The following is a 56,795-nucleotide window of genomic DNA, read 5'->3' as shown; positions in this document are numbered from 1 at the left end:
CCACCTCCGGACCTGAACAAGGGGTGAAGGGTTTCCCGGGACGGTCATCCGGCCTCGGGCCGCGAGGAGTCGGCGCCGGCCATCCGTCCGTGCCCGTGGTGACGGCGCCGGACCGCGGGGGTGCGGTGCAGGGCGATGAGGGCGGCGTCGTCGTTCAGCCGGCCGCCCGCGTGGGCGAGCAGGTCGCGCCGCACATGGTGCATCAGCGCCTCCGGACTGTCGTCCGTCCAGCGCGCGACCCGCTCCGCCAGCGGATAGAACCGGCCGTGCGCGTCCCGGGCCTCGACGACACCGTCGGTGTACAGCAGCAGCGTGTCACCGGGCTCGAAGGAGAACACGTCCAGCGTGTGCTCGGTGGACCCGTGCACACCGAGGGGCGGCGACGGGTGCAGGCTCGGGACCGTGACCGCGTGCCCCGGGCTCAGCAGCAGCGGTGGGGGATGGCCGCAGCTGGTCATCCGGGTGACCGATTCCCGGTCCGGGATCTCCACCAGCAGGACGGTGGCGAAGCGCTCGCCCGTTTCCTCCTCCGTCTCCAGCTCGGTGGCGTAGCGGCTGATGCTCTGGTCGAGACCGGAGGCCAGGTCCGCCAGCGCGACATGCCGGTGCGCGCTCTCCCGGAACGCGCCGAGCAGCAGGGCCGCCTCCCCGATGGAAGGCAGCCCTTTACCGCGTACGTCGCCGATCAGCACCCGCACCGTGTTGTCGCAGCGGGTCGCCGCGTACAGGTCGCCGCCGATCTGCGCCTCGTCCTCGGCGGCCAGGTACAGGGAGGCGATCCGCAGCGGGCCGATGTACTCGGGCAGCGGCCACATCAGCACGTGCTGCGCGGCCTCGGCGACCGTGCGGACCTGCGCCAGCTGGGCCTGGCGCCGCTCCCGCACCGCGCTGTAGACCACGCACATGACCGAGAGCACCGCGAGGGTGACGAGCTGCACGACGTGGTTCGAGGTGGCGATCCCGCCGTGCAGGAAGGCGATCAGTGTCTGGGCGGCCAGCGCCAGCGCCCCCACGAACGCCGTGGTCCGGGGCCCGGCGAAGGACGGCGTGAGTGCCGGGGCGATGACCAGGGCCGGGCCCAGATGGATGCTCTCGGGGGAGCGGATGTCCACCACGGTGATCACCAGGATGAGCACGACCGGGAGCAGGAGCAGCGCGTGCGTCGACTGCCATGGCTGCCGCGGACCAGCACCCCACTGCCGGGGCTTCATGCCTACAGCGTGCGCCCGGAATGAGAATCGGGCACTCCGGACGCACGCCGTGGGTCGCCCAGCGTGGCTAGCGGTTCACCGAGCGCATCCCGGCCTCGTCGTAGCGCTCGCCCGCCGCCTCGGGCAGCTCGGCGTCGATGCGGGCGAGGTCCTCCTTGGTCAGTTCGATGTCGGCCGCGGCCGCGTTCTGCTCCAGGTAGGTACGGCGCTTGGTGCCCGGGATCGGGACCAGGTCCTCGCCCTGGGCCAGCACCCAGGCGATGGCCAGCTGCGCGGGCGTCACGTCCTTCTCCGCGGCGATCTCCTTGACCTTGGCGGCCAGCCGGAGGTTCGCCTCGAAGTTGGCGTCCGTGAAGCGCGGGCTGGTGCGGCGGTAGTCGTTCTCGTCCAGCTCGGTGGGGGAGGAGAAGCGGCCGGCGAGGAAGCCGCGGCCGAGCGGGGAGTACGGGACGAAGCCGATGCCGAGTTCCCGGCAGGCCGGCAGCACCTCGGCCTCCGGGTCCCGCGTCCACAGCGAGTACTCGGTCTGCACGGCGGTGATCGGGTGGACGGCGTGGGCGCGCCGGATGGTCTCCGCGCTCGCCTCGCTCAGCCCGATGTGCCGGATCTTGCCCTCGGCGACCAGCTCGGCCAGGGCGCCGACCGTCTCCTCGATGGGCACGTTCGGGTCGACCCGGTGCTGGTAGTAGAGGTCGATGTAGTCGGTGCCGAGCCGCTCCAGCGAGCCGTGGACGGAGCTGCGGACGTGCTCGGCCGAGCCGTCCTGCCGGCCCACCGTGGTCATGTCCCCCGGTACGGCGTCGTCCATCCGGTAGTTGAACTTGGTGGCGATGACGTACTCGTCGCGGTGCCCCCGGATCGCCTCGCCGACCAGCGACTCGTTGGTGAGCGGGCCGTAGAGCTGCGCGGTGTCGAGGAAGTCGATGCCCAGCTCCAGGGCGCGCCGGATGGTCGCGATGCCCTCGTCCTGGTCCGTGGTGCCGTAGAAGGCAGACATGCCCATGCACCCGAGGCCGATGGCCGATACCTGGAGATCCCGCAGACTGCGCTGTCGCATGAGGTGTCCCAGCCTTTCCCGCACACTCGATCGTCGTTCCGTACGGCACGAAGGCCCTCATCCATCTAGCGACGGATTCCGTCACCCGGCATCCCGTGCGGGAGGCCGGACGACGTGACCTTCGTGCGCCGGTATGTCGGCGACGCTATGACTTGGAGCGCACTCGAAGTCAACTCAGCCGTTCAGACGGACCGGCAGCTCGAACAGGTCGTTCTGGGTGACCACCGGCTTGTTGCGCAGCTCCGACGCCGGCACCGCCGGCTCCAGGGCGGGGAAGCGGGCGTACAGCGCGGGCAGTGCCACCCCCGCCTCCAGCCGGGACAGCGCCGCGCCGGGGCACACGTGCGGGCCGTGCCCGAAGGAGATGTGACGGTTCCTCGTCTCCCGCGTGATGTCGAACTCCCCGGCGCTCGGGCCGTGCGAGTTCTCGTCGCGGCCGATCGCGCCGTACGACACGATCAGCGCGTCCCCGGCCGGGAGCACCTGGTCACCCACCGGTACGTCCTCGGTCGCGAAGCGGATCAGGACGTGCGAGGTCGGGGTCGAGTAGCGCAGCGTCTCCTCGATCACCGCCGGCCAGTCCGCCTGCCCGGACAGCACCAGGGCCCGCTGGTCGGGGTGGGCGGAGAGGTTGACCACGGCGTTCACGATCAGGGAGATCGTCGTCTCGTGACCCGCCGCGACCATCAGCTGGAGGGTGGAGACGATCTCCTCGTCCGTCAGGTGGTCGCCGTCCTCGGAGGCGAGGATCAGGGCGCTGGTCAGGTCGTCGCCGGGCTCGGCGCGCTTCGCCGCCACCGTCTCCGCCATGATCCCCGCCAGCTCGGTGAGGGTCGCGACGACCTGCTCGGGCGGGGTCTGCGTGGAGAAGAACCTCTCGAACAGCACCTGCAGGCGGGGCAGCCGTGCCTTGTCGAGGCCCATCAGGTCCGCGACGACGTACATGGGCAGCGGGTAGGCGAAGGCGGCCTTGAGGTCCACGACCTCCTCGCCGGTGGGCAGCGCGTCGAGCAGGTCCTGGGTGAGCTTCTCGATCCGCTCCCGCATCCGCTCCACCCGGCGCGGGGTGAGCGCCTGCGCGACCAGTGTGCGCAGGCGGCGGTGGTCGGTGCCGTCCACGGTGAGCATGGAACGGCCCGGGTTGGCGAGACCGATCAGCGGCCAGTCCGCCGGTATCTGGCCGCGCTGCCAGGCGCCCCACACGTCGATGTCCTTCACCAGGCGCGGGTCGGTGAGCAGCGCCTTGGCCTCGGCGTGGTGGGTGACGGCCCACACCGGGACGCCGCCCGGCAGTTCCACGGCGGCGAGCGGGCCGGCCGCGCGCAGCGCCGCGCTCTCGCCGTCCAGGTCGGTGACGAAGGGGTCGAGGGCGATCCGGGCGTGGTCGGTTCCGGTCGTCATCGTGGGGTGCCTCCCAGGGCAGGTAGGGGCGTGAACCGGACGGGCAACTCGGTCAGTCCCCCGAGCCAGGGCGAGGGGCGGCGGGCGAGGGACTCGGCGGGCACCGCCAGGTCGAGGTCGGGCAGCCGGTCCAGGACGACCTCGATGCCGGTCCGCGCGATCACCTCGGCGATCTCCTGCGCGGGGAACGGGCAGCGGTGCTCGCCGTGGCCGAACGCGAAGTGCGCGCTGTTCCCGCCGGTCAGCGCGGAGGCGTCGGTGCGGACCTGCGGATCGGAGTTGGCGCCCTGCAGGCCGAGCAGCAGCAGGTCGCCGGCCCGGACCGGGCGGCCGCCGAGGTGGGTGTCGCGGGCGGCCCAGCGGCCGGCCACGTTCTGGGTCGGCGTGTCCTCCCACAGCACCTCGTTCATCGCCTCGGCGACGCTGCCCTGACCGCCGAACAGGGAGGCGGCGAACCGGTCGTCGGTGAGCATCAGCCTGAGCGAGTTGCCGATCCAGTCGGCGGTCGGCTGGTGCCCGGCCGCCATCATCACCATCAGGTCCTGCGCGATCTCCTCGTCGGTGAAGCCGCCGGCGTCGGCGAGCATCCGGGAGACCACGTCGCCCGCCGGTTCCCTCCTGCGGTCGGCGAGCAACTGCCCCATGGAGGCGGCCAGATGGGCCTGACCCGCGAGGGCCCGTCCCTGTCCGTCGATCATGTCGTTGAGGGCGGTGACCAGACCCGGGCCGTCCTCGTCCGGGAAGCCGTACAGCCGGGCGAGGACCCGTACCGGCAGCAGCATCGCATAGTGCGCGACCAGGTCGGTCTCGCCCGCGGCGCAGACCGCGTCGATCAGCTCGTCCGCGAACCGCTCGGCGTGGCCCCGCAGTTCGAAGGGGTCCACCGCTTCCAACGCGTCGCTGATCATCGCGGCGCGCTGCCGGTGCCGTTCGCCCACGGTGTAGAGGATCGACGGCTGCCGGTGGCCGATCATCGGCAGCAGGGGCCAGTCGGCCGGGATGTTCGGCCACTGGTTCCACAGCTCGGAGTCCCGGCTGAACAGCACCGGATCGCCGGTCACCTGGTGCAGTTCGCGGTACCCGAGCACCAGCCAGGCCGGGACGCCGCCGTCGAGCAGCACGGGGACCACGGAGCCGTGCTCGCGCCGCATCTCCCGGTACAGGCGGGCCGGTTCGGTCCGGAAGCGGGGTCCGGTCAGGGGGACGGCGTCGGGGGTCACACGAACTCCTGTTGATCAGAGATTGCGGAGTGCAACGATCACCTGCTCCAGGATGTCGGGGTCGGTGACGGCCGGCCGGTGCGGATGACGGGCGCTGACCCGGCCCGCCGCCAGCAGGTCGCACAGCAGCACCCGGGTGATGCCGACGGGCAGTCCCAGCTCGGCCGCGATCTCGACCACCGAGGCCGGGAACTCGGTCATCCGCAGGATCGCCGCGTGCTCCGACTGCATGCCGGCCACCGGCTCCGACTCCGCGACGACCAGCGTGACCAGGTCGAAGGGGCTGTCGGGACCGGTCCGGCTGCGTCCCTGGGTGAGCGTGTAGAGACGGTCGGGGGCGTCGTCCCTGCCGGGCCGGTTCATGAGGTACGGGGCCGTGCGGTCAGGTGCTCGCCGAGCTGCTCGACCAGCTCGGTCATGTGGTGGCCGACTACCCCGGGGTCCGCTTCCTCCGTCGTCACGACGGCCAGATGGGCGCCCGCGCCCGCCTCGACGATGAACAGCACGCCTCCGTGGAACTCCGTCATCGCCGAGCGCACACCTCCGCTGCCGTCGCCGAACTCGACCGACGCTCCGCGTGACAGCGACTGGATCCCGGAGGCGAGCGCGGCGAGCTGGTCGGCCCGGTCGACGCTCAACTCCGGGGACCGGCACAGCCTCAGCCCGTCCCGGGACAGCACGAGCGCGTGCCGTGCCCCCGGTGTTCTCTCCAGCAGTCCCTCCAGGAGCCAGGTGAGCGTGTCGTCGGTGGTGCTCGGGCCGGTCATGAGGTGACGTCGCCTTCCGGGTGCGCGTGCGGAGGGGAGGAGGAGCCGTGCCCGGGCTCGTCGGCGGGCCCGGGAGCGGGGCGGAGGGCCTGGCGGAACGCGCCGAAGCGGCTGACCGGGGTCCTGGTCTCGTCGGTGCCCGGTGCGGGGCGGGACTCGGCGGTCCGGGGTGCCGGGCGGGGCCGTTCGGACTCGGCGGGGGTGCGGCCGCGGCGCCGCCTGGGCAGCCCGGTCGGGCCCTCGCCCGCGTCCGGCGCCGGGGACTCGTGGACCGGCGAGGGGTCCGCGGTCACCGTGGGCTCGGCCGGCCGCCCCGCGTGCGGATGCTGTGCGGGGCCGGTGAGGATGTCCTGCGGTATGAGCATCAGCACGCCGGTGCCGCCCCGCGCCGACGGCCGGAAGGACACCTTCAGACCGTGCTTGCGGGCCAGCCGGCCCACCACGGCGAGCCCGAGCCGGGTCCCCGTCAGGCCGCCCAGCTCCGAGACGTCACCGGTGACCGCCCGCTCGGCACGGCGCAGCTGCACGTCCCCCATCGCCAGACCGCTGTCCTCCACGGACACGATGACACCGGCCGCCACCTCCTCGACGTAGACGTGCACTTCGGCCGTCGGCGGAGAGAACTTCGCGGCGTTGTCGAGGAGTTCGGCGAGCGCGTGCATCACGCCCTCGGCGGCGTGCCCGGCGACGGCGGCCTCGCTGACCGAGTGGAGCCGGACCCGCTGATAGCCGGCGATCCGGCCCAGCGCGCCGCGCAGCAGGGACTCCATCCCGATGGGCCGCGCCCACCTGCGGCCCGAACGCGCCCCGGTCAGGACGGCGACGGAGTCGGCGAGCCGGCCGGCCTGGGCCGTGCGATGGTCCAGGTGGAGGAGGTCGGCGAGGACGTCCTCGTCGGTGTGCCGGTCCTCCATCGCCCGCAGATCGGCGAGGGTCGCCGTGGCGAGGGCCTGCAGCCGGGCGGCCGCGTTGGCGGTCGCGGAGACCGCCGCGGCCCGCTCGCGCCGAGCCTGCCGCAGCTCCTCCGCCAGCCGGGTGTTCTCGGCGCGAGCCCGGTCCAGCTCCTGCGCGCCCTGCTCGGCGAGCCGCGCTCGGTCGGCCGTGAACTCCGCCTGCTGAGCCGCCAGTTCGTCGATGAGCCGCTGCTGTTCCCGACGTGTCTCCTCGGCCGTGCGGGTCTGTTGCTGCAGCAGCCGTCCGATGTCCCGGGTCGCGTTCTCCAGCCTGCGCCGGGTGCCGCGCGCGGTGTGCCCGGCGTGTGCCGCCGTGGCCACGGCGGCACAGAGCACGACCGCCGCCGTACCCCCGCCCCAGGCGAGCGGCGCACGCGCCGACTCGGGCGCGGCCGACACGGCCGCGAGGACCAGGAGCGCCGACAGCGCACCGGACACGGCGAGGGCGGTGGTGAGCGTACGGAAGGAAGGGCGTTCGCCGGGATGCGTGGGCACGGTCATCGGTCCGGTGTGGTCCTCGCGGCAGAGAGGGCGAGCAGGGGCGGGCGGGTAGCGGAGCGACTCTCGAGAGTGAACTGGCGGTCACTATACGAGAGTTGGTGATCGAATCTGGCAGGTTCGGGCGTGTTTCCCTGAAGTGGACGGTCGAACCTGTGCGTTAGTCGGGGCCGAGTGCCTCGGGGCCGTACGGTCACCCACCCTCCGGTCGGGGACGGTTCCGAGGCTGGGCGGGTTGCCTCTCGTACGCCTGTTTCTTGTCACTGCGACGCAGGCCGGAGGGATCTTGACGCCCGGCCCCGGGCTGGCTGAACTGTGAGCGACCGGATCGGGGCGGCCCCGGCGCAGAGGGTGGAATCGTACATCAGTACGATGACGGATGAAACGGGTGGAATGCGAGCAAACTCCCCGCACGGCCGAGGTACGGGGAGCGGGGTGAAGGGGGCGATGCGGGTGACGGGGGACCGAGGGGCGAGGGGCTGCGGCGCCTCATGAGCGCAGACGGGAGCACCGCCGGGCACACGGACCAGGTCCGTGCCGTGCCCGCGCGCCTCGCCCGGTTCACCGGGCGCACGCTGCGGGCGGAGTGGTACGCCATCGTCGTCGACCCGGTGCGGTTGCTCGCCCGGCGCGGACTGCCCGGACTGTTACTGGCGTTCGTCGCCGCGTTCGGGGTCATCTTCTTCCACGACGTCGCACAGCACCCCACCGGAGCGCTGTGGGTCAAAAGGCTCGGTGGCGTCACCGCCGACCTGCCGCTGTGGCTGTCCCTGCTGCGCACCCCGGTGTCGCTGTACGTCCCGGCGCTCGATCTGCCGGTGTGGGCGGGCATCGCCCAGCTGTTCCTCGCCTTCGCCCTCGCCGAACTGATCCTCGGCCGGGCCCGGACCCTGGCGATCGCCTACGTCACCACCCTGGCCGGCACGCTCACCGCCCGCGTGATGATCGCGCTCGGCCCGGGCTGGTGGGGGTTCGGACTGCCGCACGCGTGCGGCAAGGTGCTCGACACCGGACCCTCGGCGGCCGTCGTGGGCCTGTTCACCTATCTGGCCGTCGTCCGGCGCGCACCCGTGGTGTTCACGCTGACCGGAGGCTCGATGGTGTGGGAGTCCCTCGCGGTTCCGAACCTCGCCGGACGCGAGCACCTGATCGCGGTGGGCACGTCGCTCGTCCTGGGCCTCCTGCACGGCCGCCGGGAGCGGCTGCGGTCCCTCGTGCGCTCGGCGCCGCCGGCACGGACCGCCGAGCCCGCTCCGGTGCGGGCCGTGCCGGTACCGGTTCCCGCGCAGCCGGATCGCCCCCGGTCCGCGGATCCCGCCCCCGAGGCCGTCCTGCCTTCCCCCGAACGCCGGCCGACGAGGGCGGACGTCAGCCGACGGTGACCTTGGGGCTCAGCCGATGGCGACCTCGCGGCTCAGCCGATGGTGACCTTGAGGATGACGTCCTTGTTCGTGCCGGTGTTGCCGCTGGAGCCGAGCCACAGCTGGTCGGCGCCCGGGACCTTGGCCACTGCGCGCAGTCGGCCGTAGGTGCCCTGGTAGTAGGACGTGGCAGGGCCGATGCCCGTGCCGCTGGCGTCGATGGGCAACCGCCACAGCCGCTTCCCGAGCAGTGTGGAGACATAGAGGACGTCGTTCACGATCGCGACCTGGGCGGGTACGCCCCCCTCCGCCGGCTTCCAGACCATCTTGGGGTTGGTCATGCCCGGGGTGGAGCAGGTTCCCTCGCAGGTGGGCCAGCCGTAGTTCCGGCCCTTCTCGATGAGGTTGAGTTCGTCCCACGCGGTCCGGCCGATGTCGGCAGCCCACAGCCTGCCCCGGGAATCCCACGCCAGGCCTTCGGGGTTGCGCAGGCCGAGGCTGTACACGCGGTTGCCGAAGGGGTTTCCGGGTGCCGCGGCACCGCTCTTGGTGATGCGCAGGATCTTCCCGTTGAGGGAGTTCTTGTCCTGCGCCGCCTTGTTGTCATGGCCATCGCCCGTGGTGACGTACAGGTATCCGTCGGGACCGAAGGCGATCGTGCCGCCGTTGTGGTCCCCGCCCCTCTTGATGCCGCTGATCACGACGGTGTAGCCGCTGAGCGAGGTGCCGTCGAAGCGCATCTTCACGACCCGGGTGCCGTCGGCGACCGTGTGGACGAAGAACACGTCCTTGTCCGTCGTGCCGTTCCAGGTCGGTGAGACGGCCACGCCCAGCAGCCCGCCGTCCGCCATCGCGGGATCGGGATCCGCGGCGACCGTGTTCGGCACCGTGCCCACCTTCTTCCTGGAGCCGTCGGGCTTGAGGAGCCACACCGCGGACGTGTAGCGCTCGGTCACCAGTGCGCTCGTCGTCTTCGGCAGGAAGGAGAGGCCCCAGGGATTCGCCCACTTGTCGGCCAGGCGGCTGATGCCCGTCGGCGCACCGCCCTTGTGGGACGCGCCGTCCCCACCGCTGGGGGCGGACTGCGCGGCCGCGCCCGGCGAGGGGAGCAGGGCCGCGGCCACCACGGCGGTGACGGCGGTGAGAGCGGATATACCCGGACGGACTCGATGCAGCGCACGGTGTGCCAGACGGGACATCTGGTTGCCTTCCTGTCGTGGGGGGAGGGGACCGCGTCATTCCCTCGGAGCGGGAACGGGTGGCCGCAAATGGCGAGGCCGCAGCGTGGGGCTGGTCCCTTCGAGGAGTATCGAGCGCTGATCGACACGGCAGCCACCTGGACTGACCCATCCTGCTGAGCGGAACCGACCTCGGGGCGGAACGGCTCTCACCGGCATGTCCGTGCCACGTCAATGTGACGCTTTTCGCACTTCGACCCGTGCGGGCGCACCCTAATGTTGCCGCGACGTACCGCAAGGCATGGCTGACACCATGGTGTTCGTCGCCGGCAGGCAGCTGAAGGGAATCCATGATGTTCCGCAAGGTGCTGGTCGCCAACCGTGGAGAGATCGCGATCCGCGCGTTCCGGGCGGGCTACGAACTCGGCGCGCGTACGGTCGCCGTGTTCCCGCACGAGGACCGCAACTCGCTGCACCGGCTGAAGGCCGACGAGGCCTACGAGATCGGGGAACCGGGGCACCCCGTGCGGGCCTACCTCTCCGTCGAGGAGATCGTGGGCGCCGCACGCCGGGCGGGCGCCGACGCCGTCTACCCGGGTTACGGCTTCCTGTCCGAGAACCCCGAACTCGCCCGCGCCTGCGAGGAGGCGGGCATCACCTTCGTCGGGCCGAGCGCGCACACGCTGGAGCTGACCGGCAACAAGGCCCGCGCGGTCGCCGCGGCCCGGGCGGCGGGCGTGCCCGTGCTGGGCTCGTCCGCGCCCTCCAACGACGTCGACGAACTCGTCCGTGCCGCGGAGGAGATCGGTTTCCCGGTCTTCGTCAAGGCGGTCGCGGGCGGCGGCGGGCGCGGCATGCGCCGCGTCGAGGACCCCGCCCAGCTGCGCGAGTCCATCGAGGCCGCCTCCCGCGAGGCCGCGTCCGCGTTCGGCGACCCGACCGTCTTCCTGGAGAAGGCCGTCGTCGACCCGCGCCACATCGAGGTGCAGATCCTCGCCGACGGCGAGGGCAACGTCATTCACCTCTTCGAGCGAGACTGCTCGCTGCAGCGCCGCCACCAGAAGGTCATCGAGCTGGCACCCGCGCCCAACCTCGACCCCGAGCTGCGCGACCGGATCTGCGCCGACGCCGTGCGCTTCGCCCGCGAGATCGGCTACCGCAACGCGGGCACCGTGGAGTTCCTCCTCGACCGCGACGGCAACCACGTCTTCATCGAGATGAACCCGCGCATCCAGGTCGAGCACACGGTCACCGAGGAGGTCACCGACGTCGACCTGGTCCAGGCCCAGCTGCGCATCGCCTCCGGCGAGACCCTCGCCGACCTCGGCCTGTCCCAGGACACCGTCACCCTGCGCGGCGCCGCCCTCCAGTGCCGGATCACCACCGAGGACCCGGCCAACGGCTTCCGCCCGGACACCGGCCGGATCAGCGCCTACCGCTCCCCGGGCGGCTCCGGCATCCGCCTCGACGGCGGCACCACCCACGCGGGTACGGAGATCAGCGCGCACTTCGACTCGATGCTGGTCAAACTCACCTGCCGGGGCCGGGACTTCAGGGCCGCCATCGGACGCGCCCGGCGTGCCGTCGCCGAGTTCCGCATCCGCGGCGTGGCCACCAACATCCCGTTCCTGCAGGCCGTCCTGGACGACCCCGACTTCCAGGCCGGGCGGGTCACCACCTCGTTCATCGAGCAGCGCCCGCACCTGCTGACCGCCCGCAGCTCCGCCGACCGCGGCACCAAGCTGCTCACCTACCTCGCCGACGTCACCGTCAACAAGCCGCACGGTAAGCGCCCCGACCTGCTCGACCCGGTCACCAAGCTGCCGCCGCTGCCCGCCGGCGAGCCCCCGGCCGGCTCCCGGCAGCGGCTGGTCGACCTCGGCCCCGAGGGCTTCGCCCGGCACCTGCGCGAGTCGCCGACCATCGGCGTCACCGACACCACCTTCCGCGACGCCCACCAGTCGCTGCTCGCCACCCGGGTCCGCACCAGGGACCTGCTCGCCGTCGCCCCGGTCGTCGCCCGCACCCTGCCCGAACTGCTGTCCCTGGAGTGCTGGGGCGGTGCCACCTACGACGTCGCCCTGCGCTTCCTCGCCGAGGACCCGTGGGAGCGGCTGGCCGCCCTGCGCGAGGCCGTGCCCAACATCTGCCTCCAGATGCTGCTGCGCGGCCGCAACACCGTCGGCTACACCCCGTACCCGACCGAGGTCACCGACGCCTTCGTGCAGGAGGCCGCCGCCACCGGCATCGACATCTTCCGCATCTTCGACGCCCTCAACGACGTCGGCCAGATGCGGCCCGCCATCGACGCCGTACGCGAGACCGGCACGGCCGTCGCCGAGGTCGCCCTCTGCTACACCGCCGACCTCAACGACCCCGCCGAGCGGCTGTACACCCTCGACTACTACCTGCGCCTCGCCGAGCAGATCGTCGAGGCCGGCGCCCATGTCCTCGCCGTGAAGGACATGGCCGGACTGCTGCGCGCCCCGGCCGCCGCCAAGCTGGTGTCCGCGCTGCGCCGCGAGTTCGACCTGCCGGTGCATCTGCACACGCACGACACCGCGGGCGGCCAGCTCGCCACCTACCTCGCCGCGATCCAGGCGGGCGCCGACGCGGTGGACGGCGCGGTGGCCTCCATGGCGGGTACGACCTCGCAGCCGTCGCTGTCGGCGCTGGTCGCCGCCACCGACCACTCCGAGCGGCCCACCGGACTCGACCTCCAGGCCGTCGGCGACCTGGAGCCGTACTGGGAGGGCGTCCGGAAGATCTACGCCCCCTTCGAGGCGGGCCTAGCCTCCCCGACCGGGCGCGTCTACCACCACGAGATCCCCGGCGGCCAGCTCTCCAACCTGCGCACCCAGGCCGTCGCCCTCGGCCTCGGCGACCGCTTCGAGGACATCGAGGCCATGTACGCCGCCGCCGACCGCATTCTGGGCCGCCTGGTGAAGGTCACCCCGTCGTCCAAGGTCGTCGGCGACCTCGCCCTGCACCTGGTCGGCGCCGGCGTGAAGCCCGAGGACTTCGAGGCCACGCCCGACAGGTTCGACATCCCGGACTCGGTCATCGGCTTCCTGCGCGGCGAGCTGGGCACCCCGCCCGGCGGCTGGCCCGAGCCGTTCCGCACCAAGGCCCTCCAGGGCCGCGGCGAGCCCAAGCCGACACCCGAGCTGTCCGCCGAGGACCGCGACGGGCTGTCGAAGGACACGCGGGCGACGCTCAACCGGCTGCTGTTCCCCGGCCCGACCCGCGAGTTCGACACGCACCGGCAGTCCTTCGGCGACACCAGCGTGCTGGACAGCAAGGCCTTCTTCTACGGCCTGCGGCCCGCCAAGGAGTACGCCGTCGACCTGGAGCCCGGCGTGCGGCTGCTGATCGAGCTGCAGGCGGTCGGCGAGGCCGACGAGCGCGGTATGCGCACCGTGATGTCCTCGCTCAACGGCCAGCTGCGGCCCATCCAGGTACGTGACCGGGCGGCCGCCTCGGACGTGCCGGTGACGGAGAAGGCCGACCGCGCCGACCCGGGTCATGTGGCGGCGCCGTTCGCCGGTGTGGTGACGCTCGCGGTGGCCGAGGGCGACGAGGTCGCGGCCGGCGCGACGGTGGCCACCATCGAGGCGATGAAGATGGAGGCCACGATCACCGCGACCAAGGCGGGCCGGGTGTCCCGGCTGGCCATCAACCGGATCCAGCAGGTGGAGGGCGGCGACCTGCTGGTCGAGATCGCCTGATCCACGGCTCGCCGCGGCCGGGGCACACCCGGTCGCGGCGATTGGCCCTACAGACGGCCGAAGTAGTGGCGCAGGCGGGCGAGGAGCAGGTTCGGATCGTGCCGCGCGATGAGCGCGGCGCTGGTCACGTAGACGGTCCGGCCGCGTACCGCCACGGAGGTCGGGTTGGACAGCCCGTCCGTCGGCGTGAGGACGATCGTGTGGCTGCCGTCGCGGCCCACCAGGGCGACCCGGCCGCTCCCGTTCAGCGCGGCCAGGACGGTGCGGCCCGTGCCGGCGAAGGCGAAGTCGTCGATGCCGTCGAGGGCGGTGGCCTGGGTCTCGACGGGACCCGCGGTGTCGTCCTCGCGGACGGGGATGCGCAACAGCGTTCCCCGGTCGCTGTTCGACACCCATACGGCGCCTCGGTGGACCTTGATGCCGTTGGCGCCGAACCCGCCGGCCGGTCGGAGCTGCGTCCCGGTGGCCCAGGCCGTGGCCGGGCCGCCCGACTGCGGGACGCGCCAGACGGTGCCCAGCACCGAGTCGGCGGCGTAGAGCACGCCCCGGCGCTCGTCGAGGGCCAGCCCGTTGGGCAGCCCCGTCGGCGGCAGCGCGGCGATCTGCTCGGGCGTGCCGCCACCGGGGGCGATGCGCCAGATGCCGGTCTCACCGGTGCCGGTCGCGAAGTTGACGTACAGGGTGCCGTCGTGGGCGCGGGCGATGCCGGTGACGACGGCGCTGTGCACGAGCGGCGTGTCCGGGTTCGCCACGTCCGGCAGGGTCGCGCGGACGTCGGTGGTCCCGTCGAGGCCGACGTGGGCGACCTGCCGGGCGAAGGCGAAGGTGAGGTCGGCGGAGCCGTCCCCTTCGAGCGCGATGTTCTCGGGCGTCCGCCCGGTGGGCAGGTCGAAGTGGGCGACGATGTGCGCGTCGGTGACGACCGGCTCGTCGCCGGTGGCGGGAGCGGCCGCGGTCAGGCCGAGTGCGAGGGCGGCCGTGGCGGCACTCGCCAGGCGCGGGAGTCGGGGCATGTGACCTCTCTTCGGACGGCGCGCGAGGCGCCGGCGTGCGGGGTCACACCAACATGACGGTGCGCAGGTCACGGGGGCCTGGAGCCGGGGCCGCAGCGTCGCCCGCGCGGCCCACGGCACACCGCTGGACGAGGCTTGCCCGGGTGAGGCGCGGGCGCAGCGGTCAGTCCCAGAGCGGGTAGGTCACGACCTGCTTGAAGCCCTCCGGCCGGGCGCCCTCGTAGGTGAGGCTCATCCGGGTGTAGTGCTCGACGTCCGGATGCTTCTTCCACGGCCGCGGTTGGTCCAGGCGGACGGTCACCCGGTACGAGTGGAACCTGCCGGCCGCGCAGTACGGCTTGCAGTCGTTGACCGCGTTCACGCCCACGGCGGTCGCCGCCTGCCGACCCCACTGCGACCAGTGGAGCCCGAGCAGGCGGCTGTTGCCGTCGCCGCAGGCCAGGATGAAGTCGGCCGGGCGGACGTGGCGGTTCCAGAAGCAGTCGACCAGGACGGGCTTCGCGGGTTCGGCCTTCGGCGCCGTGGACGGCGGGCTGGCCGAGGCCGTGGTCATGGCCGCCGTGAGCAGGGCCCCCGCCGCGAGGGTGACCGCCGTTCCCACCAGTGATCCGCGCATGGCCGCTCCCACCCGTCGTGCCGTGTCCGACCGCGTGCACCTCGACGCTACGACCGTCCGCCCGGTTGCACCAGTCGCGCAGGTCGCGCGGCGTGTCACCCGTGCTGGACGGTCAGCCCGTAGAACGCGACCCGGGCCCCGTTCGTGGTGCTGTCCGAGGAGGACTGGTTGTAGGAACCCGCCTTGAAGTACTGCTTGTACGGCGAGAACGACGACGGGATGCCGTAGCGGGTGGTGGTGCCGTTGACGGTCAGCTCGATGGTGTTCCCGCCGGAGATCGCGATGGTGTAGCTCCACGTCTTGCCGATCGACACGTGTCCCACGGTGTGCGGGGTCTGGCCGCCGGAGGGCGAGTTCTCGGTGCCGAGCACGATGTCGCCGTCGGCGTGGTAGTACAGCTCCAGCAGCGGCTTGGTGGAGGAGCCGCCGGAGCCGAGGTGGATCTGGCCCACGCACACGTTCTTGGTCACGGAGACGACCCGCAGGGTCGCGCTCATCCGGTGGGATCCGCTGAGGGACCAGTCGGCGGCGCTGCCGTTGCGGTTCATCTCCCGCAGCTCGGAGCGGGCGTAGTTCGAGTTCGGCGTGGTCACGCCCTTCTCGGGCGCCCAGAAGGTCATCGCGCCGTCGCGGGTGTCGGTGTAGAAGTACGCGTCCTGGTAGCCGTTCGCGCCCTGCAGCCGGGACGACGGGATGGTGGTCGGGGAGCCGGGCGAGCCGACGGGCTCCTGGAGCTGCCATATCGACAGGTCGAAGTTGCCGCCGGGCGCGACATGCGGATCGGCCGCGTCGGCGCTGCCGCCGGTGAGGGCGGCGAGGGTGAGGGCGAAGCCCGCGGCGGTGGTGGCCGCGAGGAGCCGGGAACGGGGCATGTGGGGGTCCCTTCGTCAGACCCGGATGCGTTCAGCATGATGAACGCTGAACGCATCCTTGGTCGCCGGTGACCCGTGAAGTTAAAGGTCTGAACCTGACACGTCAAGAGGTTCAGCAGGCGCCCTCGTCCTGCCACGGACCCCACTCCGAGGCGCCGGGCACCTCGTTCTGGGTCCACCACTTGGCCTTCCAGTTGTGCTTGTTGTACGAGACCTCGTTCCCGGCCGTGTACACCGCCGTCGAACTCCAGGCGGTCTTGCAGGACGTCGGGGTCGGAGTGGGGGTGGGCGTGGGCGTGCTGGTCGGCGGGGTGACCCCGGCGAACTTCACCGAGTACTTCGCGAAGTCCCAGGAGTTCTGGGCCACGCTGGAGCAGGTGCCCGACGTACGGCCGCCGTTGTCGGCCGGTGTGCACTGGCGGTCGCGGTTCAGGGACCAGAAGGTGAAGCGGTCCATGTTGTGGCTGGTGGCGTAGTCCAGCACGGTCTGGAAGTCGGCCTGCGTGAAGTACTCGCCGGTGTCGCTGCGGCCGTTCATCCCGGAGAAGCCCTCGTGGGCGTAGGCCGTCGCCTGGTCCCAGCCGAAGGTGGACTGCAGGATCGAGTTGAAGTTGGTCAGCGCGCCGGTCTGGCTCGCCGCACCGTTGAAGCCGCCGTCGAAGGGCATGATGGAGAAGTTGTTCGGGGTGAACCCCTGCGACTTGGCCTCCAGCAGCATCTGCTTGCCGAACCAGCCGGTGCCGTCCGCCGTGCCGGCGGTGGTCACGGACACGTACAGACCCGGGTTGTTCTGCTGCAGGATCTTCGCCGCGCCGATCTCGTTCTTGATCGCCGCGGTGTTCTCGTACTCCGGCTCCTCCAGGTCGAAGTCGATGGCGCGCAGCCCGTACTTGGTGATGACCTGCTGATACGCGGCCGCCGTGGCGGCGGCGTCCGAGCAGGTCTGCCCGAGCTTGGTGCCCCCGTACCCGCCGATGGAGACGGAGACGTCACCGCCCTTGGCGCGGATCGTGTTGATCACCGACTGGACGGCGGTGTCCGAGGAGACCGCGGCCGTGCCGCCCCAGGTCGGGGAGCAGCCACCGCCGTTGGGGGCCAGGACGAAGGCCAGTTGGAAGGCCTTCAGGCCGGTCGCGTCCATGATCGCGGACGCGTCCGGCGGGTCGTTGTCCAGCGGCATCAGATAGGGGGCGGCGGCGTACCAGCGGTTGCTGAGCGCGGTGGTCGCGCCCGAGGCGTTGCCCGCGGCGAGCGCGGCCGTACCCGCGGCGGCGAGGGTGACGGCCGCCGCCGCGCTCAGACATGCGTGTAGACGTCTCACTGGGTGTCTCCAGAGGGTGGGGGTGGGGAGTGGCCCCACCCTCCGGGAGCTGTTGCGGTCACGTCAATAAGTTGGACTAGACCAACTTGCTCTTTGGACTAGACCATACGATCTCTTTACCTCTCGTCGACCAGGTGCACGGTGAAGCCGCGGTCGAGTGGCAGGCTCGGCGTGCTGACCGTCGTCACGTGGGTGTCCGCGTCGTACGACCAGGCGGAGTCCGGCAGTTGACGCCCGTCGAGGAGCACACGCTCGGGCGCGTGATCACCATGCACGGTGAACCGGTACGTCCGCGCGTCCACCTTGCCCGCGTAGTCGCCCTTGCTCGCGCCGACCGAGACGGTCGTCCCCTGCGCGTCGGCGCGCACCGACACCCGCTGGCTCGCTGCCGCCCCCTTTGCGAAGTCACGCGTCACGCCGTCGTCCTCGTAGAGCGTGTAGCGGCTCGTGCCCCGGGCGGACGGATACAGGTCCCAGTCCAGCTCGTGCCGGTCGCGGGTCTGCCAACTCGTCGTGCCCTTGGGCCACATGGGGACGACCGCGCCCTCGCGGACGAAGAGCGGGAGTGTGTCGAGCGGGGCGTGGTAGCCGTTCAGGGTCGTCGGGCCCTGGTAGGTGCGGCCGGTCCAGTAGTCGGTCCAGGTGCCCTTGGGCAGGTAGATCCCGTCGCGGGTGTCGGAGTCCTGGTAGACCGGGGCGACCAGGAAGTCGGGGCCGGACAGGAACTCGTACTTCGCCTGCGCGCCCAGCGTGTTCGGGTCGTCCGGGTACTCCAGCCACAGCGGACGCACCGCGCCCACGCCCGTCTTCGCCGCCTGGGCGGACAACGTGTACATGTACGGCAGCAGCCGCTCCTTCAGCTGCAGGTACTTGCGGTTGACGGAGGTGTACGGCTCGCCGTCCCGCCACGGCTGCTGGTCGGCGGGCTTGCCGGTGGTGATGTCGCTGGCCCAGCCGTCCATGGTCATGATGGCCGGCAGGAACGCCTTCCACTGGAGGTCGCGCGCGTACATCTTGGGGTCGTGGCGGTAGATGCTGCCGACGTCACCGGTGTTGTACGCGATGCCGGACATGGTCGCCCCGGCGTAGGTCGGGATCTGCCAGCGGATGTAGTCCCAGGACAGCTTCTGGTCGCCGCTCCACAGCACCCCGCAGCGCTGGGCGCCCGCCCAGGACACCGGCAGCCACACGAAGCCGCGGGCGTCGCTGTTGTCCTCGATGCCCTTCTTCGCCGCGTCGCAGGCGTCCAGCGCGAACTTGTAGCCGTTGCCGACCCAGGCCACGTCCAGCTTGGCCACCCGCTGGCCGGCCTTGACCTGGTCGGCGAGCTTGTCGATGCCGTCCTGGGTCCACAGGCCGAGCTGGGCGTGGTGGTCCTGCAGCCCCTTGGCGGTCTGCTCCAGGTTCTCGTACCCGCAGCCGTAGCCGTCGTTGACCAGCATCCAGCCGAGCGGCATCTGGTTCTCGGTGTAGCCGTCGGCGATCTTCAGCGCGTCCAGGGTGTGCCGCTCGCCCCGGTTCGCGTTGTGCAGATAGCAGTCCGAGTCACCGGGTTCGAGGCCGTACACGGGCGGCATGAAGGGCTTGCCCACCAACTCGGTGTATTTGCCGATGACTTGCTTGGCGTCACCGAGGAAGTAGTAGGCGTCCAGGCGCCGTTCCTGCTGGCCGGTGGTGACCGGCGCGCCGAAGGTGTACACGCCCGGCGCGAAGGTGTTGCGGAAGACGCCGTAGCCCGCGCTGGAGAGGTAGAACGGCTGGGAGTTGTTGTAGCCGCCCTCGTTCCAGTCGAAGCTGTTGGCCACGTACATCGTCCGCCCGCGGTGCGAGAAACTGCCGTTCTGCTCGCCGCCGCCGAAGAACTGCTCGTCCGTGCCCCGCGCGAGGCTCTGCCGCATCCCGCCGGTGGACCAGCGCAGCGGCTTGTCCTCCTGCCAGATCCGGGTGCGGTTGTCGGGCTTGTACAGCCCGAACCGCAGTGGCTTCTTGTACACGCGCAGGACGGCCTCCGGGGAGCGGATGCCGTAGTAGTCGCCCGCGTCGAAGGAGGAGGTGTGCCGCTGGAGCGCGGGCTCCTCGCGCACGATGGCCGTGCCCGCCGGATCGCTCAGCGAACCCGACGGGTCCGCCTGGAGCCGGAGCTGACCTCCCGTCAGGAAGTCCGCGCGGGCGGTGAGTCCGCCCGCCTGGATCCGGTAGCTTCCGCCGCCGCCCGAGAACGACGTGAGATCGCCGGCGTCCGTGGTCGCCGGCAGATAGGCGGTGCCCGTGAAGGAGTTGTCGTGCACGTCGTACGGCACGACCAGGACGTGGTACGTCCCCGACGCCCGCGGGATCACCGTGGCCTCGGGGTCGGCGGTACCGGCGCTGGACGCCACCTGCTTGCCGTGGTCGTCGTAGACGTACAGGTCGAAGTCGTCGGAGGGCTTCTCCCACTTGATCGACAGTGGTACCCCGCCCTCGGGGTTGTCGTCCCAGTAGCCGTCCGGCACCGAGACGGTCAGGTCGAAGCGGTCGCAGGTGGTGTTGCCGGGGTCGGCGGCGGGGCAGCTCTCGGGGCCGCCGCCCGTGCCCTTGGCGTAGACCGGGCTCTGCCAGTCGACGCTGCTGTGGGCGGAGTCGAGTACGGCGCCGGCCGCTGTCGTGGCGGCCGCGGCGGGTGCCGGGGCGGTGAGCACGGGCTGGACCAGGGCGGCCGCCAGCCCCAGCGGTACCCAGGCCGGCCACGGCACACGGTGTCGGAGTCTTCGCACGGCGGAACAGCTCCCATCGCACCATCGCGGATTGACTGTCCTTGCGCTTGCTGCGCGTAAGCGCTCGAAACAAGCTTCAATCGAGCAACTTCACGCACGAAGCCTCGGGGTTGACGCAGGTTCATGTCAATACGGCGGTGCGGATCACGGCCGGGCACGACGAAGGCCGGCCCCTGCGGATGCCGGGGCCGGCCTTCGGGTCGGGGACGCTCAGTCGGTGTTCTTCCTGAGCACGATCTGGGTCTGCGTGGTCTGCCCGACCAGCCGGTCCCGGTCGTCGTGCAGGTCCGTCTGCACCACCAGGAGGGTGCCGCCCAGGTGCAGCGGGCGAGCCGTGGCACGGACGTGGCCGGAGGTGACCGCGCGCAGGAAGTTGGTCTTGGACTCCACCGTCGAGGTACCGGACGCCCCCTCGGGCAGGTTGAGGTAGGCGCACACGGCACCGACGCTGTCCGCCAGCGCCATCAGCGCTCCGCCGTGCAGCGCACCGCCCGCCGTACAGACCTGCGGCGACCAGGCCAGACTGCCGACGGTGCGCTCGGCCGTGGCCTCCCGCAGCTCGATGCCCAGCCCGGCCGCGAACGGCATCGCGGCCAGCAGGTCACCGGGCTTCGGGGGAACCGGCTCGGAGGGGGACATGGCGTACCGCCTTTCGTGGGTGCCGTGGTGCTGCGGACGGTGATCCACTGTGGTCCCGGGAGGCAGGGTGCGCCAGTCAGTCCTCGGACGACTCCTGGAGCATGGCCAGGGTCAGCACACCGCCCCCGATGCCCCAGCCGCCGTCGGCGACCTCCTCGACCAGGACCATCGTGGTGGCGCGGGCGCGCTCGCCGTAGATCTCGGCGTACAGCTCGGTGGCGCGGGTGACGATCAGCTCCTTCTGCTTCTCGTCCAGGCTTCCGGCGGGGACCTTGAAGTTCGCGAACGGCACGGTGAATCTCCTTGGTTGACGGGATGTCAGAGCGAGCTGCCGGCAGTGAGCAGATCCTCCAGTCCGGCGCGGCGGAAGAAGTCGACGCGGATCCGGTCGGCGACCGCGGACACGACCTCGCTGCCGTCGCGGCTCGGGTCGACGTGGGTGCGCAGCGGCCGCCGGCCGGCCGGCAGGTCCACCAGGCGTACGACCGCCTCGGCGACCTCGGCCACGTCCGCGTCCGACGGGACGAGCGCCCCGAGCCGCTGGTCCAGGCCCGCCAGCAGGGTGCCGTAGCGCTCGTCGTACGCGTCGGCGCGCCCGGTGTCGGCGGGTGTGCCCGCGTGCGCGAAGTGGTTGGTCCCGGAGGTGAAGGCGCCGGGGACGACGATCGCGGTGTCGATGCCGAACCGGACCAGCTCGGCCGCGTAACTGACCGCCAGCGCGTCCATCGCGGCCTTCGCGGCGAAGTACGGCGCCAGGAAGGGCGGGCAGCCGCCCCTGGTGCTGGAGCTGCCGATCCACACCAGCAGGCCCTGGCCGCGCCCCCGCAGGTGGGGCAGCGCGGCCCGGTTGACGCGCTGGGCGCCGAGCACGTTGACGTCGTACAACTGGGCCAGTTGCTCGGGGGTGAAGGCCTCGGCGGGCCCGGTGACCATGTGGCCCGCGTTGTGCACCAGCACGTCCAGGCGGCCCTCGGCCGCCAGGACCTGGGCGACGGCCGCGTCGGCCGAGTCCTGGGAGGTGACGTCGAGGTCGGCCGCGTGCAGGGCCACGCCGTGCTCGGCCGCGTACCGGTCCAGTGCGGCCACGGCGGGCCCGTTGCGGGTGGCCGTCTGCCGGATGCCCGCGTAGACGGTGTGACCGGCGTCGGCGAGAGCGCGCACGGTCAGCGCGCCGAAACCGCTGGAGGCGCCGGTGACCAGGACGGTCAGGGGAGTGTCGGTGGTCATGATTCCTCGCAGAAGGGGAGTGGTGAGGGGGTGTCAGACGATGCCGCCGTTGGCGCGCACGACCTGCCCGTTGACCCAGTGGCCGGCCGGGGAGGCCAGGAAGGCCACCACCTCGGCGATGTCGGCGGGCGTGCCGAGCCGCTCCAGCGGGGGCTGGGCGGCCAGCCTGGCGACGGTCTCCTGGTCCTTGCCGTCCAGGAACAGATCGGTGGCCGTGGGCCCGGGGGCGACCGCGTTCACGGTGACGTCCCGGCCGCGCAGCTCCCGGGCCAGGACCATGGTCATCGCCTCGACCGCGCCCTTACTGGCGCTGTAGGCGCCGTAGGCCGGGAAGGACAGGCCCACCACGGAGGTGGAGAAGGCGATGAACGAGCCGCCCCGGCGCAGCGTCCGGGCCGCCTGCCGGGCGACCACGAACGTGCCGCGGATGTTGGTGCGGTGCATGGCGTCCAGTTCCGCCAGGTCCAGCTCGGCGATCGGCGCGAGATACATCCGGCCGGCCGCGTGGACCACGGCGTCGACCCCGCCGAACTCGCGGGCGGCCGTCTCGAACAGCTCGGCGACCTGGCCTTCGTCGGCGACGTCGGCCCGGACGGCGACCGCTCGGCCGCCGGCCGCGGTGACGTCCTGGACGGCCGCCTCGGCCAGGTCGCGGTTGCCCGCGTACCCGACCACCACGGCGTAGCCGTCCGCGGCGAGCCGGGTCACCGTCTCGCGGCCGATGCCGCGGGAGCCGCCGGTGACGATCGCGACGCGGGTGGCCGCGGTTTCCTGCGTGGACATGGGAACTCCTGAGTGCCGGAGGGGTTGGTTCCTGGGTGCGCCTCCAGCCTGGGCCGCCGTCCGGACGGCAGCCACGGCTCACCTCACCCTGGGGTCGGCAACCCCTGGTTCCGCGCCGGGGCAGGGGAGACCATGGGGGCGTGAACCACTCGGAGCTGGCCGCCTTCCTGAAGTCCCGCCGTGACCGGATCCGTCCGGCCGACGTCGGTCTGCCCGCCGGGCCCCGCCGCCGGGTCCCGGGCCTCAGGCGCGAGGAGGTCGCGCAGCTGGCCGGGCTCTCCGCCGACTACTACACCGAGCTGGAACGCGGTCGCGGCGCCCAGCCCTCCGCACAGGTGCTGGCCGCCCTCGCCCGCGCGCTGCGGCTGAACGGCGACGAACGCGACCACCTCTTCCACCTCGCCGACCGCCCCGTGCCGACCGCCCACGGCACCGCGGCACACGCCCAGCCCGCCCTGCTCGGCCTGCTGGACCGGCTCACCACCACCCCGGCCCAGATCATCAACGACCTGCACGAGACCCTCGCCCAGAACCCCCTCGCCCTGGCGCTCCTCGGCCCGCCCCCAACCACCCGGGGCCCCGAGGCGAGCTTCGTCCACCGCTGGTTCACCGACCCCGGCGCCCGCGCCGTCTACCCCGTCGAGGACCACCCGCACCACTCGCGGGTCTTCGTCGCCGACCTTCAGGCGGTCGCCGCCCGCCGGGCCAAGGACGCCGAGGTCACCCGCATGGTTGCCGCGCTGCGCCGCCGCAGTGCGGAGTTCGCCGCGCTCTGGGAGCAGCGGGACGTGGCCCTGCGCCGTACCGACCACAAACGGATCGTCCACCCTTCGCTCGGCGTCATCGAACTGGACTGCCACAACCTGTTCAGCGAGGACGGCCGTCAGCGCCTGCTGTGGTTCAGCGCCCCGCCGGGCACCGAGGGCGCCGCACAGCTGGACCTGCTGTCGGTGATCGGCACCCAGGACCTGACGGCGGGCGTGGACCGATCGGAGCGGCGGCCGGGCTGAGGGCGAGGGGGGCGTGCACTTCACGCCATGCATCCCGACTCGTCACCGATGTCCGCAGACCCGTGGCGGACCATCTGTCGCCTGAGGCACCCTTGACAGTGTGCGTACGGTTTCGCGACGTTTGAGCATTACGCACACGGCGGGGAGTCAACGTCAGCAGAAACGATGGCAGGACGCGCTCGGCGCGTCATGGGGGGAGCGGTCGCCCATGCGATCCATGAGCCAGGGTCCACACGCCTCACCGGCCCGCGCCGCACGCGACAGATCACTCGCGGAGCCGGCGGAAGGGCGGTCGAGCTGACGTGGAGATCACCATCCACAGACCCGGTGACCTGACCTCCGCACTGCGCGGGGCCTGGCACCGGGCGATGGACGAGTCGCCCGAGTACGCCAACCCGTTCCTGGCCCCGGAGTTCACCATCGGGGTCGGCCGGCAGCGGCGCGGGACGCGGGTGGCGGTCCTGCGGGAGGGCGGCGAACCCGTCGGTTTCTTCCCGTACGAGCGAGGGCCCCTGGGCACCGGCCGGGCCGTCGGACTCGGGCTGTCCGACTGCCAGGCCCTGGTGCACCGGCCCGGCGTCACCTGGGACACCGGGGAGCTGCTGCGCGCCTGCGGGCTCAGCGTCTTCGAGTTCGACCATCTCGTCCAGGAACAGCGGCCGTTCGCCCCCCACGTCACCGGCACCTTCGCGTCACCGGTGATCGACGTGAAGCCCGGCGACGGCGGCTACGCGGAGTGGCTGCGCGGCGCCTACCCGGGGCTGGCCAAGACGACGCTGAAGAAGGAACGCCGACTGGGGCGCGACCTCGGCGAGGTGCGGTTCGAGTTCGACGAGCGGGACCCGCGGGCCCTGCGCACGCTCATGGAATGGAAGTCCGCCCAGTACCGCCGCACGGGACGGATGGACCGCTTCTCGCGGCCCTGGATCGTGGACCTGGTGGACCACCTCTTCCATGTCCGCGAGGAGCACTTCACCGGCGTGCTGTCCGTGCTGTACGCCGGTGACCGACCGGTCGCCGCGCACTTCGGCCCACGCTCCAGCACGGTCCTGGCGGCCTGGTTCACCGCGTACGACCCCGAACTGCACTACTACTCGCCCGGGTTGATGATGCACCTGAGGACCGCCGAGGCGGCCGCCCGCAACGGGGTGACCCTGGTCGACCTGGGCCGCGGCGACAAGGAGTACAAGGACTGGCTCAAGACCCGTGAACTGCGGGTCGGCGAGGGCTTCGCCGCCCGCGCGCACCCCGTGGCCATGGCCCGGCGGCTGTGGCGCAGACCGGTACGCGGCCTGCGCAACACGGTCCTGGCCCACCCCCGGCTGCGCGAGCCCGCCGACCGCCTGCTGAGGACGGCGGGCCGGCTGCGCACCCAGAGCCTGTCCGGCGCATCAGCTCGCAGGGAGTGACGCCACCTGGCGCCGGCCGCGCTGGAAAATCGTGGGCCGGACGGTCATCTACTGGCAGGTTCTTGTCAAAAACGCGCCAAGTGGCGGACGTTCCCCCGTCCGCGTGGTCGGGTCTCCTGCGACGGCAGTCGATGCCCCTCTGGGAGGTCCCCGTTGTCCCTGCCCACCCGCAGAAGACGGTGGTTCACCGTCTGTGCGCTCACCGCCTCCGCCGCGCTCGTCGCGATACCCCCGTCCGCCGCCTCCGGTCGCGGCGGCGTCAGCCCCTTCGGAGTCCGTACGCTCGGCCAACTCGCCAAGGAGCGAGAGCAGTCGGTGGGCAAGAGCATGTCCCCGCACCTGCAGGCCGATGACGACGACGGCAACGAGGCGGACGAGATCGCCGAGGGCGCCGACCAGTACGCCGAGGCCCGCACCTCACCCGGTGTCGTCGCACCGGGTGCCTACGGCGCCGCCTGGCGCGGCCTCCGGAATCTGCCGAGCACGGACGGCAGGTGGCGCAACATCACCGACCTGCCGTACGACTCCGACGACCCGCGCTACCGCGACATCGACTCCAACTCCAGCGGCGGCTCGGGCGACGTGACCGGCCGGATGGCCGCCCTCGCGGCCGACGACGACGGCTACGTCTACGCGGGCAGCGCCGGCGGCGGAGTCTGGCGCTCGCGCAGCGGAGGCGGCCACTGGCAGCCCATCAGCGACCGGCTGCCCGCGCAGTCCACCGGTGCCCTCGCCCTCGACGGCGCGGGCCGGCTGTGGCTGGGCACCGGCGAGGCCACCACCAACGCCGACGCCTACCTCGGCAGCGGCGTCTACGTCCTGGCCCACCCGCACCACGGCACGTTCTCCGCGCGCCGCAGGGTCGGCGGCGACGAACTGGAGAGCACCACCATCCACGAGCTGCGCTTCGGCGGCGGCACGGTGTGGGCGGCCACCAGCGAGGGCGTCTGGAGCCACTCCACGAAGAAGCTGAGCGGCCCCTGGAAGCTGGAGTTCGCGCCCAACCCCGACTATCTGCCGGGCGGTTCGAAAGCCGGCGATCCGAGCGCCCCGTACAAGAACATCGCCAACGACATCGCCATCGACCCCAAGGACCCGTCCAAGGTGGTCCTGGCCGTCGGCTGGCGCAGCGGCGACGACTACAACGGCTTCTACAGCCGCACCGACGGCACCTGGACGCGGATCACCGGCGGCCTCGGCGACCTGCCGGGCGACGCCGACAACGTCGGCAACGTCACCTTCGCCCGCTCCGCCGACGGCTCCCGCTACTACGCCATCGAGCAGTCGCCGGAGCAGCTGGCCACCAACCCGGACAGCGGCCTGGAGGGCATCTTCGTCTCCAAGTCGGGCTCCCCGACCGGCCCCTGGACGAAGATCGCCGACTACAAGGGCCTGGCCGCCGACAACTCGGCGCTGACCACGGCCGGTTACATGCCGGGCGTGCAGGCCTGGTACAACCAGTTCCTCACCGTCGACCCCGGCGACCCGCAGCACGTGTACGCCGGTCTCGAGGAGGTCTACGAGACCAAGGACGGCGGCACCACCTGGTCCACCGTCGGCCCGTACTGGAACTTCCCCTTCTCCTGCTGGAGCATCGACCCCGCCGAGCAGACCGGCGACTGCCACCAGACCACCCACTCCGACCAGCACGGCGTGGCGATCGGCCGCTACCACGGCAAGTCCTACGTGTACGTCGGCAACGACGGCGGCGTCTACAAGCGCCCGGTCGCCGGCTCCCAGGACGCCTCCGGCCACGCCACCGACTGGACGTCCCTCAACGACGGCACCATCGACACCCTCCAGTACTACTCCGTCGGCATCGGCAAGGACCTCGACCACGGCGGCCTGACCGTCACCGGCGGCCTGCAGGACAACGGCCAGTCCGTCCTGCGCGGCAACGACAAGGTCATGGGCTCCAACTTCGGCGGCGACGGCGGCGACACCCTCACCGACCCCGCCAACGGCTGTGACATCGCCCAGGAGTACGTCTACCTCGCCGTCCAGGTCACCCAGAACTGCGCCGTCAACGACGGCAGTTGGACCACCGACGCGAGCAAGGCCACCTCGTACGGCGTCGCCCCGCCCGACAACGCCACCAGCGAGGCCCGCTTCATCGCCCCGCTCGCGACGGATCTGAAGAACGGCTCCACCTGGATCGCCGGCGGCCGCCACATCTGGGTGCAGACCCATGGCTACGCCATCCGCAGCGGCTCCGAGTGGACCAGCGTCCACGACTTCGGTGCCGGACGCGTCGCGACCGCCGTCGCGGCCTCCGGCGGGAAGATCTACGCCGCCTGGTGCGGACCGTGCAACAACCAGGGCTTCGCCCGGGGCATCGCCGTCGGCAACGCGGACGGCACCGGCTGGCACGACATCACCCTGCCCGTCGACGGGACCGTACCCAACCGCTACCTCAGCGGCTTCGCCGTCGACCCGAAGAACGCCGACCACGTCTTCCTCGCGGTCAACGGCTTCTCCCGGCACTGGACCGAGGGCCCGGGCGCGGGCGTCGGCCATGTCTTCGAGTCCACGGACGGCGGCACCACCTGGAAGGACATCTCGGCGAACCTCCCCGACGTGCCCACCGACTCCGCGCTGGTGACGGCGGACGGCGGCCTTGCCGTCGCCACCGACCTCGGCGTCGTCTACCGGGCCCCGGGCCGTACGAGCTGGCAGCGCGTCGGCGACCTCCCGGCCGTCGCCGTCCTCCAGCTCAAGACCAGCCCCGACGGTGGCACCCTGTACGCGGCCACCCACGGCCGAGGCATCTACACCATCAGGCTCCGCGACCTCGACTGATCGGCGCGGACGAGTGAGGAACGGGTGATTCCGCCGCCGGCGGGGTCACCCGTTCTGCGGATACGGCACCACGTTCACGTCCAGCGTGAAGACGCCTCGCGGGGCACCCGCCACGTCCGGTGCCTTCGCGGAGACGGTGACCCGGGCGGCTCCGCCCCGGGTGCCCGCGCAGCGCAGGGTGGCGTGCGCGGTGCCGTCCGCGTCCACCTGCCAGCCGGCGGGCACGACGAGGGCGGGCGCGGAACTCACCACGCCGGTCCAGCGCTTGTCGTCCACCCGTGGCCGAAGAACGAGGGTCACCACTGCGCCGGGCCGTACGCACAGCCGCCGGACCCGGGTACCGGGGGAGACGGTGACCTGTACGTGCCCGGCGGCACAGCTTGCGGGCGACGCGGCCGACGCGGCCGACGCGGACGCGGCGGACGTGGGTGTGGCCGCACCGCCGGACGAGGCGGAGGCGCCCGCCGGTGAGCCCCTCCCGGACGTCCCCGTACCCGCCGCCCCGCCCCCGCCGGCCGGCGCCCCGCACCCCGCCAGCACGACGACCGCGGCCACCGCGCACCCCACGGCCCACCACCGCATGCCCACACCTCCCGGCCTCCCGGTACGCCTCCCAGGATGCCCGCCTCAGTCGCCCTGCCGCACCGCCCGGCCCACCTCCGTGCGCAGCGCCACGAAGGCGGGCAGGCCCCGCGTGGTGAGCTGGTCGCGCTTGCCGGGCAGGCCGACCGGCACGTCCTGGACGACGCGGGAGCCGGGGCCGGGGGAGAGGACGACGACGCGGTCGCCGACGTACACGCTCTCGTCGATGTCGTGGGTGACGAACACGATGGTCGTGCCGTCGGCGCGGTGCACTTCGAGGAGCAGGTCCTCCAGGTCCTCGCGGGTACGGGCGTCGAGGGAACCGAACGGCTCGTCCATGAGCAGGAGGGAGGGGCGGCAGACCAGCGCGCGGGCGATGGCGACGCGCTGCTGCATGCCGCCGGAGAGCTGCCGGGGATGCCGGCGGGCCACCCCGTGCAGGCCGACGCGTTCCAGGATGGCCTCGGCCTCGGCGTGCCGGGCGGCCCGGCGAGGGCCCCGGCGCCGCAGCGGCAGGGCCACGTTGTCGCGGACGGTGAGCCAGGGCAGCAGCGAGCGGCCGTAGTCCTGGAACACGACCGCGAGCCGGTCGGGCACGCCGGCCACCGGGGTGCCGTCGATCGTGATCGTGCCCTCGTCCGCGGGCAGCAGCCCGGCGATGGTGCGCAGCAGCGTGGACTTTCCGCAGCCGGACGGACCGACCACGCTCAGCAGTTGGCCGTCGGGCACGGTGAGTTCGATGCGGTCCAGTACGAGGTGGTCGCCGAAGCTCCGGGTCACCGAGTCGAGGCGCAGCATCCGTCACCCGGCCCAGGGCTCGTAGAGGGTGCCCGCGCTGCCGGCCACTCGCAGCTGGAGCAGGAACGGGCCCGCGTCGTCGCGCCGGCCCAGGGCGTGGTCCAGGGCGGCCGGCAGCTCGTCGGGGTGCTCGGCGCGGGCCGCCGGGCAGCCGAACGACTCGGCGAGGGCCGCGAAGTCGATGCCGCCGATGTCCGTACCGGGGACGGGCTCGACACCGATCCGGCGGCCCAGCGCGCGGACGGCCGCGTAACCGCCGTTGTCGAGCAGGACGTAGGTGACCGGCGCCGCGTACCGGGCCGCGCTCCACAGTGCCTGCACGGAGTAGAGCGCGGAGCCGTCGCCGACCACGCACACCAGCCGGCGCCGGTCGGCGAGCGCGCGGCCGACCGCCAGCGGCAGACCCCAGCCGAGCGCTCCGCTGCCCGTGGTGAGGAAGCCGCCGCTCATGCCGACGGGTACGCGCGCGTGGAGGGCGTCGCGGTGACTGGGGGCTTCCTCGACGAGCACCCGGTCACGCGGGAGGCGGGCGCTGAGCAGGTCGAAGAACAGCTCCGGGGTGATGTGCCGCCCGGCGCGGGCGGCCGGGGGCGCGGGGCGGGGCGGTGGCGGGTCGCGGTCCGCTTCCTTCAGCAGCTCCGTGAGCCGGGTGAGGGCGGGCCGCAGGGTCGTCAGGATGCTGGTGCCGGTGGGCAGCCAGGCGGCCTGACCCGGATCGCTGTCCAGGTGGAACAGCTCGGTGCCCGGCGCGAGCGGCGGCCCGTCGTCGCTCACGTGGTAGGTGAACACCGGAGCGCCCAGGGCCACCACCACGTCGTACGGCGCCAGGCGCGCGGCCAGCGGACCGGCGACCGGGGGCAGGAACCCTTGGAACAGCGGGTGCGCCTCAGGGAACCCGGAGCGGCCGGAGAGGGGGCTGATCCACACCCCGGCGCGGATCCGCTCGGCCAGCGCCCGGACCTCCTCCAGTGCGTCCTCGTCGTCCACACCGGGGCCGACCACCAGGGCCGGGCGGGTACAGGAGCCGAGCCGGGCGGCGAGCGCGGCCAGGGCGTCCGGGCCGGCCGTGAACGCGGAGTGCACCGTGCGGGGCGTGACGGGCTCGGCGGGCCGGTCCCAGTCGTCCTCGGGCACGGAGACGAAGACCGGGCCGCGCGGATGCGTCATCGCGATCCGGTACGCCTCGGCGAGCACGGCCGGCACGTCCTCGGCCCGCTCCGGCTGGCGGGCGGACTTCACGTACGGGCGCGGGAACAGGGCGGGTTCGTCGGCGCCGAGGAACGGCCGCAGCTGGATCAGCGAGCGCGCCTGCTGCCCCGCCACGATCACCAGCGGCACCCGGTCGCGGAAGGCGTTGAAGACGGCGCCGAGCGCGTGCCCCACCCCGCCGGCCGAGTGCAGGCTGACGAAGGCCGCGCGCCGGGTGCCGAGGGCGTGTCCGGCCGCCATGCCCACGGCGGTCGACTCCTGGAGCCCGAGCACATAGGTGAAGTCGTCCGGCCAGTCGCGGAGCATCCGCAGTTCCGTGGAGCCCGGATTGCCGAAGACGGTGGTCATGCCGGTGTCGCGCAGGAACCGGACCACCGCGTCGCGCACCGTTGTCGTCACGCTGCCCTCCCTGGGCCGATGAGCCGCCTCTCGACCGCGAGCAGCCCGGTGTTGAGGACGTATCCGAGTACGCCGAGCAGCATGAGCGCGGCCCACACGGTGAGCAGATCGGAGCGCGACTGGGCGTCGGTGAGCGTGAAGCCGATCCCGTCGGCGGTGCCCGGCAGCAGCTCCGAGAAGACCATCAGGATCAGGGACAGCGACAGGCTCAGCCTGAGGCCGGCGAAGATCCGGGGCAGCGCGGACGGCAGGACGAGGAACCACAGCCGCTCCGGCCCGGTCAGCCGCAGCACCGCCGCCACCTCCAGCCGCAGCGGGTCGGTGGCCCGGGCGCCCTCCGCCGTGTTGACCAGCACGGGCCACACGGCGCTGAACGCGATCGACGCCACCTGCATCGGCGTACCGAAGTCGAGGACGACGACGAACACCGGCACCAGGGCGGGCGGCGGGACGGCCCGCGCGAACTGGAGCACCGGGTTGCACAGCGCGTACGCCCGGCGCGAGCGGCCCACCGCGAGGCCCAGCAGGATCCCGGCGACGGCGGCGATCGCGAAGCCGGCCGCCATCCGGCCGAGGCTGGGCAGGACGTTGTCGACGGCCGCCGTGGTGAGGAAGACATGCCCCACGGGCCCGGAGAACCACAGGTCGTGGGCGTGGCGGGCGATGCGGAGCGGCGGCGGGAAGTACACGCTGCCCTGGCTGCGGGCGGCCGCCTCCCAGCAGGCGACGGCGAGCAGCAGCACCGACCAGCGCAGCAGAAAGGGTACGGCGGTACGGGCCCGGTGGGTCGCGGAGCCGCGCGGGATCCGGCGGCCGAACCGCGCCTGTGCCGTCACGCTCGGACCCCTTGCCGCTCGGGCCCGAACCGCCGCTGTGCGTCCCGGGGTTCATGGGCCCACGCGAACAGCCGCCGCTCCGCGCCGACCAGAACCCCGTTGATCACCAGCCCGAGGGTCCCCGCCCACAGGACGCCCGCCAGGACGTCCCGGGTGCCGTCCGTGGCCGTCTCGGCCTGGGCGATGAAGATGCCCAGCCCGTCGCCGAACCCGGAGAGGATCTCCGAGGCGACGGCCAGGATCAGGGCGACCGCGGCGGAGATCCGCACCCCGGCGGCGATGAACGGGGCGGTGCCCGGCAGTTCCACCCGCAGCAGCACCCCGAGCCGTCCGAAGCCGAAGGCCCGCAGGGTGTCCTTGGCCAGGGGATCGGTCTCGGCGAGGCCGTACACGGTGTTGAACAGCACCGGCCACACGGACGCGTACGCGATCAGCGTCACCTCCGCACCGGTGCCCGAACCGAGCAGCAGCGACACCAGGGGGATCAGCGCGACGGAGGGCAACGGCCGCAGGAACTCCACCACCGCGCGCACGGCGGTGTCGAGGACCGGCACCGTGCCCAGCAGCAGCCCCAGCGGTACGGCGATCGCACAGGCGAGGCCGAGGCCCAGCGCCCAGGCCCGCAGCGTGGCCCCGATCCCGTCGAGGAAGGCTCCGTCACCCGCCAACTGTGCGGCGCGGGCCAGGACTTCGGAGGCGGGCGGCAGATAGCTGCGCCGGACGATCCCGGCCCGGCTGACCGCCTCGCAGGCGCCGAAGGCCAGCGCCGCGCCGAGGACGCCGAGCAGGAGCTCCCGACGCCGGGTCATCGGGCCAGCAGGGGCGCCGGGTCGAGGTCCTTCTCCAGCAGGCCCTGGTCACGCATGAGCCGGACGAGCCGGCGCAGCTGTGCGGGGTCGGCGGTCGCCGGATACGTGGGCAGGTGGATCGCCTTGGCCTGGTCCGCGGTCACCTTGGTGTACTTCGGCAGCTCCGCGCGTACGGCACCCGGGTCCTGGGCGGCGATCTTCGAGGCCGCCTCGATGGCGCGCCGGAAGCCCGCCGCCGCCTTCGGGTGCTTCTGCACGAAGTCGCGCGTGGTGATGTACCCGCTGGCGGGCAGGCCCTGCACGGGCGGTGAGTCGCCGTCCAGGAGCACCCGGGCGCCCAACTCGCCCCGGATCGCGCTGTCGAAGGGCTCGACGGCGTGCACGGCGTCCACCTGGCCCCGTTCCAGAGCGGGGCCCATCTGCGGGAAGAGGATCTGTCGGTACACGGGCCGGCCGGCACCCTTGGCGTCGAGGATCGCGTTCAGGGTGAGCGACTGGATGTTGTTGAGCACGGCGACGGCGACCTTCTTGCCCGCGAGGTCCGCCGGAGTCCTGATGGCGGAGTCCTTGGGCACCAGGACGTCCATCATGTGCGGGGCGATCCGGACGCCCTCGGCGAGGATGCGCAGGTCCAGGGTGCCCTTCTCGTACGCCTGGAGGTAGGTGACGTAGTTCGCGCTCGCGATCACGCTCACCTGGCCCTTGATCAGCGCGGGCAGCGCCTGGATGCTCTGCTGCACGGGCCGGATGCGCACGTCCAGGCCCTCCTTGGCGAACAGTCCCCGGTCCCGGGCGAGATAGAGGGCCGCCGAGTCGGTGAGCGGCAGCGCCGCCACGGTCAGCTCCTGCCGCCCGTGGTCGGAGGAGGAGCTTCCGTTCTGACAGCCCACGAGGATGAGTGCCACGGCGGCGATGACCGCCGCGAACCTGGTTCGTCCCGATCGTGATCGACGTAACGGCATACGGGCATGCGTACCCGCGATTGTCATGATCGCTACATACGGGCAGCGGTTTTCGGCGGCCTTCGGAGAAGGGCGAGGCGCCGGCGCGGCGTTAGGGTCCCGGCATGACTGGGCGAGACGTGGGAATCGTGCACCCCGGTGCCATGGGCGCGGGCGTGGCGGCGCAGGCCGTGATGGCGGGAGCAAGGGTGTGGTGGGTGCCGGAAGGGCGCTCGGCGGCCACCCGGGAGCGGGCCGCCGAGGCCGGGCTGCGCCCCGCCGCCGACCTGGCGGAGCTGGCGGGGACGTGTGACGTCGTCCTGAGCGTGTGCCCGCCCGCCGCCGCGCTCGACGTGGCCCGGCAGATCGCGGCCACCGGATTTCGCGGGATCTACGTCGACGCCAACGCGATCAGCCCTGGGGCGACGGCGGAGATCGGCGCCCTCTTCCAGGGCGGCGCGGTCACCGTGGTGGACGGCGGAATCACCGGCCCGCCTCCCCGCGCGGCAGCACTGACCAGGCTCTATCTCTCGGGAGACGCGGCAGCCGTCGAGGAGGTCTCGGCGCTGTTCGCCGGCACCCTGCTCACCCCGGTCGCGCTGGACGGGCCCCTCGGGCGGGCGTCCGCGCTCAAACTGGCCTTCGCCGCCTACAACAAGATCTCGTACGCCCTGGCCGCCCAGGCCCTCGCCCTCGCCGACGGCCACGGCGTGCTGGACGACCTGCTGGACCTGGCGGCCCACCTGCTGCCCGGCACCCCGCTGGCGCGGCCGGAACAGCTGGCGAGTTCCGGGCCGCGCGCCTGGCGCTGGGAGCCGGAGATGCGGGAGATCGCCCGGGCCTGGCGGGACACCGGACTGCCCGGCACCTTCGCCGACGCGGCGGCCGAGACCTTCGATCGCTGGCACGCCCACAAGGACGACCCGACGGTGACCGTAGCCCGGCTCCTCGCGGACCTGACCCAGGAGCGGACCGTGCGCGAGCCGCCCACCGCGCACCCCTGAGGCACCCCGCCTTGAGTCGGGAAACCGATCGGTTTACGATGGTGGAAACCGATCGGTTTCACCTGTCTGGAGACTGCCATGACCGCACTCAAGAACTCCGTCGTCCTCGTCACCGGTGGCAGCCGGGGCATCGGGAAGGCCCTCGTCGAGGAGCTGTACACGCGGGGAGCCGGGAAGGTGTACGCCACCGCCCGCGACCCGCGCACCGTCACCCACCCCGACGCCGTCCCGCTGCACCTGGAGGTCACCGACCCCGCCTCGGTGGCGGCCCTGGCCGAGCAGGCGCCGGACGTGACCGTGCTGATCAACAACGCCGGAGCCTCGACCGGCGCCCGTGTGCTCAGCTCGCCGCTGGAGGACGTCCGCCGCGAGTTCGAGATCAACTACTACGGCCCGCTGCTCCTCACCCGCGCCTTCGTGCCGGTCATCGAGCGCAACGGCGGCGGCCACATCCTCAACGTCCACTCCGCCCTGTCCTGGCTCGCCGACGGCAGCAGCTACAGCTCCACCAAGGCCGCCCTGTGGTCGCAGACCAACAGCCTGCGCCTGGAACTCCGGTCCCGCGGCATCCAGGTGACGGGCCTTCACATGGCGTACGTCGACACCGACATGACGTCCGGGCTCGACGCCCCGAAGGCCAGTGCCCACGACATCGCCGTGGCCGCCCTCGACGGCATCGAGTCCGGGGCGTACGAGGTGCTCGGCGACGACACCACCCGCTGGGTCAAGTCGGTCCTCTCGCAGGACCTCACGGCGATGTACCAGCAGCTCGCCCAGTGAGCCCGGAGTCCGGTCGGGTCCAGGGGCGTGGCGCGGGCCAGGCCTGCGGGCGCGACCGGATGTGACACCGCGTTCTTGCCCGCACGCCGTTCATGGCGTACCTGTGCCACCGGCCGAGGTACCCGAACGGGACGGTGGGGTGGATCCGATGGCACGCATACTGGTGATCGGCGGTGGCATCGCGGGCACGGCGGCCGCGCTGGGCCTGCACAAGGCCGGACACGACGTCGCCCTCTTCGAGGCACACCCCGACACCGCCGAGGACATCGGCGCCTTCCTGACCCTGGCGACGAACGGCATGCGCGCCCTGGCCCAGCTCGACGCCACGGACGCCGTCACCGCCGTCGGTTTTCCGCTGACTTCCCTGCGCCTGCTCGACAGCGGGGGCACGGAGGTGACGCGCGCCCCGCTCGCCGGGGCGCACGACCCCGCCCTGCGCTACCGCTGCCTGCGGCGCGGCGAGCTGAACGCGGCCCTGCAGACCGAGGCGGCCCGGCGCGGCATGGCCCTGCGCCACGGCACCCGCCTGGTGTCCGTGGACGACCGCCCCGACGGCGTCACCGCCCACTTCGCCGACGGCGGCACCGCCACCGGAGACCTGCTGATCGGCGCCGACGGCCTCAACTCCGCCGTGCGCCGGCAGGTCGCCGCCCTCGCGGCGCAGCCCCGGTACGCGGGCCAGCGCGTCTTCTACGGCTACACGGACGGCACCCCCGCGGCCGACGACACCGGAGCCATCACCATGGTGCGCGGCAGCGAATCCGCCTTCGGGTACACGGTCTCGCCGACGGGGGAGACGTACTGGTTCGCCCGGGTCGCCGGCGACCCGCTGCCCACCGGCGGGCCCGCGCACCGCACGGCCGCCGACCGGCGCGAGGAACTGCTCCCCGTCCTGCGCAGGGACGCCACCCCCGCCGGCGACATCGTCGCGGCCTGCGCCGACCGCATCATGGTCGTCGACGCCGCCGAGATGCCGCTCGGCACCCCCTGGCATGTGGGCCGCGTCCTCCTCATCGGCGACGCGGCCCACGCGGCCTCCCCGGCCACCGGACAGGGCGCCTCGATGGCGCTGGAGGACGCCGTCGTCCTCGCCAAGGCCCTGCGCGACACCCCCGACCCGGGCACCGCGTTCGCCGTCTACGAGCAGCACCGCCGCCCGCGCGTCGAGCACAACATCACCGTCAGCGGCGGCATCTCCCGCGGCACCCACACCCCCGCACGCGATGGCTCCGCGGCTCCCGGCGCCTCTCGTGTCGATGACGCGCTGATCCGCCAACTGGCCTGGGAGACACCGCTCCCGGCCGGCGCGGACGGCGTGCGCTGAACGGCACCCCGCCGGGAAAGTGCAAGAGGCGGAGCACGGGAGTCCATTGCCGGAGCAACCGCCGGGCCCGGATCGTTCCGGTGCAACCGGCCCTTCGGCAACAAGGAGCACCCGTGCGACTGTTGAGCAGAGCAGGCGGCGCCCTGGCCGCGGCCGCCGCCCTGGCCCTGGGCGGCGGCACACCGGCCCCGGCGTCCGCCGCGCCCCCGTCCGCCGACGCGACCTACCGCGTGAGCGTCGGGACCCCGGTGCCGTTCACCCACCCCACGGACACCCCCGCCACCCCGTACACCGACAAGGACGGCACCTTCCACTACCAGCAGTCCGCCGCCCTCTACGGCGCCAAGGACCCGCGTACCTGGGACTTCTACACCGGCAGGGACTTCGACTCCGCGGCCTTCGACAAGACGCTGAGCAAGGCGGTCAACCCCGCCAACTCCGCCGACCGCAACGACGACACCACCTGGCGGTGCAACAACAGCCCGACCGGCCGCGAGGCGACGTACGCCCCGAGCGGCTCCGGCTACGCCCAGAAGAACTACTGCGACCTGTCCGGGGTATGGATCGACCCCGACACCGGTGCCTGGTACGGACTGGTGCACAACGAGTTCACCCCGCAGCCCTTCGGCGACGGGCTGCACTACGACGCCATCGACTACGCGGTCTCCACCGACCGCGGCCGCACCTGGACCATCAAGGACCACGTCCTCACGTCCCCGTACAGCACCGAGCGCCAGGACACGACCGCCTTCCCGAACCAGACGTACTCCTACGGCGACGGCGACCAGCGCCTCTTCGTCGACACCGCCTCCGGCTACTTCTACGTCTATTACGGCTCCCGGATCATCGACAAGAGCGGTGGCTGGAAGGCGTTCTACGAGCACGTGGCCCGCGCCCCGATCTCCGCGAAGATGGCCCCCGGCTCCTGGCGCAAGTGGTACGACGGCGCGTGGTCGCAGCCCGGCACCGGCGGCAAGGAGAGCGACATCGTCCCCGTCGACGCCGACCACCCCACCGGCTACACCCCCGCCTCCGCCGAGTACGACCCGGCCAACACCGGCACCGCCGCCCAGCAGATCGCGGCCGGCAAGATGCCCCCGACCTCGCCGCTGTTCGTCATGAACATCGCCTACGACGCCTACCTCGGCCTGTACATCGGCGAACCGCAGGCCGTCGACCAGAGCGGCGACTCACCGCAGTACCTCTACGCCACCGACGACCTGACCACCCAGAAGTGGCACCTCGTCGGGGACACCGGCGGCTACACCAACGCCTCCTGGTACCGCTGGTTCCTCGACAGCGCCAACCGCACCAGCTCCACCGTCGTCGGCAGGACCTTCCGCTCGTACTGCTCCTTCGGCTGCTCCCACGACTCCTCCGGCGAGTACGTCGACGTCACCATCGACTCCGACCGGCCGGCCGTGCCACCGGTGGACACCGGCCGCCGCTACCGGATCACCGCCGGCACGGGCCGGGTCCTCGCCCAGAGTTCCGGCGGCTCCGCCACGACGTCCGTCGCGTCCCCCACCGGCTCCGCCCGGGAGTCGTGGACCTTCACCGCCACCGGCGACGGCGCCTTCACCCTCGCCAACGCCGCGAGCGGCCGTCTGCTGGGCGTCGACTCCGCCGCCACCGCCGGCCGTGCCTGGGGCGCCCGGCCGACCGTCACCGCGGCACCGGCCGGCGGGCCGGCCGTCGGTCAGCAGTGGTTCCTGATCCACGGCTCCTCCGGCGACGGCGGCTACCGTCTGGTCAACCGCTACAGCGGCCTCGTCCTCGCCCTGTCCGGAACCTCCGGCCGACGCGCCGAGACCACTCCGGCGCGCAACTGGACGGACACCAGCGGCAGTTCCGTCGGCGGCGGCCGCACCCCGGCCGAGCAGACCCTGTCCCTCACCCCGACCGGGCAGGCACGGACCAGCTGAGCACGAGCGCGGCTATCCTGCGCGCATGGGGATGATCAACTCGGCGTCGGACGCCCGACTCGCCCTCACGGCGGCACAGGCGGGCGCGGCCGTGGTCCGCGAGATGTACGGCGGACGGCTGGCCCGCTTCGACAAGTCCGCCGGTGACTTCGCGACGGAGGCGGACCTCGCGGCCGAGAAGAGCATCGTCGACGTACTGCGCGCCGCCCGGCCCGGCGACGCCGTGACGGGTGAGGAGAGCGGAAGCAGCGGCGCCGTGGCAGCACGGCGCCGCTGGCTGGTCGACCCGCTGTGCGGCACCCTCAACTACGCGGTGCGGAACATGCTGGTGGGGGTGAACGTGGCCCTGCGGGTGGACGACGGGATCACGGCGGCCGCGACGGCCGACCCGTTCAGCGGCGAGGTGTTCTGGACCGACGGGCACCGAGCCCGCGTCCGACGCGACGGCGGGGACGAGGAGTTGGCGCCCTCGCCCGAATCCCGGCTGGTGGACGTCAACCTCGACCCGCCGTTCCCCAACGCCCCCGGCTTCCGGGCGGTCCGGCTCCTCGCCGACCCGGAGTTCATACGGCTGTTCCGGCCGCGGGTGGTCTCCACGACGGTCGCGGTCGCCTGGGTGGCCGCCGGCCGCCGCGCCGCGTACGTCACCGACGGCGACCTGCGCGACAGCGTGCACTTCGCCGCCGGCATCGCCCTGTGCCGGGCCGCCGGCTGCACGGTCACCGACCTCCACGGTGAGCCCGTGTACACCGGCGCGGGCGGGCTGATCGCGGCGGCCGACGCCGAGACGCACGCCGCCCTGCTGAACATGGTCAACGGACAGGCGTCACACGAAAGTTGAAGGATTCGGATTCCGAAGGCTTGTCGCGCGCTTGGCTCACCACTTAAATCAAAACCTGAACTAAGCCTCGAAGCTTACGGAGCCGCCCCATGAGACGGAGATCCCTGGGCATCGCGCTGGCCGCCACGGCGGCGCTGATCGCCCTGCCCACCACCCATCCACCGGCCGCCGCGGCCGAAACCCCGCTGTCGCAGGGGAGGACCGCCACCACGTCCTCCGAGGAGAACTACGGCACCACCGCGGCCAAGGCCGTCGACGGCGACACCGCTACCCGCTGGTCCTCGGCCGCCACCGACGACCAGTGGTTCCAGGTCGACCTGGGCGCCACCGCCTCGGTCACCCAGGTGGTCCTCGACTGGGAGACCGCCTACGGCAAGGACTACAAGGTCCAGATATCCAAGGACGGGACCAGCTGGACCGACCTGAAGTCCGTCACCGGCTCCGACGGAGGCGTCGACACCCTCGACGTGGCCGGGCAGGGCCGCTACGTCCGCATGCTGGGCGTGCACCGCGCGACCTCATGGGGCTACTCCCTCTGGGAGTTCCAGGTGTACGGCTCGACCAGCGACACCCAGCCCACCTGCGGCACCGCGAACGCGGCCCAGGGCAGGCCGGCCACCGCCTCCTCCACCGAGAACGCCGGCACCCCCGCCTCCGCCGCCTTCGACGGCGACACCGGCACCCGCTGGTCCAGCCAGGCCGCGGACCCGCAGTGGCTCCAGGTGGACCTCGGCGCCGTCAAGGACCTGTGCAAGGTCGACCTCACCTGGGAGACCGCGTACGGCAAGGACTTCCAGATCCAGGCCTCCTCCGACGGCCAGAACTGGAGCACCCTCAAGAACGTCACCGGCGCGAGCGGCGGCACCGCCTCCTACGACGTCAGCGGCTCCGGCCGCTACGTCCGGATCCACGGCACCGCACGCGGTACCGGCTACGGGTACTCGTTGTGGGAGGTCGCCGTGCACACCGGCGCCACCGGCACCCCGCCGGTCCAGGGCGGCGGCGACCTCGGCCCGAACGTCATCGTCGTCGACCCCTCGACCCCCGACCTCCAGAAGAAGTTCGACGACGTCTTCGCCCAGCAGGAGTCCAGCCAGTTCGGCACCGGCCGCTACCAGTTTCTGCTCAAGCCCGGCACCTACAACGGCATCAACGCCCAGATCGGCTTCTACACGTCCGTCTCCGGCCTCGGCCTGAACCCAGACGACACCCAGATCAACGGTGACGTCACCGTGGACGCGGGCTGGTTCAACGGCAACGCCACCCAGAACTTCTGGCGTTCGGCGGAGAACCTCGCCATCAAGCCCTCCAACGGCACCGACCGCTGGGCGGTCGCCCAGGCGGCCCCCTTCCGCCGTATCCACGTCCAGGGCGGCCTCAACCTCGCCCCGAACGGCTACGGCTGGGCCTCCGGCGGCTACATCGCCGACTCGAAGATCGACGGCACCGTCGGCCCGTACTCCCAGCAGCAGTGGTACACCCGGGACAGTTCGGTCGGCGGCTGGACCAACGGCGTGTGGAACATGACCTTCTCCGGCGTCCAGGGCGCACCCGCGACCAACTTCGACAGCGGCCCGTACACCACCCTGGACACGACACCGGTCTCGCGCGAGAAGCCCTTCCTCTACCTGGACGGCTCCGCCTACAAGGTGTTCGTCCCGGCTAAGCGCACCGACGCCCGTGGAGTCTCCTGGCCGGCGAACGCGGGCACCTCGATCCCGCTCGACCAGTTCTACGTCGTCAAGCCGGGCGCCACCGCCGCCACCATCAACGCGGCCCTCGCCCAGGGCCTCAACCTCCTCTTCACGCCCGGCGTCTACCACCTCGACCAGACCATCGACGTCACCCGCGCCGACACCGTCGTCCTCGGTCTCGGCCTCGCCACCCTCGTCCCGGACAACGGCATCGACGCGATGCACGTGGCCGACGTCGACGGAGTCAGGCTGGCCGGATTCCTGATCGACGCGGGCTCCGTCAACTCCGACACGCTCCTGCGGATCGGCACCCCCGGTTCCACCGCCGACCACTCCGCCGACCCCATCACCATGCAGGACGTGTTCGTCCGCATCGGCGGCGCCGGACCCGGCCTCGCCACCAACTCCGTGGTCGTCAACAGCAACAACGTCGTCATCGACCACACCTGGATCTGGCGCGCCGACCACGGCAGCGGCGTCGGCTGGGACACCAACCGCGCCGACTACGGACTGCGGGTCAACGGCAACGACGTCCTGGCCACGGGCCTGTTCGTCGAACACTTCAACAAGTACGACGTGTTCTGGAACGGAGAACGCGGCCGCACGATCTTCTTCCAGAACGAGAAGGCGTACGACGCCCCGAACGCCGCCGCCATCACCCACGACGGCATCGTCGGCTACGCGGCCTACAAGGTCGCGGACTCGGTCACCACGCACGAGGCATGGGGTCTGGGCAGCTACTGCAACTACACGGCCGATCCCACGATCGTCCAGGCCCACGGCTTCCAGGTGCCGGCCACGTCGGGCATCAGGATGCACGACCTGCTGGTGATCTCCCTCGGCGGCAAGGGCCAGTACGCCCACGTCGTCAACACCACGGGAGCCCCCACCTCGGGCACGGACACGGTCCCCTCAAAGGTCACCCGGTTCCCGTAGTCCCGATCGGCGTACCAGAGGAGGCGGCCGACTCCCGGTGCCGCTCTCATGGAAGGGTCCCTACGTCAAGCAGTGAGGCAACTCATGCGTATGCGCAGCTTTGCTACCACAGCAGTTCTCGCGGGTGCCCTTGCCCTGGCCGGCACGACGGCCGCCCACGCGGCGGACCCGAACCCGGTCGGTGTCGCCACCGACAGCCCGGGCGTGGTCTCCGGCAACGTCATCCAGATTCCGGTCGACCTCGACCTCAACCTGTGCGGTAACAGCATCAACGTCATCGGACTGCTGAACCCGGCCGCCGCCAACTCCTGCGCCACCAAGTGACCCCATCCCGTGTGCCGGTCCCTCCCGCAGGGGCCGGCACACGGCTGTCCGGGCTACGACCCGCTCACTCGCGCACCGCCGCCTGAGTCTCACGGCTGGACGGCACCGGTTCCCGCTGCTGAGCGGACCCGGCGACGGCGCAGCAGCAGGCGTCTCGCCGGGCGTTCCACCGCCTCGTACAGGAGCCAGGACAGCGCGAGGGAGAGGGTGAAGGCGACGGTGGTGACCGCGAGACCGGCCAGCAAGCCGAAGTGCGGCTTCGTGCCGAGCAGGTTGGTGCCCGCGCGCAGGACCAGCAGGTGGATCATGTAGAAGGCGAACGACAGTTCCCCCAGCCGCACCATCCGCCGGTGCCGCCACAGCGAGGGCAGCCCGTGCACATCCGCGACCGCCGCGGCCGGGATGAGCAGGGTGAACCCGGCGATGGTGCAGACCGTGGCGGAGTAGCCTGGCGTGACCTGCGGGACCAGGAAGTACCCGATGATCGCGAGAGCGAGCGAGGCCTCCAGACCGGGCCCGCGCCAGCGTCCGAGCAGCACCAGCCGGGCCGTGACGGCGCCCAGGACGAACTCCGGCAGGCGGGCGGCGGGCAGGGAGTAGATCGACTCGGCCATCCAGTGGTGTGCGTCCGCCCAGGCCAGGACCAGTACCGCCACGACCGACAGCCCGCCCAGCGCCGTCGCGCCGCGCGCGCCGAGCCGGCGCAGCAGCAGGATCAGCAGCGGGAAGGCGGCGTAGAAGAACGCCTCGCAGGCCAGCGACCAGCTGACCGGGTTCAGCGTCTGCCACCAGGGGCGCCACCAGGAGTGCAGCAGCAGGACGTTGGCCAGCGCCTGCGAGGGCGTCGGCTTCGCCTGATGGGCCAGCGTGTACGTCATGACCAGCGCCACGGCCAAGGTGACCAGGTGCACCGGGTAGACCCGCGCGATGCGGCGCCGCCAGAAGGCGAGCGCACGGTCACGCGGCCGCGCGGACCACGTGAGTACAAAACCGGACAGCACGAAGAAGAACGACACACCGGTGGCGCCGGCACCGAACGCCCAGGTCACGATGCGACCGGCGCCGCCTCCGAAGTAGCCGAAGTTGTTCACGTGCAGCCCGAACACCAGCAGCGCCGCGACCCACCGCAGCCCGGTGAGGGACGGCAGGGAGGACATGGCGGCGGGCGGGGAGGATCTCGCCGAGCCCGAGCCCGAGGCCGAGTCGGTTCGTGCGGGCGGCGTCCGGTTCGCCCGGGTCGTCGCCGTTGTCATCCAATCACCTGCCGCTGGAGGTTCGCGTGGGGCATGAAGGGGAGCGTTGCCCGTTCGGCCCCTCTCCATCACATCGGGTTGCAAACATCACACTGCTGCCGAACGACGGAACCCCCGGGATGCCACGGACGGCTCGACCGGTGCACCCGCACGAGTGAACGGGGCCGATCCGAGGTGCCACGTGGACAGCCGGCGGGTCCGCTGGGAGCATCCGTGATCATGAATCAGAGTGCGCATGTCCGGCCGGCCGAACCCGAGGACTACGACCGCATCATCGCCGTGGTGGACGAGTGGTGGGAGCGCCCGATGCGTTCGGTGCTGCCCCGGCTGTTCCTGGACCACTTCCATCGCACGAGCCTGGTCGCCGAGGACGGCGGTGGCCTGGCCGGGTTCCTGGTCGGGCTGATGTCCCCGTCGGTGCCCGACGCCGCGTACATCCACTTCGTGGGAGTGGCGCCGCGGGCCCGCAAGGAAGGGCTGGCCCGTGGCCTCTACCAGCGGTTCTTCGACATGGCCGCGGCCGAACACCGTGCCGAGGTGCGGGCGATCACCTCTCCGCAGAACGAGCGCTCCCTCGCCTTCCACACCGCGATGGGGTTCACGGTGAGCGGCCCCGTCCGCGACCACGACGGCCCGGGCGTCGACCGCATGGTCTTCCGCCTCCGGCTCCCGGGCGTCAGTTCTGGTAGCCGCCGCCCTTGACCACGTCCTCCGAGAAGAGCTGGGCGTCGGCCGGCGCCTGGTCGACCGACTGCTGACCGGCGATCGCCGCGGAGATCTCCGCCGACACCCGGTCGCCGAGGCCCGAGTACTCGGGGATGCCGATGTACGACACCCCGGCCCACGGCTGCTCGTGCATCCCGGGGTGCCTGAGGAGGGCGGCGGCAGGTTCCACGGACCGGGTGCACGAGACACGCACTGCTGACTCCGGCCGCGACCGCGACTTTCGCCTGCCGATCCGCTCCCTTCGGCCCCGGGCCGTAGACCATCGGGGGACGGCGCGGGCGGGCCCGCTCCCGCCAGGGTGACCGCATGGAGAAGACCCAGAAGACCCCGGGGATCGACCGCGCACGGTTCCTCGCCGCGATGGCGTCCGCCGGGCTCGCCGCGTCGCTGCTGCCGGCGGGCCCCGCCCGAGCGGGGGAGAGGCGGCACGGACTCGGCCATCGGGGTGTCGTCTACACCGTCGGCGCGGGCGAGGCGCCGGCCACCGGCTTCCGTACGGCCCGGATGCGCCGGGACATCCGCGCCATCCGCGACGAGCTGCACGCCGACACCGTGGACGTCACCGGCGACGGCGTCGAGCGCCTCACGGCCACCGCCGCGGAGGCCGCCGAGCGGGGTCTGCACGTCTGGCTGCAGCCGACCCTCGGTGACGTCCCCGAACGGGACATCCTGGACCACCTCGCCGAGACCGGCCGGTTCGCGGAGCGGCTGCGCCGGCAGGGCGCGAGCGTCGACCTCAGCGTGGGCTGCGAGTTCTGGCTGTTCGTGCCCGGCATCGTCCCGGGCGACACCGTCCTCGAACGCGTCCAGAACCTGCTCGACGGCAAGGTCGACCCCGTCAGGATGCAGCGCCGCCTGGACCGCTTCACGGCCAAGGCGGCGGCGGTCGGCCGCTCCGTCTTCCACGGCCGGCTCAGCTACGCGGCCGCCCAGGACGACCAGGTCGACTGGCGGCTCTTCGACATCGTCGGCATCGACTACTACTCGTACTTCCCCCGCCGCGCCGACTACGTACGGGAGCTGCGCCGCTACCTGCGCTGGGGCAAACCGCTCGCCATCACCGAGTTCGGCACCTGCGCCTACGTCGGCGCGCCCGAGACCCGCGGCATGGGCTGGAACATCGTCGATCACGACAAGGACCCCGAGGAGATCGAGGGCGACCCGGTCCGCAGCGAGCGCACCCAGGCCGCGTACCTCATACGGCTCCTCGACGTCTTCTCCTCGCTCGACCTGTACGCGGCGATGGCCTTCGAGTTCGTGACCCTCGACGCCCCGCACCGTCCCGGCGACCCCCGGCACGACCTCGACCTGGCCAGCTACGCCATCACCAGGACCGTCGAGGACCGCCCGTACGACCCCGCCTCGCCTCGGCACTGGGAGCCCAAGGAGGCCTTCCACGCCCTGGCGCGCCGGTACGCGAGGGACGCGTGCCACGGCTGAGGTGCCGGCCCGGGAACCGTGCGCTCACCCGTTCGGAGGACCCCTCGGCTAGGCGCGCGGCCGGCCCGGACTCGCGGCAGCATGATGCGTTCGTGCCTGCCGGGCACATTCCGGTCGACGACACGTGGCCAAAATTGCATCGTTCGTTTTCTTGAATCTCTCGTGTTTATGAGGGTAGGTTCGGGGTCATGACCTCATCCCAGACTCCGACCACCGCCGAGGAGCTGCGCGGTGTCGGCCTGCGGGTGACGGCGGCCCGTGTCGCGCTGCTCGAGACCGTCCGGGACGGCGATCACCTCGATGTCGAGGCGATCACGTCCGGCGTGCGCGACCGCGTGGGCCACATCTCCGTCCAGGCCGTGTACGAGGCGCTCCACGCGCTCACCGCGGCCGGACTCGTGCGCCGTATCGAGCCGCCCGGCAGCCCGGCCCGGTTCGAGGGACGCGTCGGGGACAACCACCACCATCTCGTGTGCCGGTCGTGCGGCGTCGTCGCGGACGTCGACTGCGCGGTCGGCCACGCCCCCTGTCTGACCGCGGCCGACGACCGCGGCTTTTCGATCGACGAGGCCGAGGTCATCTACTGGGGCCTGTGCCCCGACTGTTCCACCGCCGCTACCGCTGCATCGTGAACCCCTCAGTTCGGAAGGATTCCCCCATGTCCGAGAACACCCCTGCCGAGGCGAAGTGCCCGGTCGCACACGACCGTGCCGCGCACCCGACCCAGGGCGGCGGCAACCGCCAGTGGTGGCCGGACCGGCTCAACCTGAAGATCCTCGCCAAGAACCCCGCCGTGGCCAACCCGCTGGGTGAGGAGTTCGACTACGCCGAGGCCTTCAAGAACCTCGACCTCGCCGCCGTGAAGCGGGACATCGCCGAGGTGCTCACCGACTCCCAGGACTGGTGGCCGGCCGACTTCGGCAACTACGGCCCGCTGATGATCCGGATGGCCTGGCACAGCGCGGGCACCTACCGCATCAGCGACGGCCGCGGCGGCGCCGGCGCTGGCCAGCAGCGCTTCGCCCCCCTCAACAGCTGGCCGGACAACGGCAACCTGGACAAGGCCCGCCGTCTGCTGTGGCCGGTGAAGAAGAAGTACGGCCAGAGCATCTCCTGGGCCGACCTCATGATCCTCACCGGCAACGTCGCGCTGGAGCAGATGGGCTTCGAGACCTTCGGCTTCGGCGGCGGCCGTGCGGACGTCTGGGAGGCCGAGGAGGACGTCTACTGGGGTCCCGAGACCACCTGGCTGGACGACAAGCGCTACACCGGCGACCGCGAGCTGGAGAACCCGCTCGGCGCCGTCCAGATGGGCCTCATCTACGTCAACCCGGAGGGCCCCAACGGCAACCCGGACCCGATCGCCGCGGCCCGCGACATCCGTGAGACGTTCCGCCGCATGGCGATGAACGACGAGGAGACCGTCGCGCTGATCGCCGGTGGTCACACCTTCGGCAAGACCCACGGCGCCGGCCCGGCCGAGAACGTCGGCGCCGACCCCGAGGCCGCCCCCATCGAGGCGCAGGGCCTCGGCTGGGCCAGCACCTACGGCACCGGCAAGGGCGGCGACGCCATCACGTCCGGCCTCGAGGTCACCTGGACCACCACGCCGACCCAGTGGAGCAACGGGTTCTTCAAGAACCTCTTCGAGTACGAGTACGAGCTCACCCAGAGCCCGGCCGGCGCCCACCAGTGGGTGGCGAAGGACGCTCCGGAGATCGTCCCCGACGCGCACGACTCGTCGAAGAAGCACCGCCCGCAGATGCTCACCACCGACCTGTCGCTGCGCTTCGACCCGATCTACGAGCCGATCTCGCGCCGGTTCTACGAGAACCCGGAGGAGTTCGCGGACGCCTTCGCCCGCGCCTGGTACAAGCTGACCCACCGTGACATGGGCCCGAAGTCCCTGTACCTCGGCGCGGAGGTCCCGGCGGAGACGCTGCTGTGGCAGGACCCGCTGCCGGAGCGCGAGGGTGACCTGATCGACGGCGCGGACATCACGTCCCTCAAGGCCAAGCTGCTCGACTCGGGCCTGACCGTGTCCCAGCTGGTCAGCACCGCGTGGGCGTCTGCGTCCACGTTCCGCGGCAGCGACAAGCGCGGCGGTGCCAACGGCGCCCGTATCCGCCTGCAGCCGCAGCGCGGCTGGGAGGTCAACGAGCCCGACGAGCTGGCCCAGGTGCTGCGCGTCCTCGAGGGCATCCAGCAGGAGTTCAACGCCTCCTCCGGCGCCAAGAAGGTCTCCCTGGCCGACCTCGTCGTCCTCGGTGGTGTCGCGGGCGTGGAGAAGGCCGCCAAGGACGGCGGTCACGAGGTGGAGGTGCCCTTCACCCCGGGTCGTGTCGACGCGGCCGAGGAGCACACCGACGCCGAGTCCTTCGAGGCGCTCCAGCCGAGCGCCGACGGCTTCCGCAACTACCAGGGCAAGGGCAACCGCCTGCCGGCCGAGTACCTGCTGCTCGACAAGGCGAACCTGCTGGGCCTGAGCGCCCCCGAGCTGACCGTCCTCGTCGGCGGCCTGCGCGTCCTGGGCGCCAACCACCAGGGTTCGCAGCACGGTGTCCTCACCGAGACGCCCGGCACGCTGACGAACGACTACTTCGTCAACCTGCTCGACCTGGGCACGACCTGGAAGTCGACCTCCGAGGACCAGACCACGTTCGAGGGCCGCGACGCCACGGGCGAGGTCAAGTGGACCGGCACCCGTGCCGACCTCGTCTTCGGCTCGAACTCCGAGCTGCGCGCGCTCGCCGAGGTCTACGCCTCCGACGACGCGAAGGAGAAGTTCGTGAACGACTTCGTCGCCGCGTTCGACAAGGTCATGAACCTCGACCGGTTCGACCTCGTCTGAGCGACCTCAGCAACCTCCTGAAGGCGTCCAGGACGGCCCGCACGGGTCGGCCTGGACGCCTTCGGCGTGTCACCGGTCAGGGCGGCCTCAGCGGCCCAGCGCCGCCACGCCCGCCTGCGCGTAGCGCTCGTCCAGGTCGCCCGACGGGGCGCCCGCGACGCCGATGCCCGCGACCGGGGCACCCTTGGCGGCCACCGGGGCGCCGCCCGCGAGGAACAGCGTGCCCGGGATGTCCTTCAGGGTCGGCGCCTGCTCAAGACGCTTGGCCAGCTCGGACGTGGGAGCGTTCCAGGACACCGCGGTGAACGCCTTGCGCTCGGCGGACTCGTACGACTGCGGGCCCGCACCGTCGCCGCGCAGGGTGACCAGGGTGTTCCCGTTGCGGTCGACGACGGCCACCGACACCCGTCGGCCGTCCTGCTCGGCGGCGTCCACCGCGGCCTGCGCCGCCTTCGTGGCCGCGTCGAGGGTCAGGTGCGTGCTCTCGGTCAGGTTGCCGCTCCGGACGGCCGCGGCGGCCGGCGCCGGGCCCGGGGAGTCGGCGGCGCCGGCGGCGACCGTACCGACGACACCGGCACCGACGACGGCGAGGACGGCGCCGCCGACGAGGACGCGGGTACGGCTGGACGGCTTCTTACGGCTGGGCATCACGAGGGACCTCTCTGCGGTCGGATCCGGGGGCGGAGTCGCTCCCGCACCGATCCTCGGCCCGGATCCGGACGTACGGCGTCGACGGACCGGTTGCCCTGGGGGTCATCCGATCGGATGACCCCGGGGGCCCCGGGCCAGGGAACAATGGAGGGTGTTTGCCCAGCTCAGCGCGATGACGAGGGAGGAGTCACCGGTGGCCACGCCCGAACGCGACGACACCCGCGCCCTCACCGTCGTCATGCACACGGCGTTCTTCGTGCTGCTGGCCGCGTCCCTCGCCCGCTACCTGGCCCGGCACGCCGAGGGCCCCCGCACCCCCTGGATCATCGCCCTCTCCGCCCTGCTGGCGGTGCTGTACGTGCTCGGCCCGGCCCTCGGCACCCGCCTCGCCCCGCGCCGGCTGGCCTGGCTGGGCCTGGTGGTGGCGACCTGGGCGCTCCTCGTGGTCCTGGCGCCCAGCTTCGCCTGGTGCGCGGTCCCGCTGTTCTACACCGGCCTGCGCACCCTCCCGCCGCGCGCCGCGATCGCGCTGGTGGCGCTGCTGACCGCGCTGGCCGTCGCGGCCCAGCTGAGCCTCGCGGGCTGGCCGGACCCCAACGTGCTGGTCGCACCCCCGGCCGTGGCCGCCGTGGCCACCACCGTCTACGTCGTCATGCAGCGCCAGTCGGCCCGCCGCGACGCCCTGATCGACGACCTGGTCCGCACCCGCCGCGAACTCGCCGCCACCGAGCGCCGCGAGGGCACCCTCGCCGAACGCGAGCGGCTGGCCCGGGAGATCCTCCCCCATAGCCCCAAAGGCATGGGGGGACCCCCATCACCCTCGCCAGGGCCTGTCCAGCCAGCGGATGCTCCTGCAGGCCGCTGACCGCCTCTGGGACACCACCCCGGACACCGCCCGCGACCACGTCCGCACGGCGGCGTCGATCGCCGAACGCAGCCTCGCCGAGGCCCGCCGCTTCGTCCACGACCTGACCCCGGCCGACCTGGCCGAGGGCGGCGGCCTGCTCCAGGCCCTGCGGGCGGTCGCCGACCGCGAGACGACGCCCACGCTCACCGTCCGCGTCCACCTGGAGGGCACCCCGCCCGCCGCCCTGCCCGCCCCCGTGGAGTCGGCCCTGCTCCGCATCGCCCAGGGAGCCCTGGCCAACGTCCGCGAACACGCGGCCGCCACCACGGCGACCCTCACCCTGACCTGCCTGGACGACCAGATCGTCCTGGACGTCACGGACGACGGCCGGGGCTTCGACACCGGTACGGTCCCGGAGACCGAAGGACGCGGCCACGGCCTCCCCGCCATCCGCGCCCGCCTGCGCCAGCTGGGCGGCACCCTCAGCATCGAGTCGGCACCGGGCGAGGGCACGGCCCTGTCCGCCGCGATCCCGCTGGAGCCCAGATGACCGGGACTCCCGAGCCGGGCCCCGCGGCCCCCGTCCGCATCCTCGTCTGCGACGACCACGCCGTCGTACGCGCCGGCCTGCTGGCCCTCCTGCACAGCGCCCCGGACATCGAGGTCGTCGGCGAGGCCGGCAGCGGCGAGGAAGCGCTGGCGCTGGCCCGCAAGACCGCGCCGGACGTCGTGCTCATGGACCTGCAGCTGGGCGAGGGCATGGACGGCGTGGCGGCCACCCGCCGACTGCGCGCCCTCACCCCCGCCCCGCACGTGCTGGTCCTGACGACGTACGACACCGACGCGGACGTCACTCGGGCCATCGAGGCCGGAGCCACCGGATACCTCCTCAAGGCGGAGCGCGCCGAGGACCTCTTCACCGCGATCCACGCCTCCGCCCAGGGCCGCCCCGCCCTGTCACCGCCGGTCGCCGACCGTGTCATGGCCCGTCTGCGCAACCCCCGCCCGGCCCTCACCCCTCGTGAACGCGACATCCTCGCCCACCTCGCCCAGGGCCTGCCCAACCACGCCATCGCCCGCGCCCTGTACATCAGCGAGGCCACGGTCAAGACCCACCTGCGCCGCATCTACGACAAGCTCGGCGTGGACACCCGGGCGGGCGCCGTGGCGGTGGCGAAGGAACAGCGGCTGCTGCCCTGAGGCCTCATACCGCCGGATGCGCTGCTGTGGCGGCGCGGCGCGACCTCGCGCAGCGTGGGGCATGGGGGACCGAACGGCGAGGCCGGTGCTCTGGCCGTGAGAGAGGTGGGACGCATGGACACGGAGGATTCCCGGCCCCGGATCGTGGCCGGTGTCGACGGGTCGCCGTCCTCGTACGCGGCCCTGCGCTGGGCCGTCCGCTACGCCGGGCTCGTCGGCGGCACCGTGGACGCCGTGGCCGCCTGGGAGCTGCCGGGCCTGTACGGCTGGTCGGCGCCGGCGGTGGACCTGGACGTCGACGAGGAGGACGCCCGCGAGCGGATGACGCGGGAACTGACCGAGGCGCTCGGCGCGGAGGCGGTCGGCTCGGTACGGCCGCTGGTGGTGCACGGCAACCCCGCTGAGGTCCTGCTCAGGGCCGCGGAGGGCGCCGAGTGCCTGGTCGTCGGCAGCCGGGGGCACGGCGGGTTCGCCCGCGCCCTGCTGGGTTCCGTCAGCCAGCACGTGACGCACCACGCCGCCTGCCCGGTGGTGGTCGTGCGCCCCGGGACGGCTTGAGACCGGGCACGCGATGGATTCCTCACCCCGGGAGGGGGCGGTCATGCCCCTCGTCGTCGGCGTGGACGGTTCCGAGCCGAGCCTGAGAGCCGTGGACTGGGCGGCGGACGCGGCGGCCCTGCGCCGCGCGTCGCTGCGGCTCGTGTACGCGTCCGTGTGGGAGCGCTACGAGGGTGCCTCCCTCGGCCGGGGCTCCGACAGACCGTCCGAACAGGTGATGGCCGAGGACATCGTGGAGACCGCCGAGCGGCGCGCCCACCGCAGGCAACCGGACGTGCGGATCACCACCGAGGTGCTGCCCGAGGAACCGGAGCAGGCACTGGTGCGGGAGAGCCAGTCCGCGCTCGCGGTGGTCCTCGGCCAACGCGGCCGCAGCGGCGTCACCGAGGCGCTCCTCGGCTCTGTCGGCGTGACGGTGGCCGAGCACGCGCACTGCCCGGTGATCGTGCTGCCGGGCGGCCACGACGACCAGGTCCGCCCCGGGGCCGGCGGCAGGGTCGTCCTGGGCGTCGACGAGAAGACGGCGGGCTCGGCGGCCCTGCGGTTCGCCGCGGCGGAGGCCGGCCTGCGCGGGGTACCCCTGGAGGCCGTACACGTGCTGCGTCACAGCCTGCTGGGCAGTGCCGAGCGGGAGCCGGACGCAGCCCTGGCGCTGGACAAGGCGCTGCGGGACGTACCGGTCGGCCTGGAGGTGCGGCGGCACACCGTCACGGGCCGTACCCGCGACGCCCTGCTGGCCGCCTCCCACGATGCCGACCTGCTGGTCGTGGGTACCCGGCGCCGCCCGGGGCACTTCGGCCCGCAGCTCGGCCGGGTCGCCCACGGGGTGCTCCACCACGCGGCATGCCCGGTCGCCGTGGTACCCGACCTTTCCTGACATTCCCGGCACACTTGCCGGCAACCGACGACGATCTCCGGAGTCCCCATGTCCAAGGCCGCCCAGCCGGACGCCACGGCACCGACCGACGACGAACTGCGCACCCTGGACGCGCACTGGCGCGCCGCCAACTACCTCGCGGCGGCCCAGATCTACCTCATGGCCAACCCGCTGCTGACCGAGCCGCTGAAGCCGGGGCACATCAAGCCCCGGCTGCTGGGCCACTGGGGCACGTCCCCCGGCCTGAACCTCGTGTACACCCACCTCAACCGGGTGATCAGCGCCCGCGGCCTCGACGCGCTGTGCGTGTGGGGTCCCGGGCACGGCGGACCGTCGGTCCTCGCCAACTCCTGGCTGGAGGGCAGCTACAGCGAGACGTACCCGGACGTGTCACGGGACGCGCCGGGCATGGAGCGGCTGTTCCGGCAGTTCTCCTTCCCGGGCGGAGTGCCCAGCCACGTGGCCCCTGAGACCCCGGGCTCGATCCACGAGGGCGGCGAACTCGGCTACTCGCTCGCACACGCCTACGGCGCGGCCCTCGACAACCCGGACCTGCTGGTGGCCTGTGTGATCGGCGACGGCGAGGCGGAGACCGGACCGCTGGCCGCCTCCTGGCACTCCAACAAGTTCCTCGACCCGGTGCACGACGGGGCCGTACTGCCGATCCTGCACCTCAACGGCTACAAGATCGCCAACCCGACCGTGCTGTCCCGCCTGCCGGAGCCCGAACTCGACGCACTGCTGCGGGGATACGGCCACGAACCCCTGCACGTGACCGGCGACGATCCGCAGCAGGTCCACCGCGCCATGGCCGCGGCGATGGACGACGCGCTGGACCGCATCGCCCGGATCCAGCACACCGCCCGCGAGGAGGGCGGCGGCGAGCGGGCGCGCTGGCCGGTGATCGTGCTGCGCACCCCCAAGGGCTGGACCGGCCCGGCCGAGGTGGACGGCGAACCCGTCGAGGGCACCTGGCGCGCCCACCAGGTCCCGCTGCCGGGAGTCCAGGAGAACCCCGAGCACCTGCGGCAGTTGGAGGAGTGGCTGCGCTCGTACCGGCCCGAGGAACTGTTCGGCCCCGACGGCCGGCCCGTCGCGGACGTCCTCGCCTGTGTCCCCGAGGGGACGAAGCGGCTCGGCGCGAGCCCGCACGCCAACGGCGGCCTCCTCCTCCGCGAGCTGCCCCTGCCGGCCCTGGCAGGCTTCGCCGTACCCGTCGACAAACCCGGCACGACCCTGCACGAACCCACCCGGGTCCTGGGCGGTCTGCTCGAACGGGTCATGCGGGACACCGGCGAGCGACGGGACTTCCGGCTCGTCGGACCGGACGAGACCGCCTCCAACCGGCTCGAGGCCGTCTTCGAGGCCACCGGAAAGGCCTGGCAGGCCGAGACACTTCCGGTCGACGAACACCTGGACCGGCACGGCCGGGTGATGGAGATCCTCTCCGAACACCTCTGCCAGGGCTGGCTGGAGGGCTATCTGCTCACCGGCCGGCACGGACTGTTCTCCTGCTACGAGGCGTTCGTGCACATCGTCGACTCCATGGTCAACCAGCACATCAAGTGGCTGAAGACCTCGCGCCGGCTGCCCTGGCGGGCCCCCGTCGCCTCCCTCAACTACCTGCTGACCTCGCACGTCTGGCGCCAGGACCACAACGGCTTCTCGCACCAGGACCCCGGCTTCGTCGACCACGTCCTCAACAAGAGCCCCGAGGTGGTGCGCGTCTATCTGCCGCCGGACGCCAACACCCTGCTCTCCGTGACCGATCACGCCCTGCGCAGCCGGGACTACGTCAACGTGATCGTCGCGGGCAAGCAGCCGTGCTTCGACTGGCTGTCCCTGGACCAGGCCCGGGTCCACTGCGCCCGCGGCGCCGGGATCTGGGAGTGGGCCGGCACCGAGAACGGCGGCACACCGGACGTCGTCCTGGCCTGCGCGGGTGACGTACCCACGCTGGAGGTGCTGGCCGCCGCGCAGCTGCTGCGCCGGCACCTGCCCGACCTGGCGGTGCGGGTGGTCAACGTGGTCGACATGACCCGGCTGATGCCGCGCGAGGACCATCCGCACGGGATGACCGACTTCGAGTTCGACGGACTGTTCACCGCCGACAGACCGGTGATCTTCGCCTACCACGGCTACCCGTGGCTGATCCACCGCCTCGCCTACAGCCGCACCGGCCACCACAACCTGCATGTGCGTGGCTACAAGGAGTCCGGGACCACGACCACCCCGTTCGACATGGTCGTGCGCAACGACCTCGACCGCTACCGGCTCGTCATGGACGTCATCGACCGCGTGCCCGGCCTCGCGACGCAGGCCGCCGGCGTACGCCAGGCCATGGCCGACGCCCGCACCCGCCACCACGACTGGATCCGCGCACACGGCACCGACCTGCCGGAGGTCGCCGACTGGAGCTGGCACAGCTGAACCGGCTGCCCGGGCCCTGGACCGTCCGGGACACCACACCGGTGGCCTGTCCCGAGGGGTCCCGTCCTGCGTCGTCGTACGGCTCTTTCTGTCTGCGGGCGGCACCGATCCGTTTCGAGGTGCACGATGGTGGGGTGGCGCTCAGCGGCCGGGTGTACGACACCGTGCCGTGTCGTACACCGCCTACCCGGATCGGGTCGGGTCGTGGCGGGCGTCACCCGGACCTCGGCCCGGACCCGGACGCCGAGCGGGCCCGCACGCCCTGCCCGGTGGCCGCCGGTATGCGAGAGGAGGCGGCGACCGATGACGCGGACACCTCCCATGAGTGTGACCCGGCTGCGCTGGTGGCGATGGCGTCGCAACCCGCTCCGGCGGCACAGCGACGTCGTCGAGGCCTGGATCGTGCTCGCCACCTGGACCCTCGTCCTGCTCGTCGGCATCGTCGCGGGCGCGGCGGCGGCCCTGTCGGTGGACTCGTCGTTCGCCGCGCGGCGGGCCCAGGTCCACGCGGTGACGGCGGTGCTGACCGACGACGCGGCCCGGACCCCGCCGTCCGGCGGTGGCTACGACGACGGCCGGGTGTGGGCCACCGTGCGCTGGACGGCCGCGGACGGCTCGGTGCACACCGACCGGGCCAAGGTCTACCCGGGCGCCCCGGCCGGCAGCCGGCTCACGGTGTGGACGGACCCCGCGAACCGGATGGTGTCGCCGCCTCCCTCCACCGCTGAGGCGACCCTGCAGTCGGCCCTGACCGGCGTGCTCGCCGCCGCCTCGGCCGGCGTGGCCGTCTGGACCGGGGGCTGGGTGGTCCGCACCTGGCGCATGCGCCGACGCATGTCCGAGTGGGACGAGGAATGGAAGCGGATCGGCCCCGAGTGGCGGAACTACAGCAGTGGCGGAACCTGAGCCGGGGCAGGGGCAGGGGCAGGGGCAGGGGCAGGGGCTGAGCCTGCCCGGCGCGTCGGTCGGTCCCGGTCGGTCATGCCCGGCGGAGCCGCGTCAACCGGTCCGGACAGCTCTCCAGGGCCGTGATGCCGACGGAGTCCGGCTATTCCAGGCCACCACTCCCGTAGGGGGCGTAGAGGTCGAGCAGCCGGACCCGGGAGGCGTGCAGCCGCTGGGCCACCACGAGCCCGATCCAGACCGCGATCGCCCGCCCGAAACCGGGATCGGTGGCGCACATCGCCCGGACCGGCTCCGCGTCGAACTCCCAGGCCCGCACCGGTGTCATCGCCTCGCCGCCCAGGTGCCACAGGTGGGGCGGGAAGTGCCAGGACCAGCCGACCAGCTCGCCGTGCCCGATCGACTCGATGACGGCGGGACGACGGCCGGGCACATGCAGGTCGAGGGCGACGGTGCCGGTCCGTACGATCCAGAAGCGGTCGGCGCGCCGGCCCTCCTCGAACAGCCGCGTCCCGGCCTCGAAGGAGACCTCGCGGGCGAGCTGCATCAGCTGTACGCGATGCTCGGGGGGCAGGGCCGCGCTCATGGTGGTGACGGAGGTCATCGCTCCAGCTCCCTTCGCCGCAGATCCGGTAGCCCCGGCGACCGTGGGGCTCCTGATTCCAGCCTGTGCTCATCCGGTCCCACCCACAACAGGTCACTCGGCCCCACCCGGGGCCCTTCGGCCCAGCCGTGACCGGGTGCGGGAACCGCCCCCTCACCCCCGCAACGCCTCGAACGCCCGCCGTGCGCCGATTCCCATCGCGAGGTCGATGTCCGGGGCCAGGCCGGCCCGCCGGTC

48 protein-coding genes and 2 pseudogenes (1 of these 50 only partly in view) are annotated in these 56,795 nt (G+C 72.3%); 22 read left to right on the top strand and 28 right to left on the bottom strand.

The genetic code is table 11. The features are described 5' to 3' along the window. Window positions 1–44: 44 nt before the first annotated feature. The 7 genes from BEK98_RS29840 to BEK98_RS29810 form a co-directional block, all read right to left on the bottom strand. Window positions 45–1,211, bottom strand: a complete 1,167-nt coding sequence (locus BEK98_RS29840; RefSeq protein ID WP_094219793.1) for a PP2C family protein-serine/threonine phosphatase — start codon at window positions 1,209–1,211, stop codon at window positions 45–47. Window positions 1,212–1,278: 67 nt separating this feature from the next. Next, on the bottom strand, window positions 1,279–2,268 hold the full coding sequence (locus tag BEK98_RS29835) for an aldo/keto reductase (RefSeq protein WP_094219792.1): 990 nt from the start codon (window positions 2,266–2,268) through the stop codon (window positions 1,279–1,281). 174 nt (window positions 2,269–2,442) lie between these two features. After that, the gene (locus BEK98_RS29830) at window positions 2,443–3,669 is read right to left on the bottom strand and encodes a cytochrome P450 family protein (RefSeq protein WP_094219791.1); all 1,227 of its coding nucleotides are present in this window, start codon (window positions 3,667–3,669) and stop codon (window positions 2,443–2,445) included. Beyond that, window positions 3,666–4,889, bottom strand: coding sequence for a cytochrome P450 (locus tag BEK98_RS29825; protein WP_094219790.1), 1,224 nt, complete (start codon window positions 4,887–4,889; stop codon window positions 3,666–3,668). The genes BEK98_RS29830 and BEK98_RS29825 overlap by 4 nt, the downstream gene beginning before the upstream one ends. A gap of 15 nt (window positions 4,890–4,904) precedes the next feature. Further along, window positions 4,905–5,252, bottom strand: a complete 348-nt coding sequence (locus BEK98_RS29820) for a DUF742 domain-containing protein (RefSeq protein WP_094219789.1) — start codon at window positions 5,250–5,252, stop codon at window positions 4,905–4,907. Then, entirely contained in the window at window positions 5,249–5,656 is a 408-nt protein-coding gene (locus BEK98_RS29815) for a roadblock/LC7 domain-containing protein (protein WP_094219788.1), read from the bottom strand. Before BEK98_RS29815 ends, BEK98_RS29820 begins: the two co-directional genes overlap by 4 nt. Next, window positions 5,653–7,110, bottom strand: coding sequence for a sensor histidine kinase (locus tag BEK98_RS29810; RefSeq protein ID WP_094219787.1), 1,458 nt, complete (start codon window positions 7,108–7,110; stop codon window positions 5,653–5,655). The genes BEK98_RS29815 and BEK98_RS29810 overlap by 4 nt, the downstream gene beginning before the upstream one ends. A 488-nt stretch (window positions 7,111–7,598) precedes the next feature. Between BEK98_RS29810 and BEK98_RS29805 the strand changes: the two genes are divergently transcribed. Beyond that, a complete protein-coding gene (locus BEK98_RS29805; RefSeq protein ID WP_244202062.1) occupies window positions 7,599–8,489 on the top strand; it encodes a hypothetical protein in 891 nt (296 codons plus the stop codon). 32 nt (window positions 8,490–8,521) lie between these two features. Here the strand turns inward: BEK98_RS29805 and BEK98_RS29800 are convergent, their stop codons facing one another. Further along, window positions 8,522–9,667: a PQQ-dependent sugar dehydrogenase gene (locus BEK98_RS29800; protein ID WP_094219786.1), complete on the bottom strand. Its 1,146-nt coding sequence runs from the start codon at window positions 9,665–9,667 to the stop codon at window positions 8,522–8,524. Window positions 9,668–9,999: 332 nt separating this feature from the next. Between BEK98_RS29800 and BEK98_RS29795 the strand changes: the two genes are divergently transcribed. Next, window positions 10,000–13,374 (top strand): pyruvate carboxylase, encoded by a 3,375-nt coding sequence (locus BEK98_RS29795; protein ID WP_094219785.1) that lies wholly within the window; start codon window positions 10,000–10,002, stop codon window positions 13,372–13,374. 47 nt (window positions 13,375–13,421) lie between these two features. Here the strand turns inward: BEK98_RS29795 and BEK98_RS29790 are convergent, their stop codons facing one another. The 9 genes and pseudogenes from BEK98_RS29790 to BEK98_RS29750 all read right to left on the bottom strand — a co-directional run bounded on the left by BEK98_RS29790 (window position 13,422) and on the right by BEK98_RS29750 (window position 22,598). Further along, complete coding sequence (locus BEK98_RS29790) at window positions 13,422–14,387, bottom strand: SMP-30/gluconolactonase/LRE family protein (protein ID WP_094219784.1); 966 nt, start codon at window positions 14,385–14,387, stop codon at window positions 13,422–13,424. A 163-nt stretch (window positions 14,388–14,550) separates the two neighbouring features. Then, complete coding sequence (locus BEK98_RS29785; RefSeq protein WP_094219783.1) at window positions 14,551–15,003, bottom strand: hypothetical protein; 453 nt, start codon at window positions 15,001–15,003, stop codon at window positions 14,551–14,553. Between the two features lie 95 nt (window positions 15,004–15,098). Beyond that, window positions 15,099–15,875 carry a polysaccharide lyase family 7 protein gene (locus tag BEK98_RS29780; protein ID WP_094219782.1) on the bottom strand — a complete coding sequence of 259 codons (777 nt, stop codon included), beginning with the start codon at window positions 15,873–15,875 and terminating at the stop codon, window positions 15,099–15,101. A 112-nt stretch (window positions 15,876–15,987) separates the two neighbouring features. Next, entirely contained in the window at window positions 15,988–17,196 is a 1,209-nt protein-coding gene (locus BEK98_RS29775; protein WP_094219781.1) for a carbohydrate-binding protein, read from the bottom strand. Window positions 17,197–17,327: 131 nt separating this feature from the next. Beyond that, window positions 17,328–19,484: pseudogene (locus tag BEK98_RS29770) on the bottom strand (glycoside hydrolase family 31 protein); the annotation flags it as partial. Window positions 19,485–20,159: 675 nt separating this feature from the next. Continuing rightward, window positions 20,160–20,588, bottom strand: a complete 429-nt coding sequence (locus BEK98_RS29765; RefSeq protein ID WP_094219780.1) for a PaaI family thioesterase — start codon at window positions 20,586–20,588, stop codon at window positions 20,160–20,162. 76 nt (window positions 20,589–20,664) lie between these two features. Further along, the gene (locus tag BEK98_RS29760) at window positions 20,665–20,880 is read right to left on the bottom strand and encodes a tautomerase family protein (protein WP_094219779.1); all 216 of its coding nucleotides are present in this window, start codon (window positions 20,878–20,880) and stop codon (window positions 20,665–20,667) included. A gap of 26 nt (window positions 20,881–20,906) precedes the next feature. After that, window positions 20,907–21,815, bottom strand: coding sequence for an SDR family NAD(P)-dependent oxidoreductase (locus BEK98_RS29755; RefSeq protein WP_094219778.1), 909 nt, complete (start codon window positions 21,813–21,815; stop codon window positions 20,907–20,909). Between the two features lie 33 nt (window positions 21,816–21,848). Continuing rightward, a complete protein-coding gene (locus BEK98_RS29750) occupies window positions 21,849–22,598 on the bottom strand; it encodes an SDR family oxidoreductase (RefSeq protein ID WP_094219777.1) in 750 nt (249 codons plus the stop codon). Between the two features lie 140 nt (window positions 22,599–22,738). On the opposite strand from BEK98_RS29750, the gene BEK98_RS29745 reads away from it, so the two are divergent. The 3 genes from BEK98_RS29745 (at window position 22,739) to BEK98_RS29735 (ending at window position 27,816) form a co-directional block, all read left to right on the top strand. Then, complete coding sequence (locus BEK98_RS29745; protein ID WP_094219776.1) at window positions 22,739–23,608, top strand: helix-turn-helix transcriptional regulator; 870 nt, start codon at window positions 22,739–22,741, stop codon at window positions 23,606–23,608. Between the two features lie 302 nt (window positions 23,609–23,910). Next, the gene (locus BEK98_RS29740) at window positions 23,911–25,017 is read left to right on the top strand and encodes a GNAT family N-acetyltransferase (protein WP_094219775.1); all 1,107 of its coding nucleotides are present in this window, start codon (window positions 23,911–23,913) and stop codon (window positions 25,015–25,017) included. A gap of 153 nt (window positions 25,018–25,170) precedes the next feature. Next, window positions 25,171–27,816: a beta propeller repeat protein gene (locus BEK98_RS29735; RefSeq protein WP_094219774.1), complete on the top strand. Its 2,646-nt coding sequence runs from the start codon at window positions 25,171–25,173 to the stop codon at window positions 27,814–27,816. A 45-nt stretch (window positions 27,817–27,861) separates the two neighbouring features. Here BEK98_RS29735 and BEK98_RS50230 read toward each other — a convergent pair whose 3' ends face one another. The 6 genes from BEK98_RS50230 to BEK98_RS29705 are packed head-to-tail and all read right to left on the bottom strand — an operon-like array spanning window position 27,862 to window position 33,354. Continuing rightward, window positions 27,862–28,398 (bottom strand): hypothetical protein, encoded by a 537-nt coding sequence (locus BEK98_RS50230; RefSeq protein ID WP_244202061.1) that lies wholly within the window; start codon window positions 28,396–28,398, stop codon window positions 27,862–27,864. 45 nt (window positions 28,399–28,443) lie between these two features. After that, window positions 28,444–29,196: an ABC transporter ATP-binding protein gene (locus BEK98_RS29725; RefSeq protein WP_094219773.1), complete on the bottom strand. Its 753-nt coding sequence runs from the start codon at window positions 29,194–29,196 to the stop codon at window positions 28,444–28,446. A 3-nt stretch (window positions 29,197–29,199) separates the two neighbouring features. Then, entirely contained in the window at window positions 29,200–30,804 is a 1,605-nt protein-coding gene (gene mdlC, locus BEK98_RS29720) for a benzoylformate decarboxylase (RefSeq protein ID WP_094219772.1), read from the bottom strand. Beyond that, entirely contained in the window at window positions 30,801–31,640 is an 840-nt protein-coding gene (locus BEK98_RS29715; protein ID WP_094219771.1) for an ABC transporter permease, read from the bottom strand. The genes mdlC and BEK98_RS29715 overlap by 4 nt, the downstream gene beginning before the upstream one ends. Beyond that, window positions 31,637–32,449 carry an ABC transporter permease gene (locus tag BEK98_RS29710; RefSeq protein ID WP_094219770.1) on the bottom strand — a complete coding sequence of 271 codons (813 nt, stop codon included), beginning with the start codon at window positions 32,447–32,449 and terminating at the stop codon, window positions 31,637–31,639. The genes BEK98_RS29715 and BEK98_RS29710 overlap by 4 nt, the downstream gene beginning before the upstream one ends. After that, complete coding sequence (locus BEK98_RS29705) at window positions 32,446–33,354, bottom strand: ABC transporter substrate-binding protein (protein WP_244202060.1); 909 nt, start codon at window positions 33,352–33,354, stop codon at window positions 32,446–32,448. Before BEK98_RS29705 ends, BEK98_RS29710 begins: the two co-directional genes overlap by 4 nt. A 161-nt stretch (window positions 33,355–33,515) precedes the next feature. On the opposite strand from BEK98_RS29705, the gene BEK98_RS29700 reads away from it, so the two are divergent. The 7 genes from BEK98_RS29700 (at window position 33,516) to BEK98_RS29670 (ending at window position 42,218) form a co-directional block, all read left to right on the top strand. Continuing rightward, entirely contained in the window at window positions 33,516–34,394 is an 879-nt protein-coding gene (locus tag BEK98_RS29700; protein ID WP_094219768.1) for a DUF1932 domain-containing protein, read from the top strand. A gap of 78 nt (window positions 34,395–34,472) precedes the next feature. Continuing rightward, a complete protein-coding gene (locus BEK98_RS29695) occupies window positions 34,473–35,174 on the top strand; it encodes an SDR family oxidoreductase (RefSeq protein ID WP_094219767.1) in 702 nt (233 codons plus the stop codon). A 148-nt stretch (window positions 35,175–35,322) separates the two neighbouring features. Beyond that, a complete protein-coding gene (locus BEK98_RS29690; protein WP_094219766.1) occupies window positions 35,323–36,498 on the top strand; it encodes an FAD-dependent oxidoreductase in 1,176 nt (391 codons plus the stop codon). Window positions 36,499–36,611: 113 nt separating this feature from the next. Beyond that, window positions 36,612–38,423, top strand: a complete 1,812-nt coding sequence (locus BEK98_RS29685) for an RICIN domain-containing protein (RefSeq protein ID WP_094219765.1) — start codon at window positions 36,612–36,614, stop codon at window positions 38,421–38,423. 31 nt (window positions 38,424–38,454) lie between these two features. Continuing rightward, a complete protein-coding gene (locus tag BEK98_RS29680) occupies window positions 38,455–39,264 on the top strand; it encodes an inositol monophosphatase family protein (RefSeq protein WP_208643269.1) in 810 nt (269 codons plus the stop codon). Window positions 39,265–39,353: 89 nt separating this feature from the next. After that, window positions 39,354–41,894 (top strand): discoidin domain-containing protein, encoded by a 2,541-nt coding sequence (locus BEK98_RS29675; protein ID WP_094219763.1) that lies wholly within the window; start codon window positions 39,354–39,356, stop codon window positions 41,892–41,894. Window positions 41,895–41,978: 84 nt separating this feature from the next. Next, window positions 41,979–42,218: a chaplin gene (locus BEK98_RS29670; protein ID WP_425276632.1), complete on the top strand. Its 240-nt coding sequence runs from the start codon at window positions 41,979–41,981 to the stop codon at window positions 42,216–42,218. Between the two features lie 89 nt (window positions 42,219–42,307). Here BEK98_RS29670 and BEK98_RS29665 read toward each other — a convergent pair whose 3' ends face one another. Then, window positions 42,308–43,471 (bottom strand): acyltransferase family protein, encoded by a 1,164-nt coding sequence (locus BEK98_RS29665; protein WP_094219762.1) that lies wholly within the window; start codon window positions 43,469–43,471, stop codon window positions 42,308–42,310. A gap of 219 nt (window positions 43,472–43,690) precedes the next feature. On the opposite strand from BEK98_RS29665, the gene BEK98_RS29660 reads away from it, so the two are divergent. After that, window positions 43,691–44,173: a GNAT family N-acetyltransferase gene (locus tag BEK98_RS29660; protein WP_094219808.1), complete on the top strand. Its 483-nt coding sequence runs from the start codon at window positions 43,691–43,693 to the stop codon at window positions 44,171–44,173. Here the strand turns inward: BEK98_RS29660 and BEK98_RS29655 are convergent. Then, window positions 44,148–44,330 (bottom strand): hypothetical protein, encoded by a 183-nt coding sequence (locus BEK98_RS29655; RefSeq protein ID WP_094219761.1) that lies wholly within the window; start codon window positions 44,328–44,330, stop codon window positions 44,148–44,150. The two genes, BEK98_RS29660 and BEK98_RS29655, sit on opposite strands and share 26 nt — an antisense overlap. A 173-nt stretch (window positions 44,331–44,503) precedes the next feature. Here BEK98_RS29655 and BEK98_RS29650 point away from each other — a divergent pair, with 173 nt between their 5' ends. The 3 genes from BEK98_RS29650 to katG all read left to right on the top strand — a co-directional run bounded on the left by BEK98_RS29650 (window position 44,504) and on the right by katG (window position 48,488). Further along, window positions 44,504–45,637, top strand: a complete 1,134-nt coding sequence (locus BEK98_RS29650; protein ID WP_094219760.1) for an abortive phage infection protein — start codon at window positions 44,504–44,506, stop codon at window positions 45,635–45,637. A gap of 188 nt (window positions 45,638–45,825) precedes the next feature. Next, complete coding sequence (locus BEK98_RS29645; protein ID WP_094219759.1) at window positions 45,826–46,269, top strand: Fur family transcriptional regulator; 444 nt, start codon at window positions 45,826–45,828, stop codon at window positions 46,267–46,269. 26 nt (window positions 46,270–46,295) lie between these two features. Then, on the top strand, window positions 46,296–48,488 hold the full coding sequence (gene katG / locus BEK98_RS29640; RefSeq protein WP_094219758.1) for a catalase/peroxidase HPI: 2,193 nt from the start codon (window positions 46,296–46,298) through the stop codon (window positions 48,486–48,488). An 87-nt stretch (window positions 48,489–48,575) separates the two neighbouring features. Here the strand turns inward: katG and BEK98_RS29635 are convergent, their stop codons facing one another. Beyond that, the gene (locus tag BEK98_RS29635) at window positions 48,576–49,136 is read right to left on the bottom strand and encodes a GlcG/HbpS family heme-binding protein (RefSeq protein ID WP_094219757.1); all 561 of its coding nucleotides are present in this window, start codon (window positions 49,134–49,136) and stop codon (window positions 48,576–48,578) included. A 175-nt stretch (window positions 49,137–49,311) separates the two neighbouring features. Between BEK98_RS29635 and BEK98_RS29630 the strand changes: the two are divergent. From BEK98_RS29630 to BEK98_RS29605, 6 genes and pseudogenes are all read left to right on the top strand, one after another. After that, window positions 49,312–50,536 (top strand): annotated as a pseudogene (locus BEK98_RS29630) (sensor histidine kinase). Then, window positions 50,533–51,186 carry a response regulator gene (locus BEK98_RS29625; protein ID WP_094219756.1) on the top strand — a complete coding sequence of 218 codons (654 nt, stop codon included), beginning with the start codon at window positions 50,533–50,535 and terminating at the stop codon, window positions 51,184–51,186. Before BEK98_RS29630 ends, BEK98_RS29625 begins: the two are co-directional and overlap by 4 nt. A gap of 114 nt (window positions 51,187–51,300) precedes the next feature. Beyond that, on the top strand, window positions 51,301–51,744 hold the full coding sequence (locus tag BEK98_RS29620; protein ID WP_094219755.1) for a universal stress protein: 444 nt from the start codon (window positions 51,301–51,303) through the stop codon (window positions 51,742–51,744). Window positions 51,745–51,787: 43 nt separating this feature from the next. Beyond that, window positions 51,788–52,621, top strand: coding sequence for a universal stress protein (locus BEK98_RS29615; protein WP_244202059.1), 834 nt, complete (start codon window positions 51,788–51,790; stop codon window positions 52,619–52,621). A 48-nt stretch (window positions 52,622–52,669) separates the two neighbouring features. After that, window positions 52,670–55,051: a phosphoketolase family protein gene (locus BEK98_RS29610; protein WP_094219753.1), complete on the top strand. Its 2,382-nt coding sequence runs from the start codon at window positions 52,670–52,672 to the stop codon at window positions 55,049–55,051. Between the two features lie 303 nt (window positions 55,052–55,354). Then, window positions 55,355–55,957 (top strand): Rv1733c family protein, encoded by a 603-nt coding sequence (locus BEK98_RS29605; RefSeq protein ID WP_094219752.1) that lies wholly within the window; start codon window positions 55,355–55,357, stop codon window positions 55,955–55,957. 142 nt (window positions 55,958–56,099) lie between these two features. Here BEK98_RS29605 and BEK98_RS29600 read toward each other — a convergent pair whose 3' ends face one another. Continuing rightward, complete coding sequence (locus BEK98_RS29600; protein ID WP_094219751.1) at window positions 56,100–56,558, bottom strand: cyclic nucleotide-binding domain-containing protein; 459 nt, start codon at window positions 56,556–56,558, stop codon at window positions 56,100–56,102. Window positions 56,559–56,711: 153 nt separating this feature from the next. Beyond that, window positions 56,712–56,795, bottom strand: partial view of a serine hydrolase gene (locus BEK98_RS29595; protein ID WP_094219750.1) — the end only. It continues 852 nt past the right edge of the window; the window shows 84 of its 936 coding nt (coding positions 853–936); its start codon lies beyond the right edge, outside the window; the stop codon is at window positions 56,712–56,714.

This window comes from Streptomyces diastatochromogenes (genome assembly GCF_002242805.1).
GTDB lineage: Bacteria > Actinomycetota > Actinomycetes > Streptomycetales > Streptomycetaceae > Streptomyces > Streptomyces diastatochromogenes.
Note: the sequence above shows the minus strand (reverse complement) of the source record. Positions and strands in the feature narration are given on the sequence as shown.

Bases quoted from the DNA above. Each gene is read 5' to 3' on its own strand.
- BEK98_RS29650 (WP_094219760.1), top strand. From the start codon at position 44,504: ATGGAGAAGACCCAGAAGACCCCGGGGATCGACCGCGCACGGTTCCTC.
- BEK98_RS29670 (WP_425276632.1), top strand. From the start codon at position 41,979: ATGCGTATGCGCAGCTTTGCTACCACAGCAGTTCTCGCGGGTGCCCTT.
- BEK98_RS29625 (WP_094219756.1), top strand. From the start codon at position 50,533: ATGACCGGGACTCCCGAGCCGGGCCCCGCGGCCCCCGTCCGCATCCTC.
- BEK98_RS29725 (WP_094219773.1), bottom strand. From the start codon at position 29,196: ATGCTGCGCCTCGACTCGGTGACCCGGAGCTTCGGCGACCACCTCGTA.
- BEK98_RS29695 (WP_094219767.1), top strand. From the start codon at position 34,473: ATGACCGCACTCAAGAACTCCGTCGTCCTCGTCACCGGTGGCAGCCGG.
- BEK98_RS29780 (WP_094219782.1), bottom strand. From the start codon at position 15,875: ATGCCCCGTTCCCGGCTCCTCGCGGCCACCACCGCCGCGGGCTTCGCC.
- BEK98_RS29610 (WP_094219753.1), top strand. From the start codon at position 52,670: ATGTCCAAGGCCGCCCAGCCGGACGCCACGGCACCGACCGACGACGAA.
- BEK98_RS29795 (WP_094219785.1), top strand. From the start codon at position 10,000: ATGTTCCGCAAGGTGCTGGTCGCCAACCGTGGAGAGATCGCGATCCGC.
- BEK98_RS29750 (WP_094219777.1), bottom strand. From the start codon at position 22,598: ATGTCCACGCAGGAAACCGCGGCCACCCGCGTCGCGATCGTCACCGGC.
- BEK98_RS29615 (WP_244202059.1), top strand. From the start codon at position 51,788: ATGCCCCTCGTCGTCGGCGTGGACGGTTCCGAGCCGAGCCTGAGAGCC.
- BEK98_RS29680 (WP_208643269.1), top strand. From the start codon at position 38,455: ATGATCAACTCGGCGTCGGACGCCCGACTCGCCCTCACGGCGGCACAG.
- BEK98_RS29605 (WP_094219752.1), top strand. From the start codon at position 55,355: ATGACGCGGACACCTCCCATGAGTGTGACCCGGCTGCGCTGGTGGCGA.
- BEK98_RS29785 (WP_094219783.1), bottom strand. From the start codon at position 15,003: ATGCGCGGATCACTGGTGGGAACGGCGGTCACCCTCGCGGCGGGGGCC.
- BEK98_RS29690 (WP_094219766.1), top strand. From the start codon at position 35,323: ATGGCACGCATACTGGTGATCGGCGGTGGCATCGCGGGCACGGCGGCC.
- BEK98_RS29645 (WP_094219759.1), top strand. From the start codon at position 45,826: ATGACCTCATCCCAGACTCCGACCACCGCCGAGGAGCTGCGCGGTGTC.
- BEK98_RS50230 (WP_244202061.1), bottom strand. From the start codon at position 28,398: ATGCGGTGGTGGGCCGTGGGGTGCGCGGTGGCCGCGGTCGTCGTGCTG.
- BEK98_RS29830 (WP_094219791.1), bottom strand. From the start codon at position 3,669: ATGACGACCGGAACCGACCACGCCCGGATCGCCCTCGACCCCTTCGTC.
- BEK98_RS29600 (WP_094219751.1), bottom strand. From the start codon at position 56,558: ATGACCTCCGTCACCACCATGAGCGCGGCCCTGCCCCCCGAGCATCGC.
- BEK98_RS29755 (WP_094219778.1), bottom strand. From the start codon at position 21,815: ATGACCACCGACACTCCCCTGACCGTCCTGGTCACCGGCGCCTCCAGC.
- BEK98_RS29820 (WP_094219789.1), bottom strand. From the start codon at position 5,252: ATGAACCGGCCCGGCAGGGACGACGCCCCCGACCGTCTCTACACGCTC.
- BEK98_RS29655 (WP_094219761.1), bottom strand. From the start codon at position 44,330: ATGCACGAGCAGCCGTGGGCCGGGGTGTCGTACATCGGCATCCCCGAG.
- BEK98_RS29810 (WP_094219787.1), bottom strand. From the start codon at position 7,110: ATGACCGTGCCCACGCATCCCGGCGAACGCCCTTCCTTCCGTACGCTC.
- BEK98_RS29700 (WP_094219768.1), top strand. From the start codon at position 33,516: ATGACTGGGCGAGACGTGGGAATCGTGCACCCCGGTGCCATGGGCGCG.
- BEK98_RS29710 (WP_094219770.1), bottom strand. From the start codon at position 32,449: ATGACCCGGCGTCGGGAGCTCCTGCTCGGCGTCCTCGGCGCGGCGCTG.
- BEK98_RS29815 (WP_094219788.1), bottom strand. From the start codon at position 5,656: ATGACCGGCCCGAGCACCACCGACGACACGCTCACCTGGCTCCTGGAG.
- BEK98_RS29635 (WP_094219757.1), bottom strand. From the start codon at position 49,136: ATGCCCAGCCGTAAGAAGCCGTCCAGCCGTACCCGCGTCCTCGTCGGC.
- katG (WP_094219758.1), top strand. From the start codon at position 46,296: ATGTCCGAGAACACCCCTGCCGAGGCGAAGTGCCCGGTCGCACACGAC.
- BEK98_RS29790 (WP_094219784.1), bottom strand. From the start codon at position 14,387: ATGCCCCGACTCCCGCGCCTGGCGAGTGCCGCCACGGCCGCCCTCGCA.
- BEK98_RS29665 (WP_094219762.1), bottom strand. From the start codon at position 43,471: ATGACAACGGCGACGACCCGGGCGAACCGGACGCCGCCCGCACGAACC.
- BEK98_RS29800 (WP_094219786.1), bottom strand. From the start codon at position 9,667: ATGTCCCGTCTGGCACACCGTGCGCTGCATCGAGTCCGTCCGGGTATA.
- BEK98_RS29765 (WP_094219780.1), bottom strand. From the start codon at position 20,588: ATGTCCCCCTCCGAGCCGGTTCCCCCGAAGCCCGGTGACCTGCTGGCC.
- BEK98_RS29675 (WP_094219763.1), top strand. From the start codon at position 39,354: ATGAGACGGAGATCCCTGGGCATCGCGCTGGCCGCCACGGCGGCGCTG.
- BEK98_RS29805 (WP_244202062.1), top strand. From the start codon at position 7,599: ATGAGCGCAGACGGGAGCACCGCCGGGCACACGGACCAGGTCCGTGCC.
- BEK98_RS29660 (WP_094219808.1), top strand. From the start codon at position 43,691: ATGAATCAGAGTGCGCATGTCCGGCCGGCCGAACCCGAGGACTACGAC.
- BEK98_RS29835 (WP_094219792.1), bottom strand. From the start codon at position 2,268: ATGCGACAGCGCAGTCTGCGGGATCTCCAGGTATCGGCCATCGGCCTC.
- BEK98_RS29620 (WP_094219755.1), top strand. From the start codon at position 51,301: ATGGACACGGAGGATTCCCGGCCCCGGATCGTGGCCGGTGTCGACGGG.
- BEK98_RS29840 (WP_094219793.1), bottom strand. From the start codon at position 1,211: ATGAAGCCCCGGCAGTGGGGTGCTGGTCCGCGGCAGCCATGGCAGTCG.